Origin of the sequence: Maribacter aquimaris, from assembly GCF_014596745.1 — a bacterium.
Lineage (GTDB): Bacteria > Bacteroidota > Bacteroidia > Flavobacteriales > Flavobacteriaceae > Maribacter_A > Maribacter_A aquimaris.
In genome coordinates, this window is record NZ_JABTCF010000001.1 from 749,729 (window position 1) to 807,399 (window position 57,671).

Here is a 57,671-nt window from a genome sequence, read left to right on the forward strand (position 1 = left end):
CAAACGGCAATTCTTGGATCTTCCAACTCCTTTAACTTATCGGTTAGGGTTGTACAGGGTTTTACCCTGTAAAAATCAGAAGCAGAACCAAATTGTCCACTACTTGGCCAAGATTGACTATCAATACCACCGATATAACTTAGCACAAGTTCGTCATCAATTTCACTGATCAAAGGTTTCGCAAGTGTACTTGTAACCCCTCCCTGAGCGAAAGCAGGTAATTTTTCAGATAAACGCATATAGTAGCGTAAGGCTAAGGAATTAGCCAATTTTTGCCACTTTGATGCATCGCCACCATAAAATAGATCTTGCTTCTCTATCACTCCTTGGTAACTTGAACCGCCTAATAGACTTGATGCAGTTTCTAGATCCGCAATAATACCCCTATACACTGTTTCTTGGGTATCATATGCAGGACGTTCACCTTCTAAACCACCGCTTCCATTTAAAGCTTGAGAATAAGGAATGTCTCCGTAGTAGTCGGTTAAATTACCGAATAACATAGATTTTAATATTAAAGTAACTCCCTCATGAAATGGCAAACCAAGTTCTACCGCTCTTTCATAGGCCACTTTGTTGGTTCTTAAAAGTTCATAATTCTTATTCCAGATGGTACCCGTTTCCCAATCGTAGCGATTGTTCGACCAAGAATCTTTCTGTATGAACTGCGATGCAGCACCGGTATCACCAGAGTAACTCCTGGTTGTCATGCTTGTTGCCAAGCCGGTCATTACCGAGCTGATCAATAAATTGGGGTCAACCACACTGGATTCAACTCCATTAGGGTTCTCATTTACTTCAACAAGTCCATCATCACAAGAAACTATAACTAACAATGGAACAAATAGAAATAGTATTGCTATGTTTTTAACTGATTTCATATTATTATTTTTTATTTTATTAGAAACTTGCGTTTAATTTAATACCCACAGGTATCGACCAAGGCTGAATATTATACCGTTCAACACCTTGTGAAAGGTTGCCATTAGAATATTGAAAAGCAGATTCCGGATCAATATTGATGCCCGCTTTGGTCCATAAAATGATATTACGGCTAAACAGGGAAAGCGATAAATTGCGCATGGCGAATTTCTCGGCTATTTTACTAGAGAATGTATAGCCAATTGAAATTTGTCTAAGTTTTACATAATCGGCATCAAAAGTAGCTGCCCTGGTAAAATCCCATGCATAGTTGTCTCCATAGGTATGGTATTGCGTACCTGGTCCTCCAATATTTTCTTGATCGGCTATAAAGTTACCGTCATCATCATAAGTACCAATGACCCCTGGTAAAAACACACCATCATTCAAACCATCAATCGGAAAACCACCGTCTGCTGCTGTTGGCCCTCCAACAAGTGGATAAAAGTCTCCATCGGGTGATAAGAAAACATCTTCATTTTCCCTGATATAGGTTGGAATATCACCAACATCACTTAAATCATAAACTTTATCCAGCCATCTTGTGGTTTGCAAATCCGATTCGCCATAACGGTGTGTTTGGGAAACGAACTGACCACCTTTCCTCCAGTCGAAGTTCATTGATAAATTCCAGTTCTTATATTTAATGGATGTCTGAAGACCCATTTTAAAATCAGGGTTATAGTTACCAATTACTGCGGCAGCCCTGTTACCATCCTCATCGGACAACGTACTGTCACTATTTTCCCAACCTTCATCATCCAATAAAGGCCATCCAAAATAAGGTGAATTTGCGTCTTCTACCCGAACGAATTTTCTATCTACAATCTGCCCGATTTCCTCACCTACCCAAGTATATGCGCCACCTTTTGCTTGTTTCCAAAAGTTTACATAATCGGTACCTTCGGCCAATTCGGTAATGATCGTTTTATTCGTAGTGTAGGTTAGATTGACATTCCAACGTAAATCCTTACCATCAATTAAAACACCCCCCAAGCTAGCTTCATAACCTGTACTTTTTAAATTACCTGCATTAAAAAGTTTAGATGTCGCTCCTGAAGATATAGGTAGGGATTTTTGAAATATTTGATTTTCGTTATTGGACTCATAGTAAGTGAAATCCATATTCAACCGGTTTTTGAAAAGCGATAGATCAACACCGTACTCCGTTGAGGTGTTAAGTTCTGCTTTTATCTCGTCGTTTTTCAATGCTTCGTCTACAGTCAATTGGGCTGCGGAACCCCAATCCCCAGAATTCGTTAAAATAGCATACAAGTTGTGTGCACTGGTATCGTTACCGGCCTGTGCCCAACCAACACGTAGCTTAAATAAAGACACATTGGGGCCCATTTCAAATATGTTGTTCACTAGTATACTTGAAGAAACAGAAGGATACAAGAAGCTGTTTTCGCTTCCCGGCAAGGTACTTGACCAATCGTTTCTAACCGTTGCATCTACGTACACCATATCCTTATAACTAATATTACCTAAGGCATACAAGCTGTTTACACGCTCTTTTGATCGTGTTTCATCATACTCAATGTTGTCAGAAGCAATATTGGATAGGAGGAATAAGTTCGGTATGATCAAACCTGAACCACCGTTTTTTGTTTGGGTAGAAACGAAACTATTATTTACGTTTCTTACATTGCCCCCACCGGATAGACCAAAATCAAAGTTTTCACTCAATTTATCCCTATACGACAGTAAAAAATCAGCATTGCTTTCTACACCATTAAGGTTTTGTAGGCCATAGGCACCATTCATTTCCCTACTGAAACCACTTGATATCTTGGTTTCCCTTTCTTCACGGGAATCATTATAAGCATAACGCACCATTAAAGAAAGTTTGTCCGTAAACTTGTAATCTGCTTGAATATTACCCATCAGTCTTTTTCGCTCAAAGCCATTGTTTATTTCATAGGCCATGAAATAAGGGTTGTTATATTCAAAATCAGATGGATCATCACCAAAATTATAGGGTGCATTTTGGGTCTGTCCCTCTACCAACCAATAATCCCGTAAATCGCGAATATCGATATGTGGGTTGATATCATATACGGCCTGTAAAGGATTCGCGTTTCTTTCGGTGGTTGATGGTCTATTATCCGCACCCGAAATAGAATACTTCAAACTTGTGGTAAGTTTCAATTTATCATTAACCTCGAAACTACTATTGATACCAAAGTTGTTTCGGTGTAAATCAGAGTTCGGAATAAAACCTTCGTGTCTCATATTGGTATAAGACATACGATAGTTCATTCGATCCGTATTATTCTCTACCGCAATCGTATTGGTTAATGTATATGCAGATTGAAAGAAATTTTTAGCATTGTCCTTACCTTTTGAAGTCAAAGGTGTGGCAGCAGCAACGCCACTGGCTATTTCTTCCGCAGTATAAGGCCATTGAACCGCACTTAAACCCTTATCCAATTCTGGACCGATCCAGCCGGATGCAGTTTCATCAATTTGGGAAATAGTAGGATCTGGCCGACTACCGTTTGCGAAACGAGTACTCTTTTCAAAAAATTTATTAGGTGTTTCAAATACATTGCTAGAACTAAATGAGATACCTAGACCCTTGCCTTTCTTACCCGATTTTGTAGTGATCATAATAACACCATTGGCCCCTCTAGAACCATAAAGTGCTGCTGCACTAGGTCCTTTTAAAACAGATACGTTCGCAATGTCATCCGGGTTAATATCACCGATACCACCACCATAATCCACAGCAACACCACTACCCGTACTACCAATATTGGTTAGACTACTTGTAAGCGGCACCCCATCAATCACATATAAAGGCTGGTTATCCGTTGTTAAGGAAGAGGCTCCACGAAGAATAACACTTACGGTTGATCCAGCACCACCCGTAGAATTTATCTGTACCCCGGAAACCCTACCATTCAAGGCGTTCAAGGCGTTCTCCTGTGTTACGGTCGTAAGTTCTTCTCCTTGTACTTCCGAAACGGAATACCCTAAGGACTTCTTTTCCCTGGAAATACCCAGTGCCGTAACGACTACTTCATCAAGCGCTTCGGAAGACGTTTCCAAAGACACATTGATTGTCGATCGGTTACCGACAACCACCTCTTGGGTTGTCATTCCCAAATAGGAAAAAACAAGTACGGCATTACTATCCGGCACTTGGATGGTATAATTTCCATCAAAATCAGTACTTACCCCGGTAATGGTTCCTTTTAAAACAACCGAAACCCCTGGTAATAATTCCCCATCGGTACTATTGACTACTCCCGTAACCTCTTGTTGTGCCACTATACTCCCAGCAAACATGCTGAATATAAAGAGTAGTAACAAGTTCGTTTTTCGTTTTTTCATATTATTTCATTTTTTTAAAAGGTTGATTATTAGGTTTTTTTGAATGTGAGTTTCACAAAACTATTTTAATTCCTTCTTATAATTACATGGTATATTATTAATTATATATGTTTTTTTAACCTATGTACCCCCTGTTTTATGATAAAATGAAATAATAGTTAAGATATCATCAATTATAAGCGAAAAACTTTAAGAAGACCTTAACGAAACAAGCCGATTCTACCCCATTGATTATGGAGGTGCCATTATGCAATAAAAGAATCACTATTATTAGAGTACATCACCTCCTTATATTATATCGCTACTTTCAAATATTTTACCCCTTACGGAAGTCCCCTTTATGATACAGTCCCTCACATACAGTATCCTATTATATATTATACTCCTATGGCATCCTAAATATATAGACACCTGAAACTATACATATATTAACTTATTTACACCCTATGAATCATCTAAAACAACCCATAGGTTGAAATATCATGTAAATCAAACAAGATATAATAAACCATTTGATTTCATTTAATTTTAATTTGTAGATATCATCTAACAATATTTCATATGCTTTCAGGAATCGACTATTTTATTGTAATCGCCTACATCGTAGGAATGTTATTACTAGGACTCTATTTTAAAAAATTCGTTAATAGTTCGGAAGACTACTTTCTTGGGGGCAAAAGCCTTCCTTTTTGGGCCATCGGTATGTCTATCGTTGTTTCGGATATTGGGGCCTTGGATTTTGTAGGGGTTTCAGGACAAGCCTATCGTTACGGAATTTCCGTTGGAAATTTCGATTGGGTGGGTTCTGTACCTGCCATGTTATTGGCGGCATTTATTTTTATTCCCTATTTCTGGCGGGGAGGAATGTATACCATCCCTGAATACCTGGGAAGAAGGTATAACCAAAAAGTGCGTACCATTGCATCGGTAACCTGGATTTTGTTTTTTGCCTTGGATTTGGGTGTTCTTTTTTGGGCCAGTGCAGTACTATTGAACGTTCTTATGGGTTGGCCCATATGGATTTCCATTATTTCCACTGCCGGGGTTGTTGGACTCTATACCTATTTTGGGGGGATTACCGCAGTGATCATGACCGATGTTGTGCAGTTCTTTATCATGTTCATCGGAGGATTTGCCCTGGTTTTCCTAAGTCTTTACGAAGTTGGGGGTTGGGATAACATGGTCGATAAAATCGCAACAATGGGACCTGAGTATAGGAACCATTTCGATATCATTCAACCACAGGATACAAAATCACCCTTTCCATGGACGGGAATTCTATTCGGCCTGACCTTTGTGATGGCCAATGCGTATATGATCGGTAACCAATCTATTGTACAGCGCTGTCTTACCGCCAAAAACGAATGGCACGCAAAAGCAAGTATGATTTTTGGTTCTGCCCTTAAAATGTTCATTCCCATATTGGTCTTGTTCCCAGGTCTTATGGCCGTGGTGGTCCATCCCGGATTGGCCGATGGTGACCAGGCCTTGCCCTTGATGATCAAGTCCATTCTACCTCCTGGTTTGGTCGGCTTAATGTTTGCGGCATTTTTCGCAGGCTTAATGTCCAGTGTGGATTCGTTGTTGAATTCCACAGCTACCTTGTTTACCAAGGATATCTACGAACCGTTTATTAAAAAAGGTGCCGATGACAAGCATTATTTAAAAGTTGGGCAGATCACGACCTTGGTTTTGTTGATCATAGGAGTAGCGACTTCACCGATCAGCAGTGATTTTCCTGGTATTTACGTAGCCATTCAAACCTTTATGTCTTATTTCCAAGGACCGATATTCTCCATTCTTCTATTGGGTATATTCTGGAAAAGGACCACGGAATGGGGAGGACTTTCGGCTTTGGTCATTGGAATTGGATTCGCCATATACCTCAATGTATTTAAAGAGCAATTCTTTACCATAGAAGATCCTTTCCTTTATATCTCTTGGTGGTCCTTTCTACTAGGAGTTATTATAAATGTATCTGTTAGTTTGTTGACCAAAAAACATACGGCGGAGCAATTGCAAGGCTTGGTGTTTAGTTCTAAAATTTTGGTAAAAAATAAAAAACTGTAATATGTTCAATTTTGACTGGCTTTCCGGTGTTTCACAAGAAAATGCAAAAATGGTATTCCTTAGTTTGTATGCAGTAATAGGTATTTTGGTGATGTTGTTACCCACTGAATATATTTACGAGGGTATTCCCAAGGAAGACCGCCACTGGTGGAACAATTTAAAACTATGGTCCATTGCCGTCCTATGTATTTTGGCATCGATTTATAATCACTTTTAACCCCTTTAATCAAAAAAGTTATGAAGACAAATGAAATAAATGCCGGATTAAAGGCCGCTCAAATTAACAATGCCCTTGGGTTCTTCATTCTGGCTTTTGGGGTTATTATTCTTTTTGCAATGTTCTATACCGATACTTTTATAGAACATATGACGGATATGGTTGCTGGACTGCTTCTCATCTCTATTGGAGGAGGCATGATGTGGAAAGCGAAACGTACCATAAAGAAATTGAAAGCCGAAAAAGCATCATAATGTAATCCGTATGACCAACAAAACCTACAAAATCATATTGACCGAAGATTGGAAAATTCAATCTTCCGAACATATTTCCCAATCCGGAAAGGAGATCTCTACCCAAACCCAACTTTCTGCAAACTGGCTGCCAACCCAGGTTCCTACTACCGTTTTGGGTGCCTTGGTCGCAAACAAAGTGTATGAAGATCCTTATTTCGGTGAGAATCTCAAGGCTATCCCAACCCAACAGTTTAAGACTCCTTGGTGGTTTAGCACCAATTTCACAATCCATCCCGAACAGACCGACCTTTTTGCCCATTTGAATTTTGACGGAATCAATTACAAAGCCAACATTTGGCTCAATGGCCATTTGATTGCCGATAGTGACGCTGTAGATGGGGCATATCGTCGTACTTCCTTTGATATTAGCACATATACTACGGTTGGGAACAATATTTTGGCCGTTGAGGTCATCCCTCCCAAACCTGGTGATTTCAGTACTGGATTTGTCGATTGGAATCCCGCCCCACCAGATGGGAATATGGGCATTTTTCGTCCTGTAACACTCCTTTTGCACGGTGGCGTACATATTGAGAATCCATTTGTACAAACAGCCCTTCATTATAACGGCAAAACCGAGGCAAAGCTTTTAATATCAACGGAACTTCATAACGATAGTGAGCTGTCCATATCGGGAACATTGATGGGTGCGATAGGAAATATCAGATTTACATTGCCCATTACCCTACCCCCGAAAGGCAAAGAGACCATCAAAGTGGATCCCTCTGATTTTCCCCAATTACTTTTTAAAGACCCAAAACTTTGGTGGCCCATCCACATGGGGGAACCCCATCTGTACAACCTGGATTTGACCTTCAAAATCGATGAACACACCTCCAGTACCACAAGTACCCGTTTCGGTATTCGACAGGTCTCCGATTATTGGTTGGATGATATCCATCGCGGATTCAAGATAAACGGTAAAAAAGTATTGATCAAGGGTGCTGGTTGGACAGATGACCTTTTGTTGATGGATACCCACGAAAAAATCGAGGCTCAGGTAAACTATGTTAAACAAATGAACCTCAACTGTATTCGCCTCGAAGGCTTTTGGGGGAATGATGAAAAACTATATGACCTCTGTGATGAACATGGCATTCTGTTAATGGTCGGATGGAGTTGCCATTGGGAGCATGAAATCCATATGGGTGTGCCCGTAAATGAACGATTCGGGGGTGTCTACAAAAAAGAGGACATTGCACACGTAGCCCAAGCTTGGGAAGATCAGGTCATTTGGTTGCGCAACCACCCCAGCATTTTTGTATGGACGGTGGCCAGTGACAAAGTTCCCATTACCGAATTGGAAGAAAAATATATAGAAACCTTCTCTGAATATGACCCTACCCGGCCCTATCTAAACTCTACGGGTGGTGTAGGCAGCGACCAACATGTCATTGGAAGTGAGGATGTTATTAGTGAAATCAGCGGTTCCTCAGGCGTTAAAATGCTCGGACCTTACGCTTATACAGCCCCTATATATTGGTTTACCGATACCCAATTCGGTGGGGCCTATGGTTTCAATACCGAAACCGGTCCTGGTGCCCAAGTACCCCAGTTGGATAGTTTAAGGAAGTTTATTCCCGAAGACAAACTGTGGCCCATCAATGACACTTGGGACTATCATTGTGGCATGTACGAGTTTGCCGATCTAAGCCGTTTTACAAATGCTATCAATGAGCGCTATGGCACTCCTGAATCAATTGAGGAATTCGACAAAAAGGCCCAAGCCATGAACTATGAGCTTATGCGCCCTATGTTCGAAGCCTTTCAGGTCAACAAAAAGAAGGCTACGGGTGTTGTTCAATGGATGCTCAATGCGGCATGGCCGAAAATGTACTGGCAATTATATGATTATTACCTATTGCCAACTGCCGCCTTTTATGCCGTACAAAAAGCATGTGCTCCATTGCAGCTCATCTACAATTATGGAGATCATCAGATCTATGCCGTAAACGATTACTTGCATAATGTTATGGATTTGACCGCCAAGATCCAAGTGTACGATATAAACTCGGAAATACGATTTGAAGCGGAAAAAACGTTCAATGCATCCCCGGATTCGGCAGTATCATTGCTACCCTTGGATTCTTTGGAAGATCTTTCATCAACCTATTTTGTAAACCTTCGGCTGTTCGATTCAGAAAAAAAACAAATCAGCACGAACTTTTACTGGTTGTCTACCCAAGAAGAAACGTTGGACTATGAGGCCGATCTTGGTGAATTTGCCTACCATACCCCCAGTAAACAATATGCCAACCTAAAATCACTAAGCAAGTTGCCAAAAATCTCCTTGGACGTCTCCTATCATATCGAAAGGAAAAAAGGAGGACAAGTGGCGGTTGTGACCCTAAAGAACAGTAACGATTGCATTGCTTTTTTGGTTCATATGAAGATAATGGACAAGAAAAGTGGGGAAGTCATAGTCCCTGTTTTATGGGATGACAATTTCATAAGCCTAATACCCCAGGAAGAACGTACCATACGGGCCACCTTCAACGTGGATACCGATGTGGAAATCAAAGTCGAAGGATGGAATATAGACCGAACCGATTATAATGTGGGTCCATCCCATAAGGTGATCGATTAAACAACTATGTGCAATAACCCAAAACGAAGCAGGTCAAAAATATAACAGAATGAAGAAATTAGCGATACAGGGAGGTACTCCGGCCCGTGACACAAAAACAAATCCATGGCCCCAATGGCCGGTTTGGGGCCAAGAAGAAGAGAAGGCCCTCATCGAGGTGCTTCATAGCGGCGTATGGTCCTATAATGGTCCAAAGGAAACCGAGTTCAACAAACTATTCGCCGAATTTACCGGCGTTAAGCATTCGATCTGTACCGTTAACGGCACGGTTACCCTACAAATCGCTCTTGAGGCTTTGGGTGTTGGGTATGGAGACGAGGTAATCATTCCCGGACTTACTTGGCAAGCGACAGCCGCAACAGTAATTGATGTTAACGCTACCCCCATATTAGTCGATGTTCTTGAGGATACATGGTGTATTGACCCAGAGGAGATCAAAAAAGCCATCACCCCCAGAACAAAGGCGATTATTCCTGTACACCTTTATGGCGGATTTTCCGATATGGATGCGATTATGGCCATCGCCAAGGAACACAATCTCTTCGTTGTTGAAGATTGTGCCCATAAACACGGTGGTGAGTGGAATGGACAAAAAGCAGGAAGCATAGGCCATATCGGCAGTTTCAGCTTTCAGTTGTCCAAACACCTGACCGCCGGTGAGGGAGGAGCGGTAACGACCAACGATATTGATTTGGCCGAAAAATTGGACGCCCTAAGAAATTGTGGGCGACGACCCGAGGGAGACTCCCTTATCGGGGCTGATAAAGGTATAGGTGACTATGGTGATGATGGTAATTTCATTCAATCAGGAAATCTTCGGATTACCGAATTCCAAGCTGCCATTCTTGTTGAGGGACTCAAAAGACTGCCCGAACAGAATGCCAACAGGGATGCCAATGGGGCTTATTTGAATGAACTTTTGAACAACATTCCCGGTATTCACCCTTTAAAAAGGGACCCTAGGGAAACTAAAAAAGCATATTTCAATTTTGCTTTTAGATATGATAGGCAAGCATTTAAGGACCTATCTGTACAGGATTTCAGAAGTGCACTTGAAGCCGAATTGAACATTGTGGTCGATGCGTGCTACGAACCTTTGAACAATTGTTCCTTATATGTACCCCACACCAAACCCGCGCGCTATAAACTTAGTGATGCTTATTGGAAGGCCATAGATCCCAAAAGATTCACTTTGCCCATTTGTGAGCGCCTATATCATGATGAATCGGTTTGCCTGCACCATAAAATCCTGATGGGCACCAAGGCTGATATGGAGCTGATTGCGATGGCTATTGAAAAAATATATAATAATACCCATGAAATTACTAACTAAAGAATGACGAACTATTACAAGTATCTTATTCTTATAATGATGGCCATTTTGGGCAGTTCGCCGCTTTTAGCACAAAAGGGTACGAACCGGACCGAACCTCCAAAATTACCATCAAAAGGTATCTGTGCCCATAGGGGAGCTGTCGAAAAACATCCCGAAAACACCATTTCGGCCTTTAAGGAGGCCATTAGACTCGGTGCCCAAATGATTGAATTCGACGTGCGCCTAACCAAGGACAAACAGCTTGTAATCATGCATGATACTTTAGTCGACCGAACAACCGATGGTTCAGGATACCTACATGAAATGACCCTTCGGGAATTAAAAAGGCTCGATGCCGGCTCATGGAAATCGATCCAATTCAAAGGTGAAAAAATACCAACACTGCAAGAGGTGTTGGAAATTATGCCAGACAGCATTTGGCTTAACATCCACTTAAAAGGCGGTAAAAAATTAGGTAGGAAGACCGCTAAGTTGATTGTTGCCGAAAAAAGGTTGCACCAATCCATACTCGCCTGTGAAAAAGATGCCGCAAAGAAGGTCAGAAAGGTTAATGCCGCAATTAAAATGTGCAATATGGAACGTTCCTCCTCCAGGTCTAAATACATTGACGAAACCTTGGTAGATAAGTTTGCTTTCATTCAACTCAAGAAAAGTCGCGAAAACGATTCCCTTGCTATCGATATTGCAAGACTCAAAAAGAATGGGGTACATATAAATTATGTGCAAGCCGATACCCCGAATCATATGCACCAATTATTGGATCAAGGTATCGATTTTATCCTCACGGACCACCTGACCCTTCTATTGGAAGCTTTTTCAAATAACAATCAGTCCTATTCTTCCCAAAATAAGAATAGCACCCTTAACCAACAATGAACCGATTACGGACCTTACGCAATGAATTACCATGACTAAATCCATATTTCAAGAAAGTATTGTTAAACGGGCATTATTACATGTAGCCGTCGTATTTTTTGTTGTTTCCTGTTCTGTTGACCCAAAGAACAAACAACACTCCGGATCCACGATCAAAGAAGTGATGGATAGTGTGATCACAAGAGTGTATGCAAACGTTTCCCCCAATGAATACCCTACTATTGACGATGCCTTTATGCTCGACTTTTTGACCAAGGATGAAAAATCCGTCCTGGCGACCCAATACCAGTATTTCAAGGTCAACGTACCCGTTACAGTATCGTTGATGCGAAACATCGATCAAAAAACAATTCCATTTTGGTTGAAAGAAAGTGGTTTTCAGAAAACGAAGGACCAAGTTAAAAACGAAGTGTACACGTATGAAATATGGCAAAAGGATTTTGAACCGGGTTGGGTACATTTGGGAATCCCCGGTTTTGACAAACACCGACCCGTATATTTCATCACTGTTGGGCCAAAGAACATATCCGACGAACTTAAAATTACAGAAGCATACCCTTCCGAATACTCTTTGGAAACCATGAAAAAAGGAGCTTTCACGTATCACGATTGGTCCGACCTAAACATTACCGAGTTACCCGCGGAACTAGAAGGCCAAGTGTTATTTACCACCGTAAGGGGCCGGGCACGGGAAGCCCATGTAGAAGGGGCATTTAGGAAGACAAAGTTCCCGTCTTCCAACAAACCCGACCAAATTGTACTCACTTGGAGTAAGGACCCCACCAATTCCATCGATATTCAATGGAGAACCGATACCTCGGTTAAAAATGGTGATGTCGCTTACTGGAAGACAGGAACAAACGATACGGTCTTTGTACAGGCAACGACCAAATCGATGGAAGATCGTATGTTGTATAACGATCGCTATATTCATCGCCATACCGTACATTTAAATGGACTTGATCATGGATCCTCCTACAAATACAAGGTCGGGTCAAAAGAAGACGATTCCTGGTCAAAGCCTTACAATTTCAAAACAGAGGCCGATCAAACCACTGACTTTTCATTCATATGGTTCGGCGATACGCATAAAGACCCGAAATGGGCGGAAAACCTTCAAAAGGCCAATTTGCGCCATCCTGAAATTTCCTTTTATTCCATAGCAGGGGATGTTGTAACAACCGGATTATATCGAAATGAGTGGGATGAATTTTTCGGATACGAAAAAGAGGTGTTTTCCCAGAAACCCTTAATGCCTGTACCGGGAAACCACGACCGCCAAGACGGATTAGGGGCTTGGATGTACTACGAACTCTTCAGTTTACCCGAAAATGGGCCTAAGGAAGTACACCCTGAAAGCACATATGCCTTTGAATATGGTAACGCCTTGTTTCTTATGATTGATTCAACACACCCGAATGAAGCCCAGACTGTATGGATTGAGGAACAGCTACGGAATTCCAAGGCTACGTGGAAATTTGCCATGTTCCATTTTCCACCATACAACTTTGAAGAACCCTATTTGGACATTCAAGAAGCATGGTGCGGCATTTTTGACACCTACCATGTTGACATGGTAATGTCTGGTCATATACATTATTACATGCGTTCAAAACCCATGAATGATGGCAAAGTGGTCGACTCCTTTAACAAAGGAACGGTATATGCGGTTTCCATAGGCACCAATGGCAACCATGATGAGATTGGCCAAGAACCTTATGCCGAAAAACGATTCAAGGAAGGCAGGTATTATCAGCACATGACCATAAAAAACGGCATACTTCAATATAACACTTATAATGAAGCCGGTGAGATCGTTGATTCATTTGAAATAAAAAAATAATGAAAAAAATAAATATCGCCCTGATCGGGGCAGGTTATATATCGGATTACCATGCTCGTGGACTTTTGACCATGCCCCAAGTAGAAATAGTGGCCGTTGTTTCCAAACATCTGGAGAATGCGAAAAAATTTGCATCCAAGTATGACATAAAAAATGCGTATTCCTCGATTACACCCGTAGTTGAAGACCCAACCATAGATGCCGTAATCATCAGTACCCCCAATTCCTTCCATGCGCCCTATGCCATTGAATTCCTAAAGAACGGCAAGGATGTGTTTCTGGAAAAACCCATGGCCATGAATGCTGGGGAAGGGGAACAAATTGCACAAGTAGCGGAAGAAAAAGACCAATTGGTAATGGTGGGCCATATGTGGCGTTTTGATACGGACACCCAATTTATCAAGGATAGCATTGATGCCGGTAAGTTAGGAAAAGTGTTCAAAACCAAAGGATACGGTATTCATGAAAATTGGGGACCTACAGGCTGGTTTACCCAAAAAAATCTGGCAGGCGGTGGGGCTTTGGCCGATATGGGGGTCCATGCCATTGATACCCTAAGATACTTACTGGGAGACCCTAAACCCGTTCAGGTTTATGCCAAGATTGCGACGAATTTCGGGGACTATGATGTTGACGATTCCGGGATTATCGTGATTACGTGGGACAATGGAGCGGAAAGCATTATTGAAAGTGGATGGTGGCATCCACATATGGATGGACCTGAAGCCAGCAGTGGTGTATTCGGTACTGAAGGTTATGCAAGCCTGTTTCCCACATTCTTAAAATTAAAAAAAGGGGAATCCTCTGAAGAAATAGTGCCTACCCTCCCAAAAAGGGACGAACACTGCGATCAAATCATATACACCCGTCAAATGCAATATTTTATTGATTGTATCAAGACCAGAAAACACCCTATTCCAGGTTTGAAGGAAGGTCAGGTTGTACTTCGGATTGTCGATGCCGCTTATGAATCAGCAAAAAAACAAACAGTAATAAACCTATAGTCACATGACCCACTTGGAAAATTTAAAATATGCCATCGGAATCGATTTAGGGGGAACCTTTGTTAAAGTGGCTTTGGTCTGTGAAACAGGTGCCATTCGTTTCTCCCACAAACTCCCTATCGGGGTCGATGCCACAAAAAACGTTATTCTAGATACCATTGAACAAATTATTCAAACTGCCCTTATTGAGTCTTTCGAAAAAAAGCTCCAAGTTGTAGGAATCGGGATCGGCACCCCCGGTATTGTCTTTGATGGAGTTGTTATCGGTGCTGCGGACAACCTCGACGGATGGGAACAAATTGATCTTTCCGGTTACTTTTCAAAACGTTTTAAACTACCGGTCAGTGTCGATAATGATGCCAATTTAATGGGATATGGCGAATTGTACTACGGGGCGGCAAGGGGCTGTACCGATGTCGTATGCCTAACTATAGGCACAGGTATTGGCGGAGCCATTATCATCAATGGATCTGTATACAGCGGTTACAAAAGCAGGGGCGGTGAATTGGGCCATATTGTTATTGAACATAACGGGGTAAATTGCAATTGTGGTGGCAGGGGCTGTCTTGAAGCCTATGCCTCTACCTCGGCATTGATCAGGCGTTACAAGGAATTATCCGGGGATGACAATGAAAGTATCGATGGATACCATATTGTCAAAAAATTTAAACAGGACGATCCTGATGCCATAAAATGCATCCAAGAACATACCGAATATCTCGGACACGGTATTGCTTCTTTCATAAACACCTTCGCTCCCCAAAAAATAGTTATAGGAGGGGGAATCTCGGATGCCGGTCAATTTTATATCGATATGATCCAAAATGTCGCAACACAACATATGATGCCCGATTGCGGGGGACACACTGAAATCGTAGCCGCCCAGTTAGGCAACATTGCCGGTAGCCTGGGAGCGGCAGCCATGGTTTTTGGGGAAATCAATGGAAAACACCAGTTCAGTGTTGTTTAAAACGATTTTCACAGACCCCTTATAAATAAAGCTTTATATTTTAGAATAGAAATCCGTAAACCAAGCACTTGAAGGTGCAATAAGAAGAACCACGGACCTAGCCTTGACCAAATACGAATCCCCTTCCACTATTTCCGCATTTTCAAGCAGTACGATATCTTCTGGTGACGGCAAGGAGGTATCGATAATACGAAACCAATTTTTCTTATTGAAATCATGGGAATCCGGAATTTCAAATTCCATGTCCTCGGTATAGGCATTACAGGCAAGGAATAACACGGATTCCTTTTTAGCGGATCTTACGGTGCCTGCCAAACTATGTGAAGTTGGGCTCCAATCCGGCTGCCCCAATCGTATACCGTTCCAATCGATTTGTCGTTTGGTTTGAAGGAATTCCATCAAAGGCAATGCATCGTCGGCTTCACTCAAATTCGTATTTAACCGAAAGCCGTTCAATACGCGAACAAAGCGATGAAGTGATGCATTCTTTTCCAGAAGGTCCCAATCGAACCAACTGATTTCATTATCCTGGCAATAAGCGTTATTATTCCCTTGCTGTGTTCGTCGAATCTCATCCCCCATCAAGATCATGGGGGTTCCATAAGAAAGAAGGGTAACCGCCATAAAATTCTTTATCTGCTGTTCCCTTATCCGCTCTATGGCCGGGTCGGTCGACGGTCCTTCCTCCCCATAGTTGTAACTCAGACTATTGTTGGTCCCATCCCGGTTCTCCTGTCCATTGGCCCAATTGTGTTTAACATTGTAACTGACCAGATCATTTAAGGTAAATCCATCATGGCAGGTTATAAAATTGATACTCGTATCCGCCGGTTGGTTTTTATGCCCATAAAGATCCGGACTGGCCAATATCCTAGAGGCAAAATTCGATATTGAACCTTCATCACCCCTTAAAAAACGACGCACATCATCCCGAAACTTACCATTCCATTCTTTCCATTTATCCCCTATAAAGTTACCCACCTGGTAGAGCCCTGCAGCATCCCAGGCTTCGGCTATGAGTTTGGAACCGGCAAGGATTGGATCCGATTGGATATCCCAGAGTATGGGTGGATTTTGTTGGGGATTACCGAACTCATCCCTTGATAATACGGAAGCCAAATCAAAACGGAATCCGTCAACATGCATTTCAGAGACCCAAAAACGAAGACTGTCCAAAATCATTTTTCGAGCTATGGAATGGTTGGCATTGATCGTATTTCCACAGCCAGAATAATTCCCATAGGACCCATCTGCATTCAGTAGGTAATAGGCCTTGTTTTCTATTCCCTTGAAACACAAGGTAGGTCCCTCGACCCCATTTTCGGCGGTATGGTTATAGACCACATCGAGAATCACTTCAATATCCGCCTTGTGTAAGGCTTTTACCATGTCGCGGAATTCATCCAGTGGCCCCAATATATCCTTACGGGAACTATATGCCCTATGAGGGGCGAAAAAAGATACCGGACTATATCCCCAGTAATTCTTTTTCCCTTCTGGGGCATCCTGATTATCGAACTGAAATACAGGCAATAATTCCACGGCTGTAATCCCCAAATCCTTTAAATAGGGTATTTTTTCTATCAACCCGGCATAGGTCCCCCTTTTTCCTTCTTCCATACCTGAATTAGGATGTTTGGTAAAACCTTTTACATGCAGTTCATAAATAATGGTCTGTGCAAAGGAATGACGAAGACAGCGATCTTCTTCCCAATCATAGGTGCTGGTATCTACCACAACACTTTTCATGGCACTGCTGACATTATTACCGGGTCTGGTCGCTAACTCACGTTGATATGTCCGTGATGTGACCACCAATTTACTATAAGGGTCCAACAAGACTTTTTGGGAATCAAAGCGGTAACCATGTTCAGGACTGAACGGACCGTAGATGCGATAGGCATATATTTGACCAGCCTTTATACCTGGAACGAAAACATGCCAATAGGTCTCCGTTCTATTCTGTTTATTATCAAGAATTATCGTTTCTTTAGGTTCGGAATCGTCCGGATCATTGAAAAACAACAACTCCACAGCGGTGCTGTTCTTGGAAAAAAGACTGAAATTAACCCCATTGGCCTTAAGCGATGCTCCGATCGGGTAAGGCCAACCTTTTGTAGTTTGCCTATTTGTTTTCAAAATCATTAATTCTCTTGATTTCTATATTTTGTTATCAAATTTTTAAATCCTTCAATAAATTGCCTATTAATAGCATTCCAATCCATTGGTGCCCTTACGGCCAAATCGGAATGGGGGATCGAATTGTGGATAGGCACCTTGTTAAACCGACAATTTTCAGTACCGTAATAGATTACCACAGGCTGTCCGGTTGAAAGCAATATTTCGAAGGCATTCAACATAACTTGGATGTTCCCTTTGCAATGCAAAAGAAACCGATCCATATCATGATTGTCCAAGAAAGTGACCATAATATAATCGGTGGGAACCTGTTGAAAGTGTTTCTGTATTTTGGATTTCAATTCTTTGTTGGATAGCAGATCTTCCCCATTTTTAACCGCTTCGACCAGAATATTGTTCAAGGCAAAATCCAACACCCCATCCAACTCCCCATAATACTCCAGTTGAATCCCTTCCTGTGATATTCCAAATTTCCGTTTACGTGTTTTGTCTTTTAATCCGGTGGTCTTGATCAGTTTTTTATCCAAACCATCACACCAAACCTCCCCTATGAATACGGCTTTGGGATATTTCGCCTTCATTGTCCTCTTGAATACCTTCCAAAACCTGTGTGATGGACCTATGGCATGGTCTATTCTATAACCATCGAGTCCCAATGACAACCAATAATCGGCAACCCCCAACATGTAGTTCCTGGCTTCCTTATTGTTCAGGTTTAATTTGGGCAACTCCCCAAAATCCAAGAAACAACGATATTGATCAGGCCAATTTTCGAAAATGAACCAATCGTAATATTTACTGTTCTTATTATGCTGGGCATCGAGAAAAAAGGGATGCTGATTCGAACAATGGTTGGGGACAAAATCCGCAATAACATACAATCCTTTTGCGTGTGCTTCACGAATCAGGCTTTTTAAATCGTCCTCTGTACCAAAGTGGGGGTCGACTTTTTTAAAATCGGTGATGTGGTAGCCATGATAATTAAGGGTTTGGTAAAACGGTGATAGCCAAAGCACATTAATACCCAAATCCACGAAGTAATCCAATTTTTGTAACACGCCGTTGATAGTCCCACCTAGAAACCCTGGGGAATTTCTTGTTTCCTCCAAGCCATTGAACCTATCGATAAAAACTTGATAGACTACCGCTTTCCTAAACCAATCAAGGGTGCTCATAGCTTTTCCATCTTTGGGAGCATTTTTTCATTTTTTTCATGAAATTGTTCCATACGGGAAAGGATTTTATCCAATAATTGCAATACATCATTGATATAAGGTCCTTTGTTCAACATTACGCATTCTGCCTTCAGTGAGGCTGTTGCATCGGTAATCTCTGCCCTGGAGGGCAACCCCTTTTTCGCATAGCTCTCCAGAACCTGTGTGGCCCATACCACAGGAACATGGGCGGCCCCGCATAAGGTCAATATTTCTTCCTGAACCTTCCCAATGGCATCCCATCCCGTTTCTACGGCAAGGTCTCCCCTAGCGATCATAACGCCTATATATTCAACCTTCATAGCCGTAAGAAGAATCTCAAAAAGGTTATCAAATGCAAATCGGGTCTCTATTTTAAGAATAATACTCAATTTATTGACAGCATCCCATTTTTCCAATTCAGCCAACAACTCCTCTACATCCTTCTTGGAATTCACAAAGGAAAAATTGACCACATCGGCATGTTTCACCACAAACTCCAGATCGATCTTATCTTTTTCAGTAAGTCCACTGATACCCAATTCGGTAGTGGGAAAGTTCATTCCCTTTTCAGCCTTCAATTTAGACCCCTTTTCATTGGCCCGCACAATGCGTACCTCAATGCGGTCCGAAAACAGGCTTTCGATACGTCCTTCTATCTTTCCATCATCGAATAAAATCGTCTCCCCTACTTTTACGCGGTCAAATACCTCAGGAAGCTGACAGGAGATGATCGCCTGCTCATTAAGATTCCCGTCTTCATCAAATTTTGCGGGAACCCCCATCTGATTGCCTCTTGTGATCGTAAGCATGTCATTGGTCCTCAATAAAATCGACTGCTCAATCGCAGGAAGCTCCCCAACAACTACCTTTCCCAAATCCCGATTTAAACACTCCAAAGTTGTACCTGTACTTACATAACACGTTTTCCTGCAATGTAACAATACCTGCTTATCACCGACATTTATCACCTTCAGTTTTCGCTTCTTGTTTCTTGTATCGGTTAGGGTCAACATATCACCTTCCTCCAATTTCTGAAACCATTCCAAATCGACAGGTAACGTATTTGGTTCCGAAGTATCTTTGATTTCAGGTACTAAAACCAAAAGTGTTGGACTAACGACGATGCCACTTTCATTGCGTTTGGGTGTGAACTTTCGAATCTTGGGTCCAGGCGTAATATAGCCTGTCCTTATCTTGGGTCCGGCCAGATCCATTGTGATCTTCACCTTTCTACCAATGGCTTTTGAGGCTTTCTGCACATTCAGAATGATATTTTCCCATATCACGGGATTATCATGGGCACAATTGATCCGCGCACAGTTCATGCCATGAAGCACCATATCATACACCATTTGATAATCATTGGCTGCTTGGGTAGGCAAGGTTACCATAATACGTACCCTTCTGCCTTTAGAGCGATTCCCCAGAAGCTCTTTTGTGTGTTTGGTCAGTAGTCTTTTTCCGTTTTTTATGGATAGTCCCGCTTTCAAGTTTTGCGCGGGATGCTCCCCTATTAGGCTATAGAGGATAAATCTGGTCTTTAACAAACTGGACATTAAATGACCTTCGGCTTTGGCCAATCTTGTTAAACCTAGATTCTGTAATTGTTTTTGTATGGTTCTTAGATCGAACTTTCTAAAAGCGTTATAATGGATTAAATTCCTAGCGCTTTTATGATAATCTGGGTGAATCTGTTCCAAAAGTGTATCAGCTTCCTTTTCTTCCCGTTTAATGGCAACAATAATGGTTTCGATCTGTGCAATCAACTCCTTTATCTTATCAGTCTTTATCTTCATTCGCCTCAGTTTTAAATCAGGAATCGTTAATGTACAAATATACCTGAGACCTTATGACCAAATCATGACATTGATCATAATCTAATAGGATTGACCCCAATTTTTATGGTATTATTGGCAATCCCGTAAAGTCTGAGTGGAAAAAGGATTCATCAAATGATAAAAAATTCATTTTCCCTAAAAAAATGTGGGATATTAAGGTTTTCTTTTAAGGATATACGGGTCGTCAAGATGTTAAAGCTACCTTTTATTATAGGTACTGTGTCAAAAAACAAATCTTTTCTTTAAAAATTTAGGAAACAAATTGATTTATCGATCGTTCAGACTCCATCCTACTCCCCTTCAATACTATGGTCAAATCTTTCATTAGGCATACCAATGACCCCCCTAATGAAACCATGGACAATAGCAATTGGCAAAAAAAGGAAGCCCAATAGTAGTGTTTTCAATTCGTAAAACAAGGAACTGTCTTTATATGGCTTTCCTTTTAGTCTGGATAGCAATGCGCTAAGGGGAATTCCGTACATATTCCCAACGATCATCATTTGACTGGCCGAAAGTATGATTTTTGCTTTTTCCCCTCCATATTCCTTGACAATGGCATCGTAAGCGTATTTCTTTGGGTACCCTCTTGAATCAGCAAAATATTGGGCAAAGAGAATCGCTTTTGCTTCTTCAGGCTTAATGAAACTACCACCGCCACCTTCGCTTAGAAAGCTGTTTATCTCTTTATTGCCCATCCCTTGACGCAATGCCATTTTAGCATGGCCGTATGAGCAGATCGCACAACCGTTTACTTCGGTAATTGCCAAGTGGATACGTTTCACGAAATTTTGGTCCACTAATTTACTTTTTTTATTTCCAATTAATTTGGACATTGCCCTTGGGGCAAAAACAGTAGCGCGATACATTTCCCTTAAACTGAATTTACGTTTAAATTCCATTCTTGGACTTATCGTTCTCGGTAAGGTCATATCCTCTTCCATTTTCGTATTTCCATTACGCATTCGCTTCCTTATTTCTTCACATGTTACGTCCTAAAATACGGCTTCGTAATAGTATTCAAATAAGCCCGTGCCTGGCAATAAATCCTACACGGTGTGCCTGTTGCACAATTCCCTTTCCCCAAAAGATCTATAAAAATCGATTGCTGGCATCAAGTATCCTATCTGAAAAACAACTGCCTTAAAAAACGTTTATTGAAGTCCGTATTATTGTGTGGCGTAAGATTCCATTGTGCGGTTTATACCCTAAAGTTAATAAATAATATACAGATGGAATGACCACGATCCCCATCGCTTTGCGGTTCGTAAATGGGCTTTTGCACAATTTCCGTATCCCGTAAATCAATAAAAAACAATTTAACGCAATAGTAATACCGATTTATTCATAAATTACCTTTAAAACCTGTTATTTTTGTACGCTCCTAGCGCACCAAGGATTTTGGGAACCCGCTAAAATAGTTTGTAAGGAATCTTCCTGAATTTGGGCGATATGGGAGAAACCAAAACCGACCATCACATGGAGGCATCAGGTTTTTTTTATGGACAGAACGGACATTTGGTCCCCCAACACAACACCTTCTTGAAACTATGGGATTGTCTGTGTTTCGCCAACAAAATATAGTTTTTGGCAAGTACCGGTCCCGAACCATCCCCATGAAGGCATTTTAGGTGGTTTTTGGGGGGATTACCGATTAAATTGGAACCCTGTTTGGGTTCCCCATTAAAATATTAGATAAATGACAGATTTCGAGTTGTTTGAACCTAAGAATTGGATAGAACTCCAAGAATTTTTATTCAATGAAAAGGACCATAAAATAGATAGGTTTAGATCCCCATATGCGTATAGGGGTGTTTATGATGCGGAATTTGGTTTAGAGCCCAGTCTGCAAAGAATGGGAAGGAAACCTTCGAAGGTTGAAGGTACCATGATCAGAAACTTTAAAAAGTACTCTCCGATAAACACTTTGACCGACGATTATAACAACCTATGGAACTGGATGACGTTAGGACAACACCACGGACTCCCCACAAGGCTTATTGACTGGACCCACTCACCCAATGTTGCTTTACATTTTTTAACGGAGGACATGGACACCTATGATGTCGACGGTGCCATCTGGATGGTAAACTATGTAGCCCTTAGGGATCAATTGCCGGAAGAACTTAAAACCCCCATTTTCAACAAGGACATATTCTATTTTAGCTCAACGGAATTGCAACAGACCATAGGTAATTCCTTAGAGCAATTATATGATTTTTCAAGTAGGAATGCCAATACCATGATATTTTTTGAGCCTCCCTCCCTTGATGATCGCATCATAAACCAATTCGCTCTTTTTTCGTTTATGCTAGATCCGGATTCCAATCCATTGGAATGGCTTAAAAAGCATCCCAAATATTTAAAAAAGGTAATTATACCTTCAGGACTAAAGTGGGAAATCAGGGATAAGCTCGACCAGGCCAATATTACGGAAAGAATCATATATCCTGGCTTGGAGGGTATATCCAAATGGCTCAAAAGATGGTATAGCGACAAGAACAAACTTAAGTAATACGCCATTGCTAAAAACAGATTTCACCAAAATAAAACCGAGGTAAGGGCCAAATGCCAAGTGATCACGGTACCCCTCTAGTGCACATGGAAAGGGAAAAGCTCCCGTCTTCAACGTTTTATGTTACCTACGGTCCATACCAATCCATTTTGCTCCATACAAACAAAAAAAGTAGTTTGCTTTCACAAACCACTTTTCTACTTGGTCGGGATGACAGGATTTAAATAATCCTAATAAACCCTCACTGAAAATAGAAAAGTGAAGGCAGGCGCCTTCCTTCTTTTCTGCTTGGTCGGGATGACAGAACTAGCCATCCCACCGTATTTTATTAAATATTAAATAGTTACAAGTGTTTTTCGAAAAAATGGTAACCGAATAGGTAACCCTCGCTCTGATTTTATTCGTAAAACAATATTATTAAGTTATAATACATCAATTGTTATTATCCATTAACATCTAAATTAAAGCATCTTTGTGAACCAATTACCTATGGCCTAACTGTTTCTTCTGAATGTAAATGAACTTCCGAGGCAGATGAATCGGTCATAATTTTCTTTGCACGCTCCAAATCTTCGATTGTTCCATGGGCCATAACCAAAAATTTATCGGCCTTTAAAGCCTTCTCGTAATGTATCACACTATCTTTAGGAATTCCTATACTGAAAAGTGCCGCACCCAAAGCGGATAAACCACCAACAACAGCGGCCCCTTCAAGACCTCCAATTAATGAGGACACAATAGGTCCTGCGAACATAACAGGTCCAATTCCAGGGATAAGGAAAAAACCGGCACCGAAAATAAGACCCCATATGCCACCCCAGAAAGCACCCGCCGATCCCCAGTTTTTCATTCTATCGCCAATGTTATAGAAACCTATTACCTTATCTTCCTCGTGATAATCTTTACCCACGATAGATAGTTTCTTCATATTAAACCCAGATTCATTTAGTTCCTTGACCACTTTTTCAGCTTGATGATGCGATTCGCATATTGCCACTGTTACTCCATTTTTCATACTATTGTCTTTATTTGTTAAACTCAATTTTCTAAATAGTCATACGAATTAGGATTCAAAGCTATTGGGTTTAAATTGTCAATCTCCTGACTTAAATCAGGCCTTATAAAATTCACATTTTTTTAACGAAATTAGCTCGTACCGGAATGGGTGAATATTGAATAATTCTTTTTGGTATCAGGGCAAGCCATTACTGTTAGGTAATTCAAAGCATTTTATATACCAATGGGTTCATTCAAATTTACTATTACATGATTAGCTATGATAAAAACCCATAAATGTGAAAAATAAAATAGTTTGATTTTCTTTCAATAAGACTCAATGCGGCCCATTGTACCTACTATTACAGTTAACTCAAAAGATTTTCTGGTATCCTTTCCATTAGTATAAAAGAGTGTAAGTTTATCTTCCCCAGTTCCCAAAGTTTTAAAGTTAAAGGTAAATTCCGTGGTCGTTCCATTGGGTCCCATAATTATCGGTCCTTTGAGTTCAACATGATTGTTTATTGAATTAATATGCCACGCATACTGTGGCAGAGCTTGCTCTTTCAGATTAATTGTAAACACATCATCCTCGCTTAATTCAATAATAGAGCCATTATCTTGTTCGGAATAGGGACCTGCACAGCCGATTGCTACTAAACAAATCGAAATAAATAAAATAGCGCTTCTCTTAAACATTTTACAGTTGGGTTTAAATGGACCATTGCCCCTTAAATTGGAAAACCATGCCTTTGTCTGGAATTTTCTTCGAGAAGATAGCGATATACTCTTTTTTTCAATCTTCTAATACGAGTTTTCAACTGACCTAGATCTTGGGCAAGCTCCAGATGTTTTTGTTCATCAAGTTCAGCGCTGTTTGTTTTCTTCCCCTCTATAATATTGGAAAGCTTTATTTCGTGCCCCCTTAGTTTTCCAAGAAAATCCCTAATCAATTGGTTTAGGAAACTACTAATGGTACAACTGATATCATTGTGGACTTGTTTGGACAAATTACTATGGTCGGCTTTTTGGTGCACCAAATCCTCAAGTGCCTGCAATTCGTCCAAATAGAATTCCACATCCTGTATCCATTGTGTGGTATCATGACGTAAGATGCCGATTTTGCATTTATCCATATTTTCTAAAATTTATTTCCATGACCGTTATTGATGCTTTAAAAAGCATACTAATGAGATCATATTAAAGTTCAAACAGCAAAACTTATATAGGTAATAAAGAAAGCAGCTCCAAAGAACACCTGGTTCTACGCCCAACAAAAATTAATACACCCAATACACTCCTTCATTATAATCCGAATATTTTTTTACAAGAAGTTTGTTCGCTTTTTTATTATAATCCTGAACCCTTTTCTCCCAAGCCTTATATTCTGCATCCAATTTTTTCCCTTCATGCAGTAAGTCTACCCCTTCCTTTCCAACTTCAGGCAACAGCTTTCCTTCTTCGCTTTTTAGCTTAGAAAGTGAATGATTGAATTTACGCCTTGTTTTATGGCTTACAGCTTCGCCTGGTTCAGTTAAAAGGTACATGTTATCTGTCGAAAGATATTCATGGGCTATATTGATTTCGGCATTGGCAATAACCTCTCGCAGGGAATTCGTTGAAAATTTTTTGCCGTTCTTTAAATCGGTTTCCATCCTGTTCAGGGCATCTACCGCCTTTTCAAGGTTTATTTTATATAGTCCTGAAACGTTTTTACTTTCCTTTTGAAGTTCCAAAATGCCCTTTTCCAATTGTGCCGCCGCAGCTTCGAGATTTTCTTTGTCCAGATTGGCCAATGCCTCGGTAAAATACTTATCAGATTTGTTCTGTAACCTGCTTATTGTCGCTTCATCGACAATTCCTGAAGTATCGTCTTTATGCTCTCCCTTGCAGCCAATTATAAATGAAGCAAAAAAAAGTAATAGTACTGTTATTGTAGCTTTCATCTTTTATAATATTTGAATAAACCAAAATTATGTAGATTGGATTATTCATTGCCTGACTTGGGTCAGGTTCGTGAAATTTTTTTCTTTTTAGAAATAGGTAATCCTATTTACAAGGAAAAAAATCATTCAACTTCCCTATTGTACATTTTAAATACAAAGCACTTAAGGCTTTATGGAATTAAAAGGAATACTAGTTTATATCTAAACCCCAGAAATAATTGAAGTGTCGGATATTTTAGATTTTTCTTTATCCAGAGTACGTCTTAATAAAATAGCGTAGATTGGCTCATTACCAAGCATTGCCGTAAAAACAGATGCAGTTACTGCCGTGAAGATCAATGGAAGTATTAATTCATAATTTGCAGTCATTTCAACAGAAAGGGCCAAACCTGTTAGAGGTGCCCTGATCGTTGAGGCAAAGATACCAACCATACCTGCCACAGCGAAAATAGCTGGGTCTTGAACTTGATCAGGAAAAAGATGTGCCGCTATACCACCGAATAGCATTCCTGAAATAACCCCCAAAGTGATTAGAGGCGCAAAGATACCCCCAGGTACTCCAGAGCCGTAGCTGAAAATCGACAATACAAAGCGTACCACAAAAAGCATCAAGAGAAATTTTAGGGAGAAAGAATTATCAACGACATTGGATATCGTTTTATACCCTGCTCCTATCATATCAGGAAAATACCTTCCTACGGCTGTAATAATAACAGCCAACAAAATGGCCATATGAACATAATTCATTTTTGAATTTTCAAAAAACACCAAAGCCCTAACAATTAATTTATTGAAAGCGATTCCTATAAAACTTAGAAGTAATCCGAGTAAAACAAAAAGCCAAATACTCGATAAATGATCAAAGGTGAAAATCTTTATTTGTATAATAGGACCTGCATCTACCATAAGCCTTACTACCATATCTGCAGAAGCAGTACCGATCATAAGTGCTGCTATTGAATAGAAATTGAACTTAAAATGACCATTCATCTCTTCGATGACGAAAATTATCCCTGCAAAAGGGGCATTGAACGCACTTGCAAGTCCTGATGCAGCCCCTGTAGAAATCAAGGGGTTATTCTCTTCCGCGGGTTGCTTAAAAACATCCTTTATCATCTTACCTATATTAGCCCCCATTTGAACGGTTGGCCCCTCACGACCTAACAATAAACCACTACTAAGTGAGAATATTGACCCCAAGAACTTCACCGGCAATACTTTTTTCCAACGAATCGGCCTAAGTCCGTCTAGCGCTCCTTCGATTTCATGAATACCACTACCAGCTGTTTCAGGGGCAAACTTTTTCATTAAGAATATTGAAAACCATATCCCAATAAAGGTAAACAGGAAAGGCCATAGCCAATTCAACCCGTTCAAATCCCATTGTTCCGGAGAAAATGCATTTTTCACCCGATTTAGGTTGGAAAGAATAAGCCTAAACAATGAACTCAAGAAGCCTGTAATCAAACCTACCAAAAGGGCATAAAAAAGTAGCCCGCTTTTCCGCACATCGATCTTACTATCCCTATTAAATAATTTTGGGATTATATTATAATACGTCTGACTTTTCATGTAAAACTCTCTTTTTATAGCCTATGGTCCTTTATCATTGAACGTAGAAATGGGTTTCTGTTAAGCCATAAGGGACAATTGCAATTAAAAAAACGAAGTTAATCAGCTGCTTGGTTATTCTAGATGACCTAAGTCAGGCTTTGCCCAAGACCCCAAACATACCTTTGTCCATATAAAAGGAAAAGAACAGTAGTGCAACCTGTTTAATGAATGTATCCATTTAATGAAATGGGCTATAAAAATGACCGACTCTACTTTGTTCTCATGGTTCGAAATTCCATGGTCATAATTGACCAATATTCATAGAAGAAAACAATATAAAATCTTAAAAAATGAATTCTACCATTACATCTATTTCAGCACTTGAGATTCTTGACTCAAGAGGAAACCCAACCGTAAGAACATATGTTACCTTAGAAGATGGCACAAAAGCCTCTGCATCCGTTCCATCAGGGGCTTCAACAGGCCAGCACGAAGCCTTGGAACTTCGTGATGGCGAAAAACGGTATGCCCATAAAGGTGTAGAAAAGGCAGTCTCCCATGTTAATGTGGAAATTGCGGAAACACTGATAGGGATGAATGCCGTTGAACAAAGAAACATAGATTACACGATGATTGAACTAGATGGTACCGAAACCAAATCCAAGCTAGGTGCAAACGCTATTTTAGGCGTATCCATGGCTGTAGCGAAAGCCGCTGCAGTTACCTCCAACCTACCTCTATATCGCTATTTGGGAGGTTCGAATGCCACACGTATACCCGTGCCTTGTATGAATATTCTAAATGGAGGAGAGCATGCGGACAATAGTGTTGATTTTCAGGAATTCATGTTGGTCCCCAATGGTGCTCCAAATTTTAAGGAAGGACTTCGGTATGTTGCCGAAACATTTCATATCCTAAAAAAAATATTAAAGGGTAAAGGTCTTGCGACCAGCGTTGGGGATGAAGGTGGTTTTGCCCCTAATTGCTCAAGTAACGAAGCCGCTATGGAATTGATCATAACAGCTATAAATGAAGCCGGATATGAACCGGGGAAAGACCTATCAATTGCTATTGACAGTGCTGCCAATTCCTTTTCCCAAAACCTAGATAATAAATATGACCTTTTATCTTCCGGAGCCGGTAAAATGACAACTGAGGAACTCATTGACTTATCGGGTAAATGGTTGAAAAAATATCCGATTGTCTCATGGGAAGACCCTCTTTCTGAAGGTGACTGGGACGGATTTTCAGAATTTACGAAAAAATTCGGTAGTCAAATCGAGGTGGTGGGCGATGATATTTTCGTTACCAATAAAAAGTATATCCGTAAGGGTATCGAAAATAAAACGGCCAATTCGGCCCTTATCAAATTAAATCAAATCGGCACGATCACCGAAACGATAGAGGCCATTAAAATGTGTCGTGAGGCTGGTTGGCGTTACTTTCTTTCCCATCGATCAGGGGAAACAGAAGATACATTTTTATCCGATTTTGCCGTAGCCATGGATGGTGGGCATTTAAAAGCAGGTTCTGCCTGTAGGGGCGAACGGGTCGCGAAATATAATCGATTATTGGAAATAGAACATGAATTGGGAAACCGCGCAGAATATCGTTGGAAATAAAAAAGATAAAATACGATTTTAATTAAAAGCGGGCAATACCATATGACATGTGGCGGTAAACCTCTATAAGTATTCCTTATATTTTGCAAGAATCATGGATTTTCGCATTCTATCTTTATTGACTATCGTTATCAGCTTAATCTAATATATCCGTCAAAATTCCATTCATCTGACTTAGGTCATAAGTATTTGAGTGATATCACCTGAAATTTATTTCTAGAAATCATGGCTGGTCATTATCCATAAACCAATATGAAATAAAAAACCCTGACGATATTTTAATGAAACAAACAGAATCAGTGATCCATATATTAATTTCAAATTGGGTAACGGTTTCGGTCAGTGTTGCCGCCACTTCCATTGCTTAGGTGGTAGAACTGGCGAAATGGCAATTGAGCCACGGGAAGTATTTCAAACGCATAAAGATCGGGTGGGCAAGAGCTTTCATTGAATTGGCACGAGCCTAAACCAAGTAAAATTCCAAAAAAGCTCAATTGACAATAAATTCCTTTTAAATAAAGGTAAAATGAGAGTAGCGATTTTTAATGTACACAATTGGTAAAAGGAGTTTCCAGAAAGTGCCAATAACGGCAAAAACTCTCTCAGAATGTCAGAAACTTACCTGGCTGTTGATACGGTAGAGTTGGGAAAAGATTGAGTTGCCATCTCTATTTTTATGAAGATGATGCCTCTGAACCTGTTATAGATAGGTTGTATGATTTAGGTATTCGTTTTATAGTGTTGCGTTCGGCGGCTTTCAACAATATCGATGTCGACCATGCCCAAAAATCAGGCATCAGCATAGCGAGGGTTCCCGAATATTCAACACATGCCATTGTAGAGTTTACCATAGCGGTTATGCTAGCCCAGAACCGGAAGCTATTTCGTACTAATTACCGGGTCAAAGACATGAATTTCCCCCTTAACGGACTTGCTATTTTTGATATGAACGGCAAAACGGTCGGTATAATAGTAACTGGGAGGTTTGGGTGGGTAGTTTACAAGATCTTATATGGTTTTTGGCTGCAAACTTCTGGCCTATGATGTGCTTTTTACGATACCGTCATTTACCCTAAAAGAGAGCCTAAAGCATAAATTATCGCTCATACCCGAAAGTAAGTTTTGTTAACAGAAAGCAGCTCTGAAACCTAGTGTGCAAATTCAAATAATAGTTTATATGATATTAATTTTCAATGTTTTACACCTATTTAATTAATACCACTTATTCATAACAACTACTAAAATACCCCACCTCTAAAATGATGTTTTTTATAATTCCTGACCTAGGTCAGTCTTAATTCCCCCTACTACCCATAATTTTGAATATCGTATTGAAAAATATAAGTTACTGCAAAAAACTAACCCAAGTGAAACTACTTATAAAAAAAGAAAAAAATACGGGTTTTTGAACGAATACCTTAAACTATAGAAACCATGGCAACAATTTTAAATTCAGCCCAAAAAGCTATAAAAAACTGGTGGATATCAATTTTAATAGGCCTACTGTACATATTTGTAGGAGTCTGGGTAATACAAACCCCTTTGGAAAGCTACATATCCCTAAGCATTATTTTTAGTGTTTTCATTTTTGTCTCAGGAATATTCCAGATTACATTTTCCATTTCCAACAAAAACGAAATGAAAGAATGGGGTTGGTACCTGGCCGGGGGTATTTTAGACCTCATCATAGGGCTATTGCTCATAGCGCATCCTATGATGACCATGGCCATTTTACCTTTATATGTAGGTCTTTGGTTGTTATTTCAAAGCATATTGTCCATGGGTCTTTCCTTTCAACTGAAATCCGCAGGAATACCACGATGGGGCATTTTACTGTTTTGGAGCATCGTAACCCTGTTATTTTCCTTTTTGCTCTTGGCAAATCCATTCTTTGCAGGCCTTAGCATTGTATACATGACGGCCTTTGCTTTTATAACCGCTGGGATATTCAGGTTGTTTTTGGGAATAAACCTTAAAAGATTTAGGTAAAACCTTTTAAGAAAAATCAAGAAACTTTCACAAAATTGAGCCGTAAGGGACATAACAAAATGACAATAACCCGAACGGGCCACAAGCAAACGGAACAAAAGTCATATGATGAAAAATAAAAAAAGAATTTTAGTCCTTGGATGTAATTTCGCAGGACTTACAGTTGCACGTTACTTACATAAGGAAGCAGGTGACCACATAAAGATTACGGTCATTGATCGTAAAAATTACATCAACTTTATTCCTAATATTCCTATTGAGGTTTTTAATAACAACAATCCGGCAGATACGCTAGAGTTTCAATTTAAGAAATTTTTAAATTCAGATGGAAGTGAATTCATTCAGGGAGAGGTAGAGAATATTGATGCTTCCGATAAAAAGGTATTCTATACCCCTAACGAAAGAAAAGGCGCTGCCCAAGAACATATAGAATACGATTACTTGGTCATAGCTCTAGGTTGTAAACTAGCTTACGATAAAATTGAGGGATTTGCAGAATTCGGACACACTTTTTCGGATACTTTTTACGGTAATGAAGTTCGCAAGTATTTGCATAACGATTACAAAGGTGGACACATTGCCATTGGATCCGATCGTTTTATTCAAGGTCAAAGCCCAAAACTCCCTAAAATACCTATTGCAACAGCTGCTTGTGAAGGACCTCCGGTAGAATTGGCTTTTTCAATGGCCGATTGGTTGAAAAAACATAAAAAAGGAGACGCAAAGAATATTTCTTTGTTTACTCCAGGTGATGTTATTGCGGAAGATGCCGGTAAAAGTATTCTTGACCAATTACTTCCAATGGTATCAGGAATGGGGTATGGTTACAAAACCAATACAGTAGGAATTAAACGAATTTATAAAGAAGGTATAGCGTTTAAAGATGGAACCAGCTTAGAGGCGGAAATGAAAATCATATTTCCGAATTGGGAACCACATTCTTTTATGAAGGAACTTCCATTTGTGGATGATCAAGGATTTGTGATTACAGATTTATTTATGAGAAATCCTGATTATCCGGAAATTTTTGCCGTGGGTGATGCGGCAGCCGTTACCATACCTAAAATAGGTTCTTTAGGGCATATGGAATGTGACATTGCATCAAAAGTTATTGCAAATGAGATTCTTGGAAAAGAGGAACAAATAGACCCATTACATCCTATGCTATTATGCTATGGAGACATGGGCAGCCACAAAGGATTTTATATGCATACCGATGAATGGTGGGGCGGAAAAACAAGCATCTTAAAAATGGGATATACACCCTATATTTTAAAAATGGGTTTTAAAACGATGTATCAGACCTTAGGCGGAAAAGTACCAGGTTGGGGACTGCCTATTTCTGAAATAGTTGGTGACCATTCAATACTATAAGGTCTATTTATAAAACAGATAGCAAATCAACTTTTACGATAGGAATGACAATAGTATTAATCACCCAAATGAAAGCTACCGTTGCTAGGGACAGAATACCCAGTATGATGGTATACTATTTTCATTTACTATTTAAAATAGTCTAAAATTAAGATTATTACCTATTTTTAAACAATTCCGTTCTAAGGGAAGGTTACACTCCTTCTTTTTTATAAACGGAACTAAATTTGATGGTGATGCCCCGAATTTATTGTAATTAATTCAGAAACGTGAACATAACATTTTTCAAAAATAATAATCATGGCGAAAAAAGTAGCAGACCAAATCGTAGAGATGCTGGTTAATAATAATGTAAAAAGAATTTATGCCGTAACGGGTGATAGCCTAAACGAACTGAATGATGCGGTAAGAAGAAGCGGAAAAATAAAATGGATTCATGTGCGCCATGAAGAAGTGGGTGCTTACGCTGCTGCTGCTGAAGCAGAATTGGACGGCCTTGCGTGTTGTGCTGGAAGCAGCGGACCTGGCCATGTACATTTAATAAACGGTCTTTACGATGCCAACCGTTCAGGAGTTCCTGTTATCGCCATTGCATCTACTATTAATACGCCAGAATTTGGTGTTGATTATTTTCAAGCTACAAATACCTATAAATTATTTGATGATTGCAGTGTGTACAATGAAGTGGCCAGTACTCCCAAACAGGTACCTCGCATGCTACAAGCAGCCATTCAAAACGCAGTTCATAGAAAAGGAGTAGCCGTATTCGGTTTACCTGGTGATGTATCTGCCATGCCTGCTGAAGAAAGTGCAACATCAATGTATAATTATCATAGCGAAACCGTTTTACGACCTTCGGATAATGAGATGCGAAAATTGGCCGACTTAGTGAACAAACATCCAAAAATTTCTATTTACTGTGGTATTGGAGCAAGGGAAGCTCATGATGATATTATAAAATTAGCCGGACTTTTAAAGGCGCCTATCGGGTATTCTTTCCGTGGGAAGATGGGTATGCAGCACAACAATCCTTATGAAGTTGGGATGACAGGTTTACTCGGTGTTCCATCTGCTTTTCATGCCATGCATGAATCAGATGTCGTGATATTATTAGGAACTGATTTTCCTTATGAGCATTTTATGCCTTTAAAAAATAAAATTATTCAGGTTGATGAAAAACCAGAACGATTGGGAAGACGGGCAAAATTAGAAATGGGATTAACCGGAAAAATAACAGATACCGTTGCTGCACTATTGCCATTAATCAACGAAAAAGAGGACGCTAGTTTCTTAAATGCTCAATTAGAATTTTACAAAAAAGTAAAAGAAAACTTGAATGTTTATGTAAAAGATGCGGGGACTGAAAATCATATTAGTCCGGAATATGTGGCATCTACCATTGATGAAATGGCTAATAATGACACCATTTTCACTGTTGATACAGGTATGTGTTGTGTATGGGGTGCACGATATATTCATGGTACTGGCAAACGAATCATGTTAGGTTCCTTTAATCATGGTTCTATGGCCAATGCCATGCCCATGGCCATAGGGGCACAATTAGCCTATCCTGACAGGCAAGTTGTTGCGTTTTGTGGTGATGGTGGCCTATCAATGTTATTGGGAGATTTGGCGACCATTAAACAATATAATCTTCCTATAAAATTAATTGTTTTCAACAACCGTTCTTTAGGAATGGTACAATTGGAAATGCAGGTACAAGGTTTGCCTAACAATGAAACCGATATGGTAAATCCAAATTTCGAGATGATAGCGCAGGCTATGGGATTTAAAGGGATTTCGGTTACAAAACCTGCGGATGTACGACGTTCATTGGAAGAAGCATTTGAACTCGATGGCCCTGTTTTAGTAAGTGTATTCACAAACCCTCAGGCATTGGCCATGCCACCAAAAATGGAATTCGATCAAATGAAGGGCTATACATTATCTATAAGTAAAATGATATTGAGCGGAAGAATGGATGAAGTTTCTGAAATGGTCAAAACAAATTACAAACATATAAAAGAGGTACTGTAATAGCTGATTTTCAGCCCTATATTTATCGTCTATAAGTTGAATTCATTGATAGACAGCTCCGATGTGGCCAATTGGTTTCGTGAAAATACCCATGCGGCTACGGTCATGACATGGCTTTTTCTGTTTTCATGTAATTCACAATGATCGTTGCAATAATCCTAAAGCCACCTTGTAACCGTAAGGTATATCCAAGGTTTCTACTTATCCTCTAGTAACCTTCCATTTTACGACCTATAAAAATTCAATTATTGAAACTTTTTTAAAAACCATATTATGACCTAAATCAGTACAATTATTTTCAGTTCATAATAACTTTGAACAGTTTTAAATCAAAAAATAAGAAAAAAAATGAAAACACCTAACATTGGAATTACGAAAGAAAACAGACAGGCCATTGCCGATCAATTGTCAAAGATATTAGCGGATGAATTTGTTCTTTATTCAAAAACACTGAATTTCCATTGGAACATCGAAGGTCCCGATTTTCATACCGTACACCTCTATCTTGAAACGTTGTATGAGGAGCAACAAGAAATCGTCGATACGGTAGCGGAGAAAATACGTACGATAGGTCATTATGTCCCTGCAACTTTAAAAGACTATTCAGAATTGACACATCTTACCGAAAAAACCAAAGGTAAGAATGATAGCCAAAGTATATTTTCGGAATTATTGGAAGACCACGAAAGCATAATTGTTTTTATTCGGGAAGAAATAAGGCCCATCGCTGATAAATGGGATGCCGAAGGCATCAGTGATTATATTACCGGGCTTTTGGAACAGCACGAAAAAACAGCTTGGATGTTGCGTTCACACTTAAAATAATTTGCTCTACCAAAATTCAGCACCTATTATATCCTAAGTATTAATATTCTAGGATAAGTAAAAAGTTTCGCCATCAAAGGTGAAGCTTTTTTTATTGTTTAAAGGGGAGTTTTATTTAGTCCGGCTCTTACCAGAAACTGCAAGTCCAAGAATATGAAATCCCCTAAAAATATAAATGATAGAACCCTATACTTTTTACTTATCAATTCAACGAAAAAAGGTTGCTTGTGTTAAACTTTCTTAAAAAAACTATTGCCTGATGTAGGTCAGTATTATCATTTTAATACCGAAATACCTTTGAGGTATTATTAATAAAATAATTTAAAAATGAAAAAAATAATCGTAAGTGCAGTATTATTAGGACTCTCATTTCAGTCCTATGCACAAAAAGTAATTTACCAAGCAAAACTGAAAGCGGAAAATGTACCCAAGGTACTGGTTAGTGCCGTTGAGGAGGATTTTCCTGAATATTCAATCGTTGAATATGATGCGATACCCATCGAATATATCGATGAAGAAGTATATCTGAACCCTGATATAAATTCTTTAAGTGATTACGATACTTTCGAAATAACATTAACGGGGAAAAAAGGGGAGCTGCTTGCTACCTATGATAGTAATGGTAATTTATTACAGATAACCGAAAAACTAAAAGATATTACGCCACCTCTAGCTGTGCGCAAAGCCATAGCAAAGGAATTTCCCGAATGGTCCCTCGTAAAAGACCATTATAGTTTGGTTCGTTATACAAACAGCAAAAAAAAGGAACGTTACAGAATGGTACTCGAAAACCACGGTAAAAAAATCACGGTTCATACCGATGCCCGAGGCCATATCCTTAACCATCATAAAAGAACATAAGAGTAAAACTAAATGCTCGTATGCATAAAGCCATCGCAGTAATTTAGATGAATTGGTATTTTAAAAACGGGCAGCATGTTTATCCTTACTGTCTGTTTTTTGAACTGCTTTGTGCAAATGTACTCACTCTCTGTTCCTTAATTTTCTAGAGATTATTGGATACTTGCTTTTTTATGCCTTTTATAAATATTGGCATCAACTACGAGTGTTGAAAAGTATTCTTTTTTTAAAATATTTACAAAACAGAAACCTTCTAATAATGCAAACATTAATCTGCCAATACTACTATTAGTCTATAAATTCATAATACATACTATCATGAAAAAGTCAATTTTCCTTTTAGTCGTGCCACTTCTTTTGACAGGGAGCCATATGTATGGCCAACAAAACAAAGACGTGGTTTCTTCCTCGAATAAGAAATCATTATCCACGGCAACTGCAATGGTAAATGGTGAACCTACGGATGTAGTTTTCGGTGAAATTCCCGTTTTGGAACCGCATTATGCCATGTATGGTAATATCATTTTGACCTATAATGACCAAAAATATTATTTCAATAAGGGTGATTTCTTTATATATAATGGTGGTAGATATCTTTTAATCGCACCACCTATCGGTATAAAAGTCAAAAACTTCCCAAAAGATGAAAGTCCAATGGAGCAAGTAGGCGAAAACATATTTTACAACAAAGGTATCTTTTATAAAAAAGCAGGTTCGGGTTTTGAAGTAATACAACATCCTATTGGAGCAATTATCTATAACCTGCCGCATTTTACAGATGTAGCCAAGATAGATGGTGAAGCCTATTACGAATACCTTGGTGTACTTTATAAAAAGACTTTCGTACAAGGGGAGCAAGCCTTTAAGGTTGTAGGTCAGCTTATAGAATAGCGCTAGAACATTAGGAAAGTAATGTAGTGTCCGCTACTTCTAAAGATGGTGAAGTGTCAACAAAAGTTGTGACTCTTCCAGTTAACCCCTTATTTAACAACATAAATTTTTATTCTAATAAATTAGAAGTAATAGACAATCTTCCCAACAAGGATTTAGCAAGCTTACCCGACACCACAAGAGCTGAGGTCAACCAAAACATTCAAGAATACTAAAAAATAAAACATGCCAAAAGAATATAAATGAAGATTTAAAAATGAGAATTTCCTTAATCCATTGTAGAACCTAAAAATAGTTGATAACACAACTAGAGTATAACCTGATTGCTACTTTGACAGCAGTCATGATTTTACAACTAAACTACTTTTAGCATTTGAATTAATCCAAATACAAAATCAATGATACGAACATCTACAACTTTGAACAATCACCCTAGCTTCGACACTAAGTATTGGTGGATACAAATATTATTAGGGATTGGTTTTATTGTACTTTCCATATGGTTTTACATGACTCCAGTGGAAACCTATGTTTCCTTGGCTATATTTTTTAGTTATGCCATGTTCGTAACGGGAGTTTTTGAGGTAATAAATGCATTAAGTCTTCGTAAAACCTTCAATGGTTGGGGACTTTTGCTTACTGGTGCTATTATTGACCTTCTCTTGGGCGGATATCTAATCACTAACGAAATCATGACTCTTGAAATACTTCCTTTACTCTTGGGCATCTGGTTTATTTTTCGTTCGTTTTCATTCCTTGTAACATATGGCCTATTTCGCAAGAAGTCAATCAAAAATACAGGTTGGTTATTAGTAGGTGCTTTGCTGATATTAGTTTTCGCAATAGCTATTTTGGCAATGCCCGTATTAGGAGAACTAACATTGGTATATACAGTGAGTTTTGCCTTTTTCTTTATGGGACTGTTCAGGATTACTTTGGGTATACAATTGCTAAAGGCCCGTAAACAATAATTTAAATTAATTAATAATCTAAAATTGATATATTATGACACATGACATTGAACATCGTGATGAATTGATTGCATTAAACGACCGGCACAAAAGATTCTCCTTGGACGTTTACGATCATATGACCGCAGGAGAAGAGAAAAAAATGTTAGAGGCTCATACCAAAATGAAAGAAGCTGAAAAAGAATTGAAAAACTTTAAGAAAAATTATTTTAATCTATAAAGTTAAATGCCATAGAAAATGTTTTTAAGTATAATCGGTTCTAAGTTTTACTTAGAACCGATTTATGTTTTATTCTAATAAAATGCAGTCAATTTGATACTTCCAATTAAATAGCAGTTGATCAATGCCTATATCTTTACGAAAAAATGTACCCCATCAATACGAAATTGTTTTAATAGGGGTATCTACTTGACAGCGTATAAAAAGTCACTTTTCTAAATAGCCTGAAGGAAAGCCATCATGAATGTCAATTTAGTAAAAGTTATGATGTAAATTATTACCACTCTAAATGGAAGATAGTTTAAAACAGGCTGTCATAAATAGGCTATTATTCACCAATAAAATAGAAGACAACAATAACTTTTGTTGCTATTGGTTCCGATTTATGGCTCAGTGATGTAATACTTTAAGAAAACCCTCTAGAACACTTACCTGAAAATCCACAACAACAGACAGTTCCAAATCCGCGTTCATCAATACCAGGCCATATCCCAAATGTGAAAGCTTACAATCTTGAACTATTTCCTTTTCAATTCCGCTGAAAACAGGCTTAAAATGTTGACGAATATCCATTCCATAAGATTCGCCCACTTTAATAGCTTTGGCAACGGCATCATTCAACTGCTTTGTCGAAAAACCCCTGTGCAAGAGATCACTTGCCAAATGATTCATATGAAGACTATAATAAAAATCCATAAAACCAGCAATGCTATCGGCCTCTCTATAGTGTCCTGTAAAAATTGTTATTCCCATAAGGTTTTATTTTAGAGTACTTGTGAATATAATGGTATGCTGTTTTTCAGCACTTATGGTGTACCTAAAAATTATCTTTTTAAACTCGCAATGCCTACTAGTAAAGTTTCCCTTTGGTTACCTTAGTTTGTAATATCTCTTCCGCTTTTCCTTATCGCTAGAAACTTCATACGCCTCGTTCATTTTTTTGAATACCTCTTCCGTAACGGTAACTTTCGCATTATAATCGCGATGGTAATTACCCCCATGGTTCCGTTAAATATTTATGAATATCTTTTCGGGAGCATCGATGAAAACATCCAAAATTTCACAAATAATAGTTATAAAGACTATTTCTCAATTGTATACCTATTGAGGAAACTTTCTTCCAGACTTTTACGGGCATTTTTCAATAGCTGTTGTACCTCTTCGAAACTTTGGTTACGAATCTTTGCAATTTCTTCAAGGGTAAACTCAAAATCAGTAGCCAGATCAAATACGGACCGCATAGGTAATGGCAATTGGCACAAAACCATATCTACATGTTTTTTGATGTTTTCCCCACTTAATTCCTTATCCAATTTATCTTGAATTTCCTTCTTATCATCTTCTATAAAAACATGCTTTAATAGATAGTCGTTCTTTGGATAAGAAATATCATCGAGTTCTTCTATCATAACTAAATCACCATCACCATCAGTACTGAATTTTTCTTCCATTTCATCCCATTCAGGTTTGGAATAGTCATCAATGTTCTTTAAGAAAAATTCATCGTATTCTTCGTTCGTAGTTGTTTCTTCTAACAATTCCTCGGCTTTTTTAAACAACCAGACATGCAAACCATCTTTATCCTCGACCTCATCAAAATGATCATAAGTCTCTATAAAAAGTTGATCCAAAAAATCATCTACTTTGTATTTGCCCTGGGGCAGGTTTCCTTTGGTCAAGGCCGTACTTAATCTTTTGGCGATATACCGTTTTACTTGGAACAGATCTTCCAACAACAATTCGTTAAATGCCGTTTGGTGATTCTCTCTTTTGAATTTTACAAGATCAGAAAATGTACTTGCTACAAATACATTGAATTCCTTTTTACTTTCAAAATATTTCAGGGCTTCCATATCATTTTTTTATCACTATATTATTACTATCAAATTTGCGAATTTATAGGGTATGACGGTATGACCTGGGTCAGTGACCAAAATCCCTCTTATCCAACAATTTAAAGGAAACATTTAAAATGCCCTTTTTCGAATGGTCAATGGGCTCCAATTTGTCAAGTACACCCTCCAACAAATGAATATCAAAATAATTTCCCCTAATCAACATTAGGTATTCACCATCATTCAATAAATCTATATATGTCCCTGCTCTTTTCTTTCTAATCCCCAGTCCTCTTAAAACCCCATAGGGCCCTCCGGACAATTCCCCTAATGTTTTTTCATTTATCTTATCCAAAAAAATAGGTGCTAAGAATCCTGTAACGAATAATTCTCCCGATTCAGCATTATTAAAAAATCCTAAATCGGTATCCTGGCCTAAAAGATTTTTAAAATAATTTCCCAAACAAACCTTGCTATCGGTAGGCCTTTTTGAATTTTGGGACTGTACTTTCTCAAGATTTCCGAGAATGGAAATCATAATATTTTTGATTTTGCTATTTTGAATAACCTCTATAGTCTTTTCAAGATTTGAGATTTGGTCATAAGAGCGTAAAAAAACGTGTTTTTTTTCCGCTTTTGGAGCATTCATATACGTTTGAATTTAGAGTTAGAACAATCAAAGTTCGATTGGTTCTATATCGGCTAAATTAGTTAGGTACATGTTCCTATTACCTGACATAAGTCATACTGCTCCGTATTATGCCACACTAAATTTATTTGGACTATAGGCTATATGGTAAATAACAATTGATATCTTACGGTAATTCAAAGCCTGAGAAATTTAGGATTCTATCTAGGTGCAAAAGGGCAAATCCCCTACATGAAGGGGTGAAAAAAATCAGTATTTTAAAATTGTCCTTTCTTTATCCGAAATCCGCTATGTATTGTAGTTGATTTCTATTGATTACGATTATCTTATTGTTACTATCGGATCGAATTAATCCCTCCTTTTTGAAACTGGACAGTACACGAATAGCGGTTTCCGTGGCCGTGCCGATCAGCCCCGCAAAATCTTCACGGGAAACATTTGCCCCGGCAAGCTCCTCGCCACCAATCAGACCTTTATCGTACAATTCCAATAAGGTAGTGGCCGCACGTTTTCGAACCGTATCGAAAGCCATACCCATTAACTGGTCCTGTAGATGCTGTAGATCATTCGAAATCATCCCGATAAATTTATTCGAAACATCTTTGTTGTTGAATAATAGATGGGTAAACTCATTTTTGGGAATTGCACATAATTTACATTCATCGAGCGCAACTGCAGTTTCGGTATACATACCAGAAGGACCAAGTACAGAAAGTTGCCCTACAAAATCCCCTGTTTTGAACATCCCTGTCAAATATTCCTTACCGTTTTCGCTGTACTTAAAGGTTTTTATTGCACCACTGTGTATAAAATAGAGATTATGGGCAGTATCGCCCTCAGAATAGATTTCCTTCTTTCGTTCATATTCCAATACCTCTCGGTCTGCAGAAAGATCTTGTAGATTTTGATATTCAGAGGCCTCCTGTATAAAAGCATTTATTCCTTCCACATTTTTGGAGAATTCCTTACGAAGGAAATCGTTCTTTTTTAGGCGTATATCAATGGCCTCTAACAGTTCATCTGCCTCAAAAGGTTTGGTCAAGTAATCATCTGCACCCATTGTCATACCTTTTCGCAGGTCTGCACGCTCCGATTTAGCGGTTAAGAATATAAAAGGAATTCCCGCCGTTTCCGGGTTTTCTTTCAAATGTTCAAAAACCCCATAACCATCCAGTTTCGGCATCATTATATCACATACGATTAAATCTGGCAAAACTTCTTCTGCCTTTACAATTCCTTCATTCCCATCCTTCGCCGTGGTAACCAAATAGTTTTCCAATTCCAATATCTCTGCGGTCATCTCCCGCACATCTTGACTATCTTCAATGAGTAGTATTTTTTTCATCTTCGTTTTGATTTATGGGTAATTTGACATAAAAGATGGTGCCTTTGTCCAACTCAGTTTTAAAACTTATAGTCCCCCCCATTAATTCGGCATATTGTTTTACGATATTTAAACCCAGACCAGTACCTTGGATATTTACAGCATTCTTTGCCCGGTGAAACCTTTTAAAAAGGTGATCTTGATCTTCTTCCGGTATCCCTATACCTTGATCTTCTACACTAAATTCTACCAAATCGTGATTGGCCCCCATTTTATAGATAATCTCTGTATTTTCTTCAGAATACTTAATGGCATTCGACAGCAAATTGTGGACAATGTGACGCAATAGATTTGAATCGAGACTTACCATTAACTTGGATGATCCGCTTACAAATTTGATTACCTGTCCTTTTTTTGCGTTCCCCTGAATCTCTTCGATAATCGTTTTTGAAAAATCGACGCTGTCAAATGTACTTGGTTGTACTTCAACCTTACCTTCCTCCAACTTACTTAGCGAAAGGAATTCATTTAAAATAATGACCAGATTTTTAACGCTGGATTTTATGCGGTCAACATAACCGATACGTTTTTCTTCCTTACCAGGGTCATTCTGTCTTTCAATAAGATTGGCAGCAGATAGAATAGTACTTAATGGGGTTCGAAATTCATGTGAGGCGGTGGACACAAACCGTGATTTTAGTTCACTCAATTCCTGTTCCCTTTTTAGGGCTTTAATAATTTCATGTTCTGCCTCTTTTTGTAAAGAAATATTGTTGTATACCAATAATACTTTTAAAATAGTATTATCTACATCAAAAAGTGGCGCAGTATTCACCATATATGACCTGTCCTGAAATTCTACTTCAAAAGAACAATGTTCCCCATCAAATGTTCTTTCAATATTGCTTTTGAGCTTTTCCTTAATATGTTCTGGCGCTAAATCGATGGCATCAATGGCAGACTTCGATTTTTCAACATCTTTGAGCCTCAATTCATCCCATTCTTCCCCTTCTATAAAAACCACTTCATAATTTGCATCTACCACCTCGACAAACCCCATAGGAAAATCCTTGGCAATCTTATAAAACAATTGTTGATTGGTCAGTGCTCGTTTTTCAGCTTCTTCAGTTACTTGAATTTGATCTTCGAGGCTTAAATTAGATGCCACCAGTTTTTGTACCATTTTTTGAAGTTCTTGGGTACGTTCGTCGACCTTATCTTCAAGATTCTTTGTATAATCCGCGAGTTTATCCGTACTGTCCTTAAGGGCTAGTGAAATTTCATGCTGTTCAATGGCCATACTCGCGACTTGTACCATATCAGCCATTATTTGTTTTTCATTGTCTAATGGCAATCTTGAAACCTTATTGTAAACTGCAAAAGTTCCCAAAACCTCATCCTTGGATGATAGTATAGGAAAAGACCAACAAGACTGTAAACCATCACCCGATGCCACTTTTCCTAGGTCTACCCAATTTGGGTCGCTGGCTATATTGGCCGTAATTACTTCTTTTTTTGTAAACGCTGCCGTACCACATGAACCAACATTAGGCCCAATAGAGAGTCCTTCAGAAGCAGTAGCAAACTTTTCTGGAAGATTAGGTCCCGACAATTTATGTAAGGTGTTTTTATAACGATCCAGTAATAATAAAGAAGCCATACTATTCGGGATAGTCTTTTCTATGGTATCCACGATTTTATCCCCTATGTCCTTTAAAGGTTCATTTTGGATAATCATATCCATCACGGTATTGACACCACTTTTTACTATATCCTTTTGTTTACGTACCGTAACATCGTTTTCTATGCCTATAAAATGGGTCAGCGTCTTTTTTTCGTCGAATACAGGAGTGAGGGAAATCTCATTCCAGAACATCCGACGATCTTTCCGGTAGTTACGCAAAACCACTTGGCAACTTTTACCCTCTGCAATGGCAGCCTCCATGATTTTGTTTTCATGTTGCTCTATATCGTCACCTTGTAAGAATTGAAAATTTTTCCCTACAATATCCTGTGCATGGTAGCCCGTAATCGTTAAAAAAGCATCATTAGTATAGATTATAGGTATATCATGCTGTCGTGCATCTGCAATAACGATACCACTAGAGCTTGCGGCCAATGCCCTTTGTTGTAGGAATAGGGTGTCTTCCATGTCCTTCTTTTCAGTAATGTCCCTACCAATGCACATAACCTTGTTCTTATCAAAAGGAACGAAGCGTACTTCAAAAAAAAGTTGTCGCCCTCTTATCGGCAGTTCGAATTTCTCGACGATTATTTGATGATGTTTATCTGCCTCCTTTAGTGCATTTATGAAGGGCATACTTGTTTTATCCTGTAAAAAATCGGAAACATTCTTTCCTATTAGTTCTTCCATGGCATCGAATAGCTTGGTATGCTGTTCCATATTAGCCTGTAAAAGATTTCCGTTTATATCATATATGGAAATCAAATCCGGATGTGCCCCAAAAATAGCCCTGTTCTTTTCCTCGCTTAGACATAAGTTTTCAAAATAGGTCTTTCTCTCGGTGATGTCACGGATAATGGCTAGAAAATCACCTTGATCCGTTTGATTAATCCGTGATTCATAATGTCTCAACTCATCTTTCACAATAAGTGAATACTCTACAAGTTGGGTCTCTTTTGTTTTATCACATAGTTTAAAACCCCGTCTAATTATTCCACAAACCTTCGAAGGAAGAATCACATCGATATTTTTACCTATATGTTCACTAAAAGGCGCTACTAGTTCAAAACTATCATGCGCATGAACTTCTAGGTGATTACCTAATTTATCGTAGACTATCACTAAATCTGGTAAGGTTTTGATTAAATCCTTATTCTTTTCCTCACTAATACTTAGGTTTTCTATATAAGCTATCTTTTCGGTTACATCCTGTACAAAACCTTCTATGGCGAAACACCTGTTCTTAGCATCATAAACGCCCTGACCTTGCTCCCAAAAGTGACATATTCTTCCACTTTTGTGTTTTATTCGAAATTGGATACTAAAAGGTTCTTTTTTAGCAAGTGCTTTTTGAATATTATTCCAGACCATTTTTCGGTCTTCTTCCAAGATAAGTTGACCAAATTGAACGGTACCGTTCACGAATTCCTCAGGTGTATATCCAGTCAAAACCAAACAGCCAGCACTTTTGTACTCCGAACTATAGTTTTTATCATTTTTGGCTCGATAGGCATAACCGGGCAAGTTGTTGATTAGCGTATTTAATTTCCTATTACTTTCGTTCAAGGCGGCAATAAGCTCTAGATGCGTTTGATGCCCTACCGACAGGTTGTTGTTAGAATATTGTATATCACTTTGTAGTTCTTTCATCCTAAATCGTTACACTTTATTAGAGTCGGTAAAATGCGGGATTTACCTAATAACATGCTAAATCAATCAACGGCATAATCCAAAGTCTTTTCTTCTATCTTTATAACTTTTATGCACATTATAATCCTTATTGGTTATCCAAGGAACTGTTGTTTTTTTATTATCAAAAGAATCCCCATCTCTTCATTTAAATTATTTTGTGATTCGAAAAAGGAATTATCAAAGTTGATTTATAATTAAACAGCACCAATAAATTTTTTGAACTTAAAACTTCAATTTACGAAAGTATTTTTAGTGATATGGTTTAAGAAGCAGGAGTTATCGACACAGTTAAATAAACAAATAGGCCAAGGTCATACCCCTTCAATTCCAAATTAACCATTGACGTTTACTTTATCTTTCTGAAATTGCTGTATGTAAACATTTTACAAAGGTAATACCCCTTTTATCTAAAATCATGACCTAGGTCATGAATTATACTAAGCTTAAATATATTTAGAATCTCCAGATTAAGTAGAAACACTATCCTGTTTTTATAAAATATATGAGACAAACCTAATAATAGCCTCCGGATATAAAATAATCTCCTAATAGACGAAAAAAACAGAAAGCTGACCCAGGTCATGACCTGACAGTTAAAGCGAGATTAATTTTATCCTAAATTTTGATGTCATGAAAAAAATAATCTTACCCACTGATTTTTCAGATAATGCTTACAACGCTATTAGATATGCTGCCCAACTATTCAAAGATGAAAACACTACTTTTTATTTACTGCATACCTACACACCCCCTATCTATGCATCGGAATTTGTATCGCAAAGTCCAATTGAATATGAGCTAGCTGATGCGTATAGGGCTAACTCGATATCCCAATTGAAAAAAACCAAAAATAGAGTTGAAAAAGAATTTAAAAACCCAAAACATTCCTTTATCACACATTCTGCTTTCAATACTTTGGTAGAAGAAGTATTGGGCACCATTGAATATGAAAAGGCCGACCTTGTTATTATGGGAACCCAAGGGGCCACAGGCGCCAATGAAATTTTGTTTGGCACAAATACGGTACATCTTATTAAAAAATCAACCTGTCCCGTTATTGCCGTACCTACAGACTTTGTTTACGAGTCTCCAAAAGAAATATTGTTCCCGACAGATTATGAAATTGATTATAGTAAGGTGCAACTGAAACAGCTGGTAATGATTGCCAAAAGCCAAAATTCATTACTGCATGTACTCCATATTTCTTCCGGCTATGAATTGACCAATGAACAAGAAGGAAATAAAAAAAGACTTGAATCCCAATTAGGTTCAAACAATACGATATCCCACGATATCCCGGATCAAGAAGTTATCGAGGCCATCAATGGTTTTCAAACAAAAAAACCGATTATGTTATTGGTTATGGTACGTAATAAACATACATTTTTTGAACGTTTATTTATTGAGCCACTTATTAAGAAAATAGCGTTTCATGTAAAAATACCTTTCATGGTAATGCCTTATATTTCACAAAAAGAGTAAGGCTATTAACCCTTATTGCTTCTTGTATTGATTAAAAAAATACTAAACCATTGAACAATGAGAATGGAACAAAAATTTGCCGTTAAAATACAACCAGAAAAAGTAGATGCCCTTTATGAAGAATTTCAGCAGTGGTATTCCACATTGTGTTTATTTCATGATGAAATACTATTTTTCGACCGATTGATTAATTCCTATGTGTTCGTACCCCATACCCCTGATTTTTTTGAGCGATTGGAGAATTATAGAAATCGTATTTGGAATAGTAAAAAAGAAATCATTACCCTAAAAAAAGCTCTCAAAATACATAAAAGGGGTATAGCTGGAATGCTGGAATGCGACGATGAAAGTTGTGATGTATTATTCTACCAAAAACACGAACAATTGAAAAAAACGATAGAAGCCTACACTAAAAAGTCTCGAAACTTACGAAATGAAATTTTCAACTATGCTGCAAGTATCCTGAAAAACAGAAAATCAAAGCCCTCATCACAAATTATGCATTACCCATTAAACCATCTAGAAGGAAGAGACTTTCTAACAGCCCCATAAAAATTATGTTAAAATGCCCCCCAATCAATTCTTCATTCCATAGTGACGGGGTCTCCATTTTACATTCCGGAACCATTCGGTTATAGATTGATTGTATTTATATTACTCTTTGATAAGGGAAGAAACAATACATTCCACCCAAATGAATAGAAATAAAACTGTTCAAGCAAATTCGCTAATAAAACCATTAAGATAAATTGTTCTTGTTGCTATCTAGTTCAGACTTAGCCTTTGAATAACCAATTTGGAAAATAGTATCGATATCCCTAACGTCAAACGTACCGAAATCACACAATTTTTCCGGAAATACAACAACATCACAATCTGCGAATTTCACCAAGGATTCGCAACTGATCTTTATCTTATAAGCCCTATCGGCAATGTTGTATGAGTGTTTTAAATCCTCAACTTTAATCTTCTTCAAAGGGTTGACAAAACTACCGATAATTTCATCACAGGATTCTTTTAGGGGTTCCACCGGAAAATTATTGATTACACCACCATCTATATAATAAGATCCACCGATTTTGGTAGGTGTAAAAACCCCTGGAAATGAAGCCGAGGCCAAAACGGGACGAATAACCTCTCCTGAATCAAATATTTTTAAAGAACCCTTTATAATATCCGTGGCTGTAACGAAAAACGGCATTTTTAACGCTTTGAAATCATCTTCGGGCAACAATTTCTTGAAATCGGTATAGAACTTTGAGCTATCGATAAATCCTGGTTTTCCTAACGCATAATTATGGGTATGGAAAATAGGGATGGTTTTGAAAAAATGTAATATTTCTTCCCAACCGATGCCCCCGGCATACAAGACCCCAACGATTGCCCCAGCACTCGTACCCGAAATGTGTGTGGGATATTTACCATTTTCCTCCAATGCCTTAATAACCCCTATATGGGCAACGCCACGCATACCGCCCCCAGACAAAACCAATCCTGTATTCATACTGTTTGTTTAAATATTGAATTTCTAAAGGACCGGGCTAAACACCTTAGCCATGCCCTCTTTTAATCGATTAATTTTAGGTCTTTTCAGATAGTCTATATAGTCAAGTTGAGTACTTTTTTTACAATCACCAAGAAAATCATTACGCAATGTTTCGGCAAATTCCTTTTCATATATCAGGACATTGACTTCGTAGTTCTGCTCAAAACTTCGTATATCGAGGTTCGCCGTACCTATTGTCGTTAGTTCATCATCTGAAACAATTATTTTACTGTGTAAAAATCCATCGGAATATTGATAGATTTTTATTCCTGCCTCTAAGTAATCTTCAAAATACGAACTGACCGTCCATTTAACTAAAAAATTATCGGAATTGGCCGGCAGCAATATGCGAACATCAACACCACCAATGGCAGCATCTCGTAAAGCTTCTAATAAAACCTCTCCAGGAATAACATAAGGATTGGTAATATAAACGTACTTTTCGGCCGCATTGATAATTGCAATATACAATTGATGTATAGACGAATAATCGGAATCGGGGCCGCTTGAAACCACTTGTGCAATCGATTTTCCCTGAGCGGCATGTTCAACGAAATAGGGCCGTGACAATATATCGTTCTTTCCGCTGGCAAAACTCCAATCCACAGCAAAAACTGCCTGCAGACTATTAATTACCGGGCCCTTTAATTGCAGGTGCATATCGTGCCAAACACCCAAAACGGGATCTCCTTTGATATATTTGTCCGAAACGTTAATACCGCCTGTAAAGGCCACACATCCGTCTACAATAACAATTTTTCTATGGTTACGGTAATTGACGGAAGAAAGAAGCCTGCTGAACCGAATCGGTAAGAAGCTATGGATTTCTACCCCCGTATCTCGGAGTTCCCTTATATGTTTTTTGGTCAACATTCGGCTGCCCAAGCCGTCATATAGTGCACGGATTTGGACGCCCTCCTTAGCCTTGCTTTTGAGTATAGCCATGAATCGTTGCGCCAAGTCACCTTCTTCAAAAATGTAATATTGAATATGGATATAGTATTTGGCCTCTTGCATGGCCCTAAATATGGCTTTGAAAGTAGCTGGTCCATCCTTTAACGGAACAAGCTCATTCCCGAAGGAAGGTGTAAACTTAGAACTCTTGGTAATCAGTTTTACCAATTTCACATGCTTTTTCAAAAGTTTGGACATTTGGGCTTTATCGTCTTCCCCTACGGTTTGGTAGTACTTATCGACACCATCAAGATATTCGGTAACCAGCTCTGTCTTTTTTAACTTGAAGAATTTATTTTTTTTCCGATTACGCCCTAAAATAAAATAGAACAGCATACCGCCCACAGGAATTGTGAAAATAGCCAAAAGCCATCCCAAGGTTTTGGTAGGCCGAACACCATAGAGAAAAAGCCTTATCACCATCGCGATGGCCAAAATAAAATACAAAATAAGGGCTACTGTTGCACCCATAATTAACTTGGCTAAAAATCAATATTTACCATTACTTCCTTGCCACTATGCTTAAATGAATCAATCCACCATCAATATCTGCCTTTTCGAGACTTCCGTTTTTGTAATAATAAATATTTTCCTGCTTTTTCGCATTGATTTTTTTATAACTATGATTTCCTAAGGCAACTATGGCATTAAGGCTTCCACCCTGCTCTGAAAAGCATTCGTTTATTCCCGTGGGTTCTCGGAAAAACAACAAGACGGTAGTATAGTCGATAGCCTGGTGCAGCACTGTTTTTGGTTTCCCATTCTTTATTACATAATAATTTTTATCCTTCAATCCCGTACGAGTCTTAACGTGGGGCTTTTGGTTTATCAGAATATCGACATTGGCCTTTTTCAATATACTTTTTTCAAAAATCACATTATATTCATAATCTACCTCAACATCTTTGATAATCTTCGTTTTTATACTGGTTAGGCTCTTATAAATCGTTTGAGAACCATCCGTGGTTCTGGTGGCCTCTAAACTACCGATTACCTTATCATTCATAATGATATCAAATAACAAAGAAGTATTATCACCATTTGGCACATCAAATTGACCTATGAAAAAAGAAAAAAACAAGACTTGCCAGATTAGATGGGAATAGTTGAGCAATAATATCATTTAATTTTATTTAGAACTACCCATAATCAAAAAATATGAATGTAATATGAATACAAATTACCGAAAATAAAGGAATGCAAGCCCTGACTTGGGTCATACCATGTCCAAATTATCTCTAGAAATATCGACATGATAAAAAGAATGATAATTAAACCAGCCTCACTGAAAACGGGAAAGTGAAGACCGGTGCCTTCCTTCTTTTTTGTTTCCCTGATTCGCCCAAACTGGGTTTGGCTCTATGGAAACAAAAAAAGTGGGTTGCTTTCACAAACCACTTTTCTGCTTGGTCGGGATGACAGGATTTAAATAATCCTAATAAACCCTCACTGAAAATAGAAAAGTGAAGGCAGGCGCCTTCCTTCTTTTTTGTTTCCCTGATTCGGGGTCAATCCCAAAGGTTGGGGGTGTATTGGAAAAAGAAGGCATAAACTATCCCGCTGTTCGTGTTCTGTTCTTTTCTGCATTGCCTCAAATGCATAGCATTCATGAATACCGTTAAAAAACAATAGACATGCCGATGAATAAAAAAGAAACAGGGCCGAAAAACCAAGGTATCGCATACCTTGGTTTAGAGGAGCCAGCCGTAGCCTGGCCATTTTACTGAGATCTATATTGGGAAAAGCAAGTAAAACCCCTGGCCACACCGTCCAGGCCGCTTTCACTATAGTGAAATGCTCTATGGACGGCTTCCTCCGCCCAATGCGGAAACCACTTGATTTAAAACGAAATCGAAAATAGGCCGTTCCTTCTTTAGGATTCCGTTCAGAGGCGTTAGAAATACAGAATTCTTCCTATTTAGGTTAACTCAACCATATTCATAAATATCCAAATACCCAGAAATTGTTCTTGATCCCTGGTTCGCCCAAACTGGGTTTGGCTCCATGGGAAACAAAAAAAGTGGGTTGCTTTCACAAACCACTTTTCTGCTTGGTCGGGATGACAGGGTTACACCCCTACCCTACAAATATTTGAATATCAATCAGTTAAACTTACTAAAATTAAACTGTTAACCGAATTGTTGACGATTAAATAAATGACCTTAAAGTAAGATGCTTTACTTTCTGATAAATCAAAGATATAATTTGTGATTAAAAAAATCGAAGAAGAAGAGCCAAATCTTCAAAAGAATTAATTCATTCTAGATTTAAGGTTAAAATTAAAAAGCTTGTTACAAGTTCTACATTAAAAACTTTATCGTCATTCTTAAGTAATAACTACTGTAGGCTTTCAATCAAACTTCATTCATCGAGATGCAGATTTGGCCTTGGATAGTGTTTTAAACTTTTGAAAAAAGGCATACTTATTGATGTATTTGTAAGAAAAAGCTGTCTAAAGATTGTCATTCCCCCTCAAATTCTTAAAATCATCGTTATAATTGTGACCCTCCTATAAGCAGTTGAAGAGTACAAATCTGCAAATATGGGAAGGAATGAAGAAAAAATTACGACAAACAAAAGACCTAAATAAGCAACTAATTGAAATCAAGAAAACCTCTACAAATGTGCTCGAACGTGCCAACCGTTCCATTATTTTATGTCGCAATCTGCTTAGAAAATTTAAAAAGGAAATTCTTATTGATGGATTTCAGTCCGAAGAAGAAGAAATCAACTTTTTCAAGCATATTAAGCAAATACCCTTGAAAGAACTAATTTACTTTTCTGAAGTTCGTTCCTTTGAAATTCAATTTCCGAAAGCCAATAAAAATACCCAATGTAAATTCATCAAAAGGAAAATCAACAAGCTCAACCGATTCTTTCTTTACAATATGGATTTTGGTCAATATGTTGATTCTGGTGCAGCCCATTTTGACAAAGAATATTACACAAGAGATTTTTTAGACAGCTACCAAATTACCACTTCGAAATTTTACTTTCAAGACCCTGATTTTTTCACACCTCGTGATATGCTCCTAGGGAAATTTAAGGCATATCACCAATTTATTGTCTATTTGGATACTAGATTATTTAAGCTTGAAAATTCTTTAAATGGCAAAACAATACTTGATCCAAAAAATAAACTTCATTGGCCATTCAGTAATACGGATTATGTTGAACTGCTCTACGCATTATGTTTGAGAGGTTTAGGCAAACAGGACAAACGAAGTATTATGAAAGTATCCCAAAGTCTACAGCAAATAATTGACTTCAAACCAAAGGATATTTATAAAACCTTTCAGGATATCAAGGGTCGAAAGAATAGCAGGACATTATTCTTGGACGAACTTGCTAAAACACTTATTGTAGAAATCGACAAGAGCGAGGAATGAACCTTACATTCCTTTCTTCAATCCCCTTTTATAAACTGTTAAAAAAAGACCGTACTACGGTTGACCTCCTGTAATTTGTTTCAAGAGGTATTTCCCATTCAATTTAGGGCTGTTTAGTTGCTATTTTCCTAAATCGCACTCACAAAACACATCAAAATGTATCAAATTTAAAGATGTTAAATTTTGACCGTACTACGGTCGTACTGGTGAATAAAATCCATTAAACCTATTCAAATTTGTAGAACGAAAGTCAAATCAGGTTAGGGGCTATCAAATTAATTGACAGTAATGCGATAGTCCTTTTCCATTAAAACCGTTCTATTATGCCGACAAGTATTATTACAACAGACGACCTTCGAGACTTCAAACTTGAATTGCTCGATGACATTAAAAAATTACTATCAAAAGAAGCTACTAGAAAATGCAAAAAATATCTCAAATCTTCTGAGGTTATGGATTTACTTCAGGTAAGTCCAGGCACTTTACAAAATCTTCGCATCAATGGCACATTGCCCTATACCAAAGTAGGTGGTATCATCTATTACGATGCAGAAGAAATACAAAGTATAATGACAGCCAACCGTGTACAGCACGGTTTAAAACCTTAGATGATGAACTATATAAAGCTACTTAATGCGGCTTTTGAAAAGTTCTATTTTGATGACCGCCTTAATCCTACCCATATTAGTTTGTATATGGCCTTGTTCCAAGAATGGAACAGCAGCCGCTTTATGGATGAATTTTATGTAAACCGCAGGGATTTAATGCGCGTAGCAAAAATCGGTTCAAAATCTACCTATCATCGTTGCATAACAGAATTAGATGCTTGGGATTATCTATCCTATTTCCCATCCAACAATCCATACAAGGGTAGTAAAATCAAGATGTCCATTATTGGTACAAGTGATGAACCAGTTGTGGGACGGTACAATCCCACATTAGAACAGCTTGCGGAACAGTACCATCCCATACGTGAACCAGTTTTGGGACAGCACCGTCCCACAAACGGACAAGTTGTGTACCAACACCGTCCCATAGGTGGACAAGCATTGGTATCTACTATAAACAATACCAAACAAGAAAACAATATAAAACAACCAAAGGGCTGGCAGGCCGTTTTTGATTTTTTTATTGAAAAAGGTTTTGATGCTGATGAAGCAAAAAAATTCTTTGCCCATTATGAAACTCGTAATTGGCAAACGAGCGATGGAAAAGAAATTCGGGATTGGCGTGCTCTAGCTAAAAACTGGATGGATAGAACCGAATTGTTCAACCAAGAAACCAAACCAAACTCAAAACAAGCGTCCCAAATCAAGGACAACTTGCGAACCACTAAAAACAAAGATTATGGACAACCCCTCTAAAATTACCGAAGGTGGCGTGGAATATTCGCTCGGAAAGTTTGATGGAAAAAGCGTTCTTTACGATTTTGACAAAATCTTAATTTATCTAAATGCAAAGGGAATGAAACTCTTTGGTCAGCAATTTAGAATCTATGATGAAGACACCGTTATCATTCGCAAACTCTGCCATTATTTCATCAAAGACAAAGAAAATTGTGAAAAGAACGGAATTGATATCGACAAAGGTATTTTACTTTCTGGACCAGTAGGATGCGGAAAAACGACCTTGATGAAACTACTGCGCCATATCGTACCAATGCAAAGACCTTATGAAATGATTCCGTGTAGAAACGTTGCTTTCAGTTTTAACCACCTTGGTTTTAAAACTATTGAAGACTATGGCAATACCAGATTTTATTGCTTTGATGATTTAGGCATTGAACCTGCTGGGCGATTTTATGGCAAAGACCTAAACGTAATGGGCGAAGTCCTCTTGTCTCGATATGAATTGTACCTACAGACCAAACACAAAGTAAAAACACACGCTACCACCAACCTGAATGCTGAAGAATTGGAAGAGCGCTATGGAAATCGGGTTCGTAGCCGAATGCGCGAACTGTTTAATTTGATTGCTTTTGATAAAGGTGCTGGCGATAAGCGAAAGTAGATAATTTTAAGTATTTTGCATTTTTAACATTTAGTACATTGAGTAAAAAGAAGAGAAGAATACCAATTCCACAAAAAAATAAGATTAAAGCAGAACTCCAAAAGGAAATAGGCTCGATATGTCCATTTTGTCCTAATGAAGACGTTGGTGTATTTCAAATTCATCATATCGATGAAGACCCATCTAATAATGAATTTATCAATCTATTACTGTTATGTCCTACCTGTCATTCAAAAATAACCAAAGAATATATTTCCAAACAGGATGTAATTGACAAAAAATTAAACTTAAGGAATAGGGAATCAAAAGTACAATTTATATCCGTATCCATAGATGAAGAAAATTGCGGATGGACGCCAATTAGAGAGGCTAAGAATGCTTTTAAAGCAGAAAAGCTAAAGTCATTATTTCCGATATTCAATTTTAGTTTAATCAATAATTCGAATAAAACTTTACTTCTAACAAGCGTTAGAATTAAGACAAAGAGATTACCAATAGGCTTGTCTGGTCCACATAATCCATTACCCAATATTTTAAGGCCATCTATTACCTACAAAATTAAAATGCCTTTGGAAGGAAAGATAGAAGAAACAATATTAAAGGATGAATTAGAAGTTCCGACTACGCGAGCGTTCAAATTCAAAATTGAACTTTATGACGAATCAATGGAAACTTTTAATCCTCAATTTGGAAAATTTGCTCTTTTCTTTGAATTTGGTTTTAATAATGAGTTTTATTCTGAAATACCTATGATTCTTCTCAATAGTAGTGAATACTATGAAGAATTGAAGCATTATGGTTTAGCCTAAAAGTTAAGTAATTAAGTCCATTGCTTCATTTAAGGTGCTTCTTAAATGATTATGCTTTAACATATCGTCAAAAATGTCAAGGGACTTTTTAATGAACTTTCTATTGTTTTCAAGGTCCATATTTAGCTTAGAGTATATTGCCAAAATTAATTGTACAGGCTCTTTATCATAATACCCTCTTCTTTGTACGTTAGGAATTCTATGATAGTTTAGGTTTTGAATTAAATTAAGGCACTTTACTGGATGCTCATTGACACAAGTTAAAAGTAATTGCAGAAAATAACTAGGTTGAGCCAAACATAACTTGCTCTTCGAATACTTCAATAAAAACTTATAGGATTCTTCGAAGTTATGTTTTTTAAACTTTCTTAAAATGATTCCTGAATAGGCTGTCGCAAAATCTTCATTATTTTTATTTAAAAATTCAAATAAGATTTTAAATGCCCGTTTAGATGTTGTCTCATTGTCGTTATGAAGATTTGCTTCAGCAATATTCAAAGCACAGAGCTTAGCCTCTTTACTTGATTTTGTAAATTTTTTATAAAGTTTTTTATCAGACATTTTTTCATTTAGCCAACTCAAAACTATAATGTGTCCATCCTTATGTAATTCTTTATTCTGAATAATTTTTTCAAAATAGGGATACATTTCTTTATGAAATTTAACATTGAAATATTGAGATGTTCTGAAAGAGTTTTTTAACAATTCAATATCATCAGTTTCAGTTAGCAGTTCAAAAATTTTAAAACTTCTTACTAAATCTAAATGGTTTAGATAACCTAATTCTTGTAAAACTGCAACTCTTACGGATGTTTGAGGGTCAAAAGCCGCCTTTTCCGCAATCTGAAAAATAGTTTCCTCAAACTGTTTTTGTTCATAGCATTGCATTATTCTATGAATAGCAGAACCTCTTACACTATTTAAGCTATCTGATGAAGCATCATTTATTGGTTTTTCAGGGTGGGGATGATTCAATGCATTTGTGCTCAAAAAGGCTATAATTTCATCATCAACTAATTTGTTATCTATTAGGTAATCACATTGACGAATGGCATATAAAGTATTTACTAGGTCTAAATTTAATTTGATAAATTTCTTATATATTATTTTAACTTTTTCTGGTTCACATTTCGCTTGAATTAATCCATCAACCCCTGATGATATATAATCATTAGAAACATTCTCATTTTCTAATAAACTTAAGATAAAGTCATTGAACTTATTTGGGTTACTTCTCACACTATCTCCAAATGCTCTTGAGTGTTCAAGCTTTCCTCCTTTTGGACCACGCTCTCCACGATAATCATCGTTAAACTTTGACATACTATTTTGCCAATTCTCTAAATCCATTTCTTTGTACGCTTTTTGGGGTAACGGTGCACCCACTCTATAAGTGCTACCGGAAGAAACGTTCAAGGCTTTATTACTGTCCACATCACCAAACTTTCTATAATATTCTTGATAGGCTTTTTTTAAAGTAGGAATTTGCCATATTTCAACTGTTGGAATTTGCTTAATAAACAAAAACTGTTTTTCACTAATACCGTAGAAGTTTACTTTTTCTCGGCCTTCATCATTTTCGTACTTATAATATTTAAAATCGTAAGGACTCTTTACAGAAAGAAGTATTTCCGTTACTTTTTCTTTTTGCTCTAAGGAAAAACGGGAAAAATATTGGCCAATTACCTGCCTGAAATACAATTGAAATTTATCATCATAACCGTTAAATCCATTTTTAGCGTTTACAATACCAATCAACTCATATACAATGTCAATATATCTGACTTTTTCATTTTTAAAAGTCAGAAGAATTAAGCAGATAATATCAATAGAGTTTGAATTTTTGTGCTCATCAAAAAATTGT

47 protein-coding genes and 1 pseudogene (2 of these 48 running past the window's edge) are annotated in these 57,671 nt (G+C 38.1%); 27 read left to right on the forward strand and 21 right to left on the reverse strand.

Annotated elements, in window-relative coordinates:
* On the reverse strand, nt 1-881 hold the 5' portion of the coding sequence (locus tag HPE56_RS03255; protein WP_188242315.1) for a SusD/RagB family nutrient-binding outer membrane lipoprotein. Its footprint begins 811 nt before the window's first position; the window shows 881 of its 1,692 coding nt (coding positions 1-881); its start codon is at nt 879-881; the stop codon falls past the left edge of the window.
* Nucleotides 882-900: 19 nt separating this feature from the next.
* Entirely contained in the window at nt 901-4,260 is a 3,360-nt protein-coding gene (locus HPE56_RS03260; protein WP_188242316.1) for a SusC/RagA family TonB-linked outer membrane protein, read from the reverse strand.
* Nucleotides 4,261-4,821: 561 nt separating this feature from the next.
* Here HPE56_RS03260 and HPE56_RS03265 point away from each other — a divergent pair.
* The 9 genes from HPE56_RS03265 to HPE56_RS03305 are packed head-to-tail and all read left to right on the forward strand — an operon-like array spanning nt 4,822 to nt 15,459.
* Nucleotides 4,822-6,330, forward strand: a complete 1,509-nt coding sequence (locus HPE56_RS03265; RefSeq protein WP_188242317.1) for a sodium:solute symporter family protein — start codon at nt 4,822-4,824, stop codon at nt 6,328-6,330.
* A 1-nt stretch (nt 6,331) separates the two neighbouring features.
* On the forward strand, nt 6,332-6,547 hold the full coding sequence (locus tag HPE56_RS03270; RefSeq protein WP_188242318.1) for a hypothetical protein: 216 nt from the start codon (nt 6,332-6,334) through the stop codon (nt 6,545-6,547).
* 20 nt (nt 6,548-6,567) lie between these two features.
* Entirely contained in the window at nt 6,568-6,801 is a 234-nt protein-coding gene (locus HPE56_RS03275; protein ID WP_188242319.1) for an uS11 family ribosomal protein, read from the forward strand.
* Between the two features lie 10 nt (nt 6,802-6,811).
* A complete protein-coding gene (locus tag HPE56_RS03280) occupies nt 6,812-9,430 on the forward strand; it encodes a glycoside hydrolase family 2 protein (RefSeq protein WP_188242320.1) in 2,619 nt (872 codons plus the stop codon).
* Nucleotides 9,431-9,479: 49 nt separating this feature from the next.
* Nucleotides 9,480-10,763, forward strand: a complete 1,284-nt coding sequence (locus HPE56_RS03285) for a DegT/DnrJ/EryC1/StrS family aminotransferase (protein WP_188242321.1) — start codon at nt 9,480-9,482, stop codon at nt 10,761-10,763.
* 3 nt (nt 10,764-10,766) lie between these two features.
* Nucleotides 10,767-11,642 carry a glycerophosphodiester phosphodiesterase gene (locus HPE56_RS03290; RefSeq protein ID WP_188242322.1) on the forward strand — a complete coding sequence of 292 codons (876 nt, stop codon included), beginning with the start codon at nt 10,767-10,769 and terminating at the stop codon, nt 11,640-11,642.
* Nucleotides 11,643-11,673: 31 nt separating this feature from the next.
* Nucleotides 11,674-13,485, forward strand: a complete 1,812-nt coding sequence (locus HPE56_RS03295) for a purple acid phosphatase family protein (protein WP_188242323.1) — start codon at nt 11,674-11,676, stop codon at nt 13,483-13,485.
* Nucleotides 13,485-14,489, forward strand: a complete 1,005-nt coding sequence (locus HPE56_RS03300; protein WP_188242324.1) for a Gfo/Idh/MocA family protein — start codon at nt 13,485-13,487, stop codon at nt 14,487-14,489. The genes HPE56_RS03295 and HPE56_RS03300 overlap by 1 nt, the downstream gene beginning before the upstream one ends.
* 4 nt (nt 14,490-14,493) lie before the next feature.
* Nucleotides 14,494-15,459, forward strand: coding sequence for an ROK family protein (locus HPE56_RS03305; protein WP_188242325.1), 966 nt, complete (start codon nt 14,494-14,496; stop codon nt 15,457-15,459).
* A gap of 33 nt (nt 15,460-15,492) precedes the next feature.
* Here HPE56_RS03305 and glgX read toward each other — a convergent pair whose 3' ends face one another.
* The 4 genes from glgX to HPE56_RS03325 all read right to left on the reverse strand — a co-directional run bounded on the left by glgX (nt 15,493) and on the right by HPE56_RS03325 (nt 21,597).
* Nucleotides 15,493-17,604, reverse strand: a complete 2,112-nt coding sequence (gene glgX, locus HPE56_RS03310; RefSeq protein WP_188242326.1) for a glycogen debranching protein GlgX — start codon at nt 17,602-17,604, stop codon at nt 15,493-15,495.
* A complete protein-coding gene (locus HPE56_RS03315) occupies nt 17,604-18,773 on the reverse strand; it encodes an alpha-amylase family glycosyl hydrolase (RefSeq protein WP_188242327.1) in 1,170 nt (389 codons plus the stop codon). Before HPE56_RS03315 ends, glgX begins: the two co-directional genes overlap by 1 nt.
* Complete coding sequence (locus HPE56_RS03320) at nt 18,770-20,590, reverse strand: pyruvate kinase (protein WP_188242328.1); 1,821 nt, start codon at nt 20,588-20,590, stop codon at nt 18,770-18,772. The genes HPE56_RS03315 and HPE56_RS03320 overlap by 4 nt, the downstream gene beginning before the upstream one ends.
* Before the next feature lie 332 nt (nt 20,591-20,922).
* Complete coding sequence (locus HPE56_RS03325) at nt 20,923-21,597, reverse strand: carboxymuconolactone decarboxylase family protein (RefSeq protein ID WP_223170163.1); 675 nt, start codon at nt 21,595-21,597, stop codon at nt 20,923-20,925.
* A gap of 734 nt (nt 21,598-22,331) precedes the next feature.
* Between HPE56_RS03325 and HPE56_RS03330 the strand changes: the two genes are divergently transcribed.
* Nucleotides 22,332-23,147: an FRG domain-containing protein gene (locus HPE56_RS03330; RefSeq protein WP_188242329.1), complete on the forward strand. Its 816-nt coding sequence runs from the start codon at nt 22,332-22,334 to the stop codon at nt 23,145-23,147.
* Between the two features lie 487 nt (nt 23,148-23,634).
* Here the strand turns inward: HPE56_RS03330 and HPE56_RS03335 are convergent, their stop codons facing one another.
* The 5 genes from HPE56_RS03335 to clcA all read right to left on the reverse strand — a co-directional run bounded on the left by HPE56_RS03335 (nt 23,635) and on the right by clcA (nt 27,661).
* A complete protein-coding gene (locus HPE56_RS03335; protein WP_188242330.1) occupies nt 23,635-24,162 on the reverse strand; it encodes a general stress protein in 528 nt (175 codons plus the stop codon).
* Between the two features lie 308 nt (nt 24,163-24,470).
* Complete coding sequence (locus tag HPE56_RS03340; RefSeq protein ID WP_188242331.1) at nt 24,471-24,842, reverse strand: hypothetical protein; 372 nt, start codon at nt 24,840-24,842, stop codon at nt 24,471-24,473.
* Nucleotides 24,843-24,874: 32 nt separating this feature from the next.
* Complete coding sequence (locus HPE56_RS03345; protein WP_188242332.1) at nt 24,875-25,279, reverse strand: hypothetical protein; 405 nt, start codon at nt 25,277-25,279, stop codon at nt 24,875-24,877.
* Between the two features lie 144 nt (nt 25,280-25,423).
* Nucleotides 25,424-26,089 (reverse strand): hypothetical protein, encoded by a 666-nt coding sequence (locus HPE56_RS03350; RefSeq protein ID WP_188242333.1) that lies wholly within the window; start codon nt 26,087-26,089, stop codon nt 25,424-25,426.
* 201 nt (nt 26,090-26,290) lie between these two features.
* Nucleotides 26,291-27,661, reverse strand: coding sequence for a H(+)/Cl(-) exchange transporter ClcA (gene clcA / locus HPE56_RS03355; protein ID WP_188242334.1), 1,371 nt, complete (start codon nt 27,659-27,661; stop codon nt 26,291-26,293).
* 332 nt (nt 27,662-27,993) lie between these two features.
* Here clcA and eno point away from each other — a divergent pair, with 332 nt between their 5' ends.
* From eno to HPE56_RS03405, 10 genes are all read left to right on the forward strand, one after another.
* Nucleotides 27,994-29,265, forward strand: coding sequence for a phosphopyruvate hydratase (eno, locus tag HPE56_RS03360; protein ID WP_188242335.1), 1,272 nt, complete (start codon nt 27,994-27,996; stop codon nt 29,263-29,265).
* A gap of 654 nt (nt 29,266-29,919) precedes the next feature.
* A complete protein-coding gene (locus tag HPE56_RS03365) occupies nt 29,920-30,309 on the forward strand; it encodes a Rossmann-fold NAD(P)-binding domain-containing protein (protein ID WP_188242336.1) in 390 nt (129 codons plus the stop codon).
* A gap of 390 nt (nt 30,310-30,699) precedes the next feature.
* On the forward strand, nt 30,700-31,254 hold the full coding sequence (locus tag HPE56_RS03370; RefSeq protein WP_109650751.1) for an HdeD family acid-resistance protein: 555 nt from the start codon (nt 30,700-30,702) through the stop codon (nt 31,252-31,254).
* Nucleotides 31,255-31,359: 105 nt separating this feature from the next.
* Nucleotides 31,360-32,628, forward strand: a complete 1,269-nt coding sequence (locus HPE56_RS03375) for an NAD(P)/FAD-dependent oxidoreductase (RefSeq protein ID WP_223170164.1) — start codon at nt 31,360-31,362, stop codon at nt 32,626-32,628.
* Nucleotides 32,629-32,928: 300 nt separating this feature from the next.
* The gene (locus HPE56_RS03380) at nt 32,929-34,665 is read left to right on the forward strand and encodes a thiamine pyrophosphate-dependent enzyme (protein ID WP_188242337.1); all 1,737 of its coding nucleotides are present in this window, start codon (nt 32,929-32,931) and stop codon (nt 34,663-34,665) included.
* A gap of 348 nt (nt 34,666-35,013) precedes the next feature.
* Nucleotides 35,014-35,490: a Dps family protein gene (locus tag HPE56_RS03385; RefSeq protein ID WP_188242338.1), complete on the forward strand. Its 477-nt coding sequence runs from the start codon at nt 35,014-35,016 to the stop codon at nt 35,488-35,490.
* Between the two features lie 327 nt (nt 35,491-35,817).
* On the forward strand, nt 35,818-36,351 hold the full coding sequence (locus tag HPE56_RS03390; protein ID WP_188242339.1) for a hypothetical protein: 534 nt from the start codon (nt 35,818-35,820) through the stop codon (nt 36,349-36,351).
* A 318-nt stretch (nt 36,352-36,669) separates the two neighbouring features.
* Nucleotides 36,670-37,242, forward strand: a complete 573-nt coding sequence (locus tag HPE56_RS03395) for a DUF6515 family protein (protein ID WP_188242340.1) — start codon at nt 36,670-36,672, stop codon at nt 37,240-37,242.
* A gap of 398 nt (nt 37,243-37,640) precedes the next feature.
* Entirely contained in the window at nt 37,641-38,213 is a 573-nt protein-coding gene (locus tag HPE56_RS03400; RefSeq protein WP_188242341.1) for an HdeD family acid-resistance protein, read from the forward strand.
* Between the two features lie 34 nt (nt 38,214-38,247).
* On the forward strand, nt 38,248-38,433 hold the full coding sequence (locus tag HPE56_RS03405; RefSeq protein ID WP_188242342.1) for a hypothetical protein: 186 nt from the start codon (nt 38,248-38,250) through the stop codon (nt 38,431-38,433).
* A gap of 390 nt (nt 38,434-38,823) precedes the next feature.
* On the opposite strand, the gene HPE56_RS03410 is transcribed toward HPE56_RS03405, so the two are convergent.
* From HPE56_RS03410 to HPE56_RS03435, 6 genes and pseudogenes are all read right to left on the reverse strand, one after another.
* On the reverse strand, nt 38,824-39,186 hold the full coding sequence (locus tag HPE56_RS03410; RefSeq protein ID WP_188242343.1) for a hypothetical protein: 363 nt from the start codon (nt 39,184-39,186) through the stop codon (nt 38,824-38,826).
* A 117-nt stretch (nt 39,187-39,303) separates the two neighbouring features.
* Nucleotides 39,304-39,414: pseudogene (locus HPE56_RS20620) on the reverse strand (J domain-containing protein); the annotation flags it as partial.
* A 101-nt stretch (nt 39,415-39,515) separates the two neighbouring features.
* Nucleotides 39,516-40,286, reverse strand: coding sequence for a sigma-70 family RNA polymerase sigma factor (locus tag HPE56_RS03420; RefSeq protein ID WP_188242344.1), 771 nt, complete (start codon nt 40,284-40,286; stop codon nt 39,516-39,518).
* A 70-nt stretch (nt 40,287-40,356) separates the two neighbouring features.
* A complete protein-coding gene (locus HPE56_RS03425; protein ID WP_188242345.1) occupies nt 40,357-40,917 on the reverse strand; it encodes a hypothetical protein in 561 nt (186 codons plus the stop codon).
* 274 nt (nt 40,918-41,191) lie between these two features.
* The gene (locus HPE56_RS03430) at nt 41,192-42,262 is read right to left on the reverse strand and encodes a response regulator (protein WP_188242346.1); all 1,071 of its coding nucleotides are present in this window, start codon (nt 42,260-42,262) and stop codon (nt 41,192-41,194) included.
* The gene (locus tag HPE56_RS03435; protein WP_188242347.1) at nt 42,240-45,575 is read right to left on the reverse strand and encodes a PAS domain S-box protein; all 3,336 of its coding nucleotides are present in this window, start codon (nt 45,573-45,575) and stop codon (nt 42,240-42,242) included. The genes HPE56_RS03430 and HPE56_RS03435 overlap by 23 nt, the downstream gene beginning before the upstream one ends.
* 672 nt (nt 45,576-46,247) lie before the next feature.
* On the opposite strand from HPE56_RS03435, the gene HPE56_RS03440 reads away from it, so the two are divergent.
* Both HPE56_RS03440 and HPE56_RS03445 read left to right on the forward strand, forming a co-directional pair.
* Nucleotides 46,248-47,099, forward strand: coding sequence for a universal stress protein (locus HPE56_RS03440; RefSeq protein ID WP_188242348.1), 852 nt, complete (start codon nt 46,248-46,250; stop codon nt 47,097-47,099).
* A 57-nt stretch (nt 47,100-47,156) separates the two neighbouring features.
* Complete coding sequence (locus HPE56_RS03445; RefSeq protein WP_188242349.1) at nt 47,157-47,651, forward strand: hypothetical protein; 495 nt, start codon at nt 47,157-47,159, stop codon at nt 47,649-47,651.
* Between the two features lie 187 nt (nt 47,652-47,838).
* Here the strand turns inward: HPE56_RS03445 and HPE56_RS03450 are convergent, their stop codons facing one another.
* The 3 genes from HPE56_RS03450 to HPE56_RS03460 are packed head-to-tail and all read right to left on the reverse strand — an operon-like array spanning nt 47,839 to nt 50,722.
* On the reverse strand, nt 47,839-48,603 hold the full coding sequence (locus HPE56_RS03450) for a patatin-like phospholipase family protein (protein WP_188242350.1): 765 nt from the start codon (nt 48,601-48,603) through the stop codon (nt 47,839-47,841).
* A gap of 24 nt (nt 48,604-48,627) precedes the next feature.
* Entirely contained in the window at nt 48,628-50,070 is a 1,443-nt protein-coding gene (cls, locus tag HPE56_RS03455; RefSeq protein ID WP_188242351.1) for a cardiolipin synthase, read from the reverse strand.
* A 31-nt stretch (nt 50,071-50,101) separates the two neighbouring features.
* A complete protein-coding gene (locus tag HPE56_RS03460; protein WP_188242352.1) occupies nt 50,102-50,722 on the reverse strand; it encodes a DUF6134 family protein in 621 nt (206 codons plus the stop codon).
* Nucleotides 50,723-52,151: 1,429 nt separating this feature from the next.
* On the opposite strand from HPE56_RS03460, the gene HPE56_RS03465 reads away from it, so the two are divergent.
* The 5 genes from HPE56_RS03465 (at nt 52,152) to HPE56_RS03485 (ending at nt 55,807) form a co-directional block, all read left to right on the forward strand.
* A complete protein-coding gene (locus HPE56_RS03465) occupies nt 52,152-52,988 on the forward strand; it encodes an RteC domain-containing protein (protein ID WP_188242353.1) in 837 nt (278 codons plus the stop codon).
* 323 nt (nt 52,989-53,311) lie between these two features.
* Nucleotides 53,312-53,596, forward strand: a complete 285-nt coding sequence (locus HPE56_RS03470; protein WP_188242354.1) for a helix-turn-helix domain-containing protein — start codon at nt 53,312-53,314, stop codon at nt 53,594-53,596.
* A 3-nt stretch (nt 53,597-53,599) separates the two neighbouring features.
* On the forward strand, nt 53,600-54,352 hold the full coding sequence (locus HPE56_RS03475; RefSeq protein WP_188242516.1) for a hypothetical protein: 753 nt from the start codon (nt 53,600-53,602) through the stop codon (nt 54,350-54,352).
* Nucleotides 54,336-54,998 (forward strand): P-loop NTPase family protein, encoded by a 663-nt coding sequence (locus tag HPE56_RS03480; protein ID WP_188242355.1) that lies wholly within the window; start codon nt 54,336-54,338, stop codon nt 54,996-54,998. Before HPE56_RS03475 ends, HPE56_RS03480 begins: the two co-directional genes overlap by 17 nt.
* 38 nt (nt 54,999-55,036) lie before the next feature.
* The gene (locus HPE56_RS03485) at nt 55,037-55,807 is read left to right on the forward strand and encodes an HNH endonuclease signature motif containing protein (RefSeq protein WP_188242356.1); all 771 of its coding nucleotides are present in this window, start codon (nt 55,037-55,039) and stop codon (nt 55,805-55,807) included.
* A gap of 3 nt (nt 55,808-55,810) precedes the next feature.
* Here HPE56_RS03485 and HPE56_RS03490 read toward each other — a convergent pair whose 3' ends face one another.
* Nucleotides 55,811-57,671, reverse strand: the 3' end of a protein-coding gene (locus tag HPE56_RS03490; RefSeq protein WP_188242357.1) for an AAA family ATPase. It continues 2,597 nt past the right edge of the window; 1,861 of the gene's 4,458 nt are visible here — the last part of the coding sequence; the start codon falls outside the window, past its right edge — the gene reads right to left on this strand; its stop codon occupies nt 55,811-55,813.

Bases quoted from the DNA above. Each gene is read 5' to 3' on its own strand.
- HPE56_RS03395 (WP_188242340.1), top strand. From the start codon at position 36,670: ATGAAAAAGTCAATTTTCCTTTTAGTCGTGCCACTTCTTTTGACAGGG.
- HPE56_RS03440 (WP_188242348.1), top strand. From the start codon at position 46,248: ATGAAAAAAATAATCTTACCCACTGATTTTTCAGATAATGCTTACAAC.
- HPE56_RS03305 (WP_188242325.1), top strand. From the start codon at position 14,494: ATGACCCACTTGGAAAATTTAAAATATGCCATCGGAATCGATTTAGGG.
- clcA (WP_188242334.1), bottom strand. From the start codon at position 27,661: ATGAAAAGTCAGACGTATTATAATATAATCCCAAAATTATTTAATAGG.
- HPE56_RS03475 (WP_188242516.1), top strand. From the start codon at position 53,600: ATGAACTATATAAAGCTACTTAATGCGGCTTTTGAAAAGTTCTATTTT.
- HPE56_RS03270 (WP_188242318.1), top strand. From the start codon at position 6,332: ATGTTCAATTTTGACTGGCTTTCCGGTGTTTCACAAGAAAATGCAAAA.
- HPE56_RS03420 (WP_188242344.1), bottom strand. From the start codon at position 40,286: ATGGAAGCCCTGAAATATTTTGAAAGTAAAAAGGAATTCAATGTATTT.
- eno (WP_188242335.1), top strand. From the start codon at position 27,994: ATGAATTCTACCATTACATCTATTTCAGCACTTGAGATTCTTGACTCA.
- HPE56_RS03410 (WP_188242343.1), bottom strand. From the start codon at position 39,186: ATGGGAATAACAATTTTTACAGGACACTATAGAGAGGCCGATAGCATT.
- HPE56_RS03340 (WP_188242331.1), bottom strand. From the start codon at position 24,842: ATGTTTAAGAGAAGCGCTATTTTATTTATTTCGATTTGTTTAGTAGCA.
- HPE56_RS03400 (WP_188242341.1), top strand. From the start codon at position 37,641: ATGATACGAACATCTACAACTTTGAACAATCACCCTAGCTTCGACACT.
- cls (WP_188242351.1), bottom strand. From the start codon at position 50,070: ATGGGTGCAACAGTAGCCCTTATTTTGTATTTTATTTTGGCCATCGCG.
- HPE56_RS03375 (WP_223170164.1), top strand. From the start codon at position 31,360: ATGATGAAAAATAAAAAAAGAATTTTAGTCCTTGGATGTAATTTCGCA.
- HPE56_RS03285 (WP_188242321.1), top strand. From the start codon at position 9,480: ATGAAGAAATTAGCGATACAGGGAGGTACTCCGGCCCGTGACACAAAA.
- HPE56_RS03460 (WP_188242352.1), bottom strand. From the start codon at position 50,722: ATGATATTATTGCTCAACTATTCCCATCTAATCTGGCAAGTCTTGTTT.
- HPE56_RS03330 (WP_188242329.1), top strand. From the start codon at position 22,332: ATGACAGATTTCGAGTTGTTTGAACCTAAGAATTGGATAGAACTCCAA.
- HPE56_RS03480 (WP_188242355.1), top strand. From the start codon at position 54,336: ATGGACAACCCCTCTAAAATTACCGAAGGTGGCGTGGAATATTCGCTC.
- HPE56_RS03435 (WP_188242347.1), bottom strand. From the start codon at position 45,575: ATGAAAGAACTACAAAGTGATATACAATATTCTAACAACAACCTGTCG.
- HPE56_RS03315 (WP_188242327.1), bottom strand. From the start codon at position 18,773: ATGAGCACCCTTGATTGGTTTAGGAAAGCGGTAGTCTATCAAGTTTTT.
- HPE56_RS03380 (WP_188242337.1), top strand. From the start codon at position 32,929: ATGGCGAAAAAAGTAGCAGACCAAATCGTAGAGATGCTGGTTAATAAT.
- HPE56_RS03445 (WP_188242349.1), top strand. From the start codon at position 47,157: ATGAGAATGGAACAAAAATTTGCCGTTAAAATACAACCAGAAAAAGTA.
- HPE56_RS03390 (WP_188242339.1), top strand. From the start codon at position 35,818: ATGAAAAAAATAATCGTAAGTGCAGTATTATTAGGACTCTCATTTCAG.
- glgX (WP_188242326.1), bottom strand. From the start codon at position 17,604: ATGATTTTGAAAACAAATAGGCAAACTACAAAAGGTTGGCCTTACCCG.
- HPE56_RS03265 (WP_188242317.1), top strand. From the start codon at position 4,822: ATGCTTTCAGGAATCGACTATTTTATTGTAATCGCCTACATCGTAGGA.
- HPE56_RS03320 (WP_188242328.1), bottom strand. From the start codon at position 20,590: ATGAAGATAAAGACTGATAAGATAAAGGAGTTGATTGCACAGATCGAA.
- HPE56_RS03425 (WP_188242345.1), bottom strand. From the start codon at position 40,917: ATGAATGCTCCAAAAGCGGAAAAAAAACACGTTTTTTTACGCTCTTAT.
- HPE56_RS03385 (WP_188242338.1), top strand. From the start codon at position 35,014: ATGAAAACACCTAACATTGGAATTACGAAAGAAAACAGACAGGCCATT.
- HPE56_RS03290 (WP_188242322.1), top strand. From the start codon at position 10,767: ATGACGAACTATTACAAGTATCTTATTCTTATAATGATGGCCATTTTG.
- HPE56_RS03260 (WP_188242316.1), bottom strand. From the start codon at position 4,260: ATGAAAAAACGAAAAACGAACTTGTTACTACTCTTTATATTCAGCATG.
- HPE56_RS03465 (WP_188242353.1), top strand. From the start codon at position 52,152: ATGAAGAAAAAATTACGACAAACAAAAGACCTAAATAAGCAACTAATT.
- HPE56_RS03430 (WP_188242346.1), bottom strand. From the start codon at position 42,262: ATGAAAAAAATACTACTCATTGAAGATAGTCAAGATGTGCGGGAGATG.
- HPE56_RS03345 (WP_188242332.1), bottom strand. From the start codon at position 25,279: ATGGATAAATGCAAAATCGGCATCTTACGTCATGATACCACACAATGG.
- HPE56_RS03275 (WP_188242319.1), top strand. From the start codon at position 6,568: ATGAAGACAAATGAAATAAATGCCGGATTAAAGGCCGCTCAAATTAAC.
- HPE56_RS03335 (WP_188242330.1), bottom strand. From the start codon at position 24,162: ATGAAAAATGGAGTAACAGTGGCAATATGCGAATCGCATCATCAAGCT.
- HPE56_RS03350 (WP_188242333.1), bottom strand. From the start codon at position 26,089: ATGAAAGCTACAATAACAGTACTATTACTTTTTTTTGCTTCATTTATA.
- HPE56_RS03295 (WP_188242323.1), top strand. From the start codon at position 11,674: ATGACTAAATCCATATTTCAAGAAAGTATTGTTAAACGGGCATTATTA.
- HPE56_RS03300 (WP_188242324.1), top strand. From the start codon at position 13,485: ATGAAAAAAATAAATATCGCCCTGATCGGGGCAGGTTATATATCGGAT.
- HPE56_RS03325 (WP_223170163.1), bottom strand. From the start codon at position 21,597: ATGCGTAATGGAAATACGAAAATGGAAGAGGATATGACCTTACCGAGA.
- HPE56_RS03280 (WP_188242320.1), top strand. From the start codon at position 6,812: ATGACCAACAAAACCTACAAAATCATATTGACCGAAGATTGGAAAATT.
- HPE56_RS03405 (WP_188242342.1), top strand. From the start codon at position 38,248: ATGACACATGACATTGAACATCGTGATGAATTGATTGCATTAAACGAC.
- HPE56_RS03370 (WP_109650751.1), top strand. From the start codon at position 30,700: ATGGCAACAATTTTAAATTCAGCCCAAAAAGCTATAAAAAACTGGTGG.
- HPE56_RS03470 (WP_188242354.1), top strand. From the start codon at position 53,312: ATGCCGACAAGTATTATTACAACAGACGACCTTCGAGACTTCAAACTT.
- HPE56_RS03450 (WP_188242350.1), bottom strand. From the start codon at position 48,603: ATGAATACAGGATTGGTTTTGTCTGGGGGCGGTATGCGTGGCGTTGCC.